The sequence below is a fragment of the Paraburkholderia lacunae genome, from assembly GCF_003353175.1.
GTDB lineage: Bacteria > Pseudomonadota > Gammaproteobacteria > Burkholderiales > Burkholderiaceae > Paraburkholderia > Paraburkholderia lacunae.
In genome coordinates, this window is sequence record NZ_QHKS01000001.1 from 457,382 (window position 1) to 514,063 (window position 56,682).

Genomic DNA, 56,682 nt, shown 5'->3' on the forward strand with positions numbered 1-56,682 from the left:
ACGCGGCATTGACCTGCCCGCGCGGCACTGCCTGAATGCCGGCGCGGATGATCTCCGAATAGTACGCAGCCTCGAACAGCGAGAAAGCGACCATCGCCGAAGCCAGCCGGATGTCGATATCCGGCGACAAACCCAGAATGTTCTGCAGCACCTGCGGCACGATCAGGAAGAACCACAGCAGCACCATCACCAGCGGGATCGAACGGAAGATCGTGACATAACCCTTCGCGAACCATTCGAACGGCTTGAATGGCGAAAGCCGCATGATCGCGAGCAGGGTGCCCCAGACAATGCCGATCACGATCGCGATCAGCGTGATCTTGAGCGTGACAATGGCGCCGGTCCATAGCGTAGGCAGTGCGCCCGGAATACTGCTCCAGTCGAAATGGTGCATCACTTGCCTCCGATATAGCCGGGCAACCGGGTCTTGTGTTCGACCCAGTGCATCAGTTGCATCACGACCAGATTGATCAGCAGATAGGCCATCGTGACGGCGATAAACGACTCATACGTCTGCGACGTGTAGTCGACCAGCTGGCGCGCCTGCGCGGACAGATCCAGCAGACCGATCGTCGAGGCAACCGCCGAGTTCTTGAAGATATTCAGAAACTCGGACGTGAGCGGCGGCACGATGATCCGGTACGCGACCGGCAGCAGCACATAACGGTACGTCTGCCATTGCGTGAAACCCATCGCCAGACCCGCGGCGCGCTGGCCCTTCGGCAGCGCGTTGATGCCCGAGCGCACCTGTTCGCACACGCGCGCGGCGGTGAAGAGCCCAAGACACACGATCGACGACGAGAAAAACTGCGCACTCGGCGGCAATTGCTTATACCAGGTGCCGATCGACACCGGCAGCAACTCCGGTATCACCAGATACCAGATGAAGAACTGCACGATCAGCGGGATGTTGCGGAAAATCGCGACGTAGACCGTGCCGATGCCTGACGCCCATTTGTTCGGCACCGTCCGCAGCACACCGAAAAACGAACCGACGATCAGCGCGATTACCCATGCCGACAGCGACACGGTAATCGTCACCCAGAAGCCGGACATCAGCCAGCCCAGATAAGTAGTCGGCTCGCCGGTGGAGACCGGACTCAGCAAAATGCCCCAGTTCCAGTGATATGACATGACCAAGACTCCAGCAAAAAGAAACGGAAGAAGCGCGCGGCCCCTTCCGTTTCGTTCAGCGTTTCAAAAAAACAGCTAAGGTTTAATCGATTGCCTTGTCATTCGGGCTCTTGTAGAGCGCCTTCATGTCGTCGCTTTCCGGGAAGTTCAGGTTCAGGCCCTTCGGCGGAATCGGCGATTCGAACCACTTCTTGTAGATCTGGCTGACTTCACCCGAGGTTTCGACCTTCGCGATCGCCTCGTCGACCACCTTCTTGAACTCCGGATCGTTCTTGCGCAGCATGCAGCCGTACGCTTCATGCGACTGCGGCGTGCCGACGATCACGAAATCGCCCGGGTTGTTCGACTTGGCGCGCTCGCCCGCGAGCAGCGCGTCGTCCATCATGAACGCGGCAGCACGGCCGGTGGAGAGCGTCAGGAACGACTCGCCGTGGTCCTTCGCGCTGATGATGTTCATGCCCATGCTCTTGTCCTGGTTCATCTTGCGAAGCAGGCGCTCGGAGGTCGTGCCGGCGGTCGTGACGACCGTCTTGCCCTTCAGGTCGGCCCAGTCCTTGATGCCCGAATCCTTCTTGGTCATCAGACGCGTGCCGATCACGAAGATCGTGTTCGAGAACGAAACTTGTTGCTGGCGCTCGGCGTTATTGGTGGTCGAGCCGCATTCCATGTCGACGGTGCCGTTCTGCACCAGCGGAATACGGTTTTGCGACGTGACAGGGGTGAGCTTGACCTTCAGGTTAGGCATGTTCAGCTTGGCCTTGACCGCGTCCACCACCTTCAGTGCGAATTCCTGCGAATAACCGATGACGTTCTGCTTGTCGTCGTAATACGAAAACGGGATCGACGATTCGCGATGACCCAGCGAAATCACGCCCGTGTCCTTGATCTTCTTCAACGTACCAGCGTCTTGCGCATGCGCGCCAACCGTAAACAGTCCGAGAGTCGCGAGCAGCAGCGCAGCTTTTTTCACCTTCATTTTGATCTCCTTCCTTGGCAAGAACCGGCGCCAGTTTAGCAAAGTAATTATTTTGAAAGTACGGATACAAACGATGATTGTTGCGTGTCCCCCAATCCCCAAAGGCGGCTTCCTGGGAGGCGGGGGACTTCCTGCAGGGCGGGGGACTTCCTCCGGGGCGCGCGCCGCTTGGGTGCTTACGCCGCTTCCGCCCGATCGGTCATCCTTTCCGAATATGCGAAAGCGGGCAGCATCGATACGATGCCGCCCGCCGGGTGATGCACGCGGTCTCGTGAACCGCGTCAAAGCAAGGATTGGCAGCGGCCCGCAAGGTGGCGGACCGGCTGTTTCATGCAGACAAATCAGGGGTAGAGGCCACGCATTTCACGCGCTTGCAGAATCCGCTTGCAGGCCACGATAAACGCCGCGGTCCGCACCGACACATTTTGCTCGCTCGACACTTGCCACACTGCGGCGAATGCTTCGCGCATCACGCGCTCGAGGCGCTGGTTGATCTCGTCTTCGGTCCAGAAAAAGCTCGAGAAATCCTGCACCCATTCGAAGTACGACACCGTCACGCCGCCTGCATTGGCCACCACGTCCGGAATCACGAGGATGCCGCGGTCGCGCAGAATGTCGTCCGCCCCGGTGGTGGTCGGGCCGTTGGCGCCTTCCACGACGATCTTCGTCCTGATCTTGCCGGCGTTCTTCTCGGTGATCTGGTTTTCCAGCGCGGCCGGAATCAGGATGTCCGATTCGACGGTCCAGAAGTCTTCGTTCGCGATCGCGTCGGCTTCCGGGAAACCGCCGACACCGCCGGTCTTCGCAACGTGCTCGAGCAATGCGCCCGCATCGATCCCGCTCGACTTGTAGAGCGACCCGGTGTGGTCCTGCACCGCGACCACCTTGGCGCCCGCTTCCTGGAACAGGCGCGCTGCAATCCCGCCGACGTTGCCGAAGCCTTGCACGGCAATCCGCGCGCCTTCGATGTCGAAGCCGATGCGGCGCGCCGCTTCGCAACCGACCACGAACACGCCGCGGCCAGTGGCTTCCTTGCGGCCGAGCGAACCGCCGAGCGTGATCGGTTTGCCGGTCACGACGCCCGTGGCCGTCTGGCCCTGGTTCATCGAGTACGTGTCCATCATCCACGCCATGATCTGCTCGTTCGTGTTCACGTCCGGCGCGGGGATGTCGGTATTCGGTCCGATGATGATGCCGATTTCGCTGGTGTAGCGGCGCGTCACGCGCTCCAGTTCACCACGCGACAGCGTGCGCGGATCGACACGGATACCGCCCTTCGCGCCGCCGTACGGCACGTTCACAGCCGCGTTCTTGACCGACATCCACGCCGACAGCGCCATCACTTCCGACAGCGTCACGTCCTGGTGGTAACGCACGCCGCCCTTACCCGGACCACGCGACACGTTGTGCTGCACGCGATAGCCTTCGAAGTGCGCGACCGTGCCGTTATCGAGTTCGATAGGCACATCGACAATCAGAATGCGCTTCGGGCGCTTCAGGGTTTCGAGCCAGCGGGACAGCGAGCCGAGGTACGGCGCGACGCGGTCGACCTGGCGCAGGTAGTTGCCCCAGGGGCCGAGGTCTTCGCTATTGAGGTAGGACGGGACGGACTGCAACGATGATGCGGATTGTGCGACTGGCTGCTGGGAAGACATGAACGCTCCGGCGTTGATCGAGTGGCGCCATTGTCGAAAAACGCCGATTTGAAATCCAATGCCGTTTCCTTATCCGATTATGTTTTTTTTGCATAATCGTCGAAAACCTGCAATTTGACGTCGTACCCGAGCAGTTTCAGGCGGCCCGCTGTCCCAGTTCCTCCGACACCACGTCCCACAGCTGACGCACCAGTATCTGCCGCGCATCGTCGCTTTTCGCGGCCAGCTTGTCGCGATAGAGACGGATCTCCATGGTCAGCGTGAGCTGTCCTTCGGGCGTGCCGCGGGTCGCGCGATCCAGCCGGATCAGCTTGCCGTCGGCGACCGCGTCTTCCACCGCGCTGTGCGGCAGAAACGCGATGCCGTGGCCGGCCAGCGCCATCGCCTTGAGCCCTTCGGCCATGTCGGTTTCGTACAGCCGGTCCAGATAGAGGCGTTCCGGCGCGTTGGCGAGGATCACCTCGGTCATGCGGCCGAGGTACGCGTTCGGCGTGTACGAGAGATAAGGTGTCGGCGCCTCGGAACCGCCCGGCAGCGTGTAACGTGGCCGGCCCGCACGGCCTGGCGCGGAGAATGGGCTGATCGGCTCGTTGCCGAGCGTCAGCATGTCGTAACGGGCCGGATCGAGCGCGACCGGGTGGCTGGGATGGTGATAACCCATCATCAGATCGCAGCCGCCTTCCACCAGCGACAAAGCCGCATCGTGCACATTCAGTGCGCGCAGCCGCGTGTGGATCGGTCCCATCTGCGCTTCGATGCGCTGCAGCCAGCGCGGGAAGTAGGTCAGCGAGAGCGTGTGCGGCACCGCGAACTCGATGGTTGCCTGCGGCGTCGCCGTGTGCCCGCGCAGTAGCGCACGCGCCTCGTGGAACTGCGACAGCATCGTGAGCGCCTGCTCGTTGAACACCTGGCCGGCCGCGGTCAGCCGCGTCGGGTAGACCGAACGGTCGATCAATTCCGTGCCGAGCCACGCCTCCAGGGCCTGGATGCGCCGCGAAAACGCCGGCTGTGTGACGTGGCGCAACTCGGCCGAGCGGCTGAAACTACGCGTTTCCGCTAGCGAAACGAAGTCCTCGAGCCATTTCAGTTCCATGCGAGAGCCTGCCGCCGGCGGGGAGAGAAGAAGTCAGCATTCTAGCGGCGCGGCTGCGGCGCCGGCGCATCTCCGGCGCATCGCCAGAGCATCGAGGGCGTTGGCACGGCTTCGATGCGGACCCGAAGCAGACCTGCCAAGGACGTGGCACCGGCCAGGTTCGTGGCGGAATCGATCCCAAGATCGGGCAAGCAGCCGCACAGTGGTAAAATTCGCGGTTCCCTCCGTTCCCGATCCGCTCACTGAGCGCTCAACGCCCCAACCCGCCGCCATCATGTCCGACACCCGCCCCGACACCCTGTTCGCGCTGACCGCGCTCTCCCCGCTCGACGGCCGCTACGCCTCGAAAACCGAAGCCCTGCGCGACTGGCTTTCGGAAGCCGCGTTCATGCGCCATCGCGTGACGGTTGAGATCCATTGGCTGATCGCCTTGTCGCGTGCCGGTTTCGCCGAAGTGCCGCGCTTTTCCGAAGCGTCCGAACAATTCCTGCTGCAATTGGCCGAGCGCTTCACCGCGCACGACGCCGCGCGCATCAAGGACATCGAACGCGTGACGAATCACGACGTGAAGGCGGTCGAATACTGGCTGAAGGAATCGGTGAAGGGTCAGGAAGAACTGGAGCGCGCAAGCGAGTTCATCCACTTCGCGTGCACCTCGGAAGACATCAACAACACGTCGCACGGCCTGATGCTGGCCGGCGCCCGTGAGCACGTGATTCTGCCGGCGCTGCGTTCGGTGCATCAGCGCCTCGTCGCCCTGGCGCATGCGCATGCCGAACAGCCGATGCTGTCGCGCACGCACGGCCAGCCGGCCAGCCCCACCACGCTCGGCAAGGAAATCGCCAATGTCGCCGCGCGCCTGGAACGCGCGATCGACCGCGTCGCGAAGGTCGAACTGCTCGGCAAGATGAACGGCGCGGTAGGCAACTTCAATGCGCACCTGTCCGCGTATCCGGAATTCGACTGGGAAGCGTTCTCGCGTGAAGTGGTCGAGCAGCGTCTGAAGCTCACGTTCAATCCGTACACCATCCAGATCGAACCGCACGATTACATGGCTGAGCTGTTCGACGCCGTGTCGCGCGCCAACACGATCCTGCTGGATCTGGATCGCGACGTGTGGGGCTACATCTCGCTGGGCTATTTCAAGCAACGCACGAAGGCCGGTGAAATCGGTTCGTCGACGATGCCGCACAAGGTCAATCCGATCGACTTTGAAAATTCGGAAGGCAACCTCGGTCTCGCGAACGCGACCCTGCGCCATCTGGCCGACAAGCTGCCAGTGTCGCGCTGGCAGCGCGACCTGACCGACTCGACGGTGCTGCGCAACATGGGTGTCGCATTCGGATACTCATTGCTCGCCTACGACGCGCTGATCCGCGGTCTGGACAAGCTCGAAGTGAATCCGCAGCGTCTGAACGAAGATCTCGACAACTGCTGGGAAGTGCTGGCCGAGCCGGTGCAAACGGTGATGCGCCGCTATGGCATCGAGAATCCGTATGAGCAACTGAAGGAGCTCACGCGCGGCAAGGGCATCACGCGTGAAGCATTGCAGACGTTCGTCGGTGGTCTGGCTATTCCGCAGGACGCGAAGGATCGCTTGCTCGCGATGACGCCGGCATCGTATATCGGCAAGGCCGTGGAACTGGCGAAGCGGATCGGTTAAGACCCAGCCATCGCCTCACTGCTTCAGGTATAAAATCAGCCAAACAAAGGCGCTCCTCGGAGCGCCTTTGTTCATCTTGCTGCGTGAGCGTCGAAAAGCCTCACCGCACCTTCATCTGCTTGAACACCTCGTCGACGATCTCTTCCGGCGACAACTCGATGCTCACCGTAATCGCCTCATCCGGGCCCGGTTCTTCGAGCGTTTCGAGCTGGCTCTGCAACAGCGACGGATCGAAGAAATGGCCGGTGCGCGTGGTCAGCCGTTCGCGCAGCACGTCGTACGAACCCTTCAGATAGACGAAGCACACGTCCTTGTCGCCATCGCCGCCGCCACGCAGAACGTCGCGGTATGAGCGTTTCAGCGACGAACACGTGAACACCGCCTTCTCGCCCGCCTTCTGCTTCTCTTCGATCGCTGCGCGGATGGTTTGCAGCCACGGCCAGCGGTCTTCGTCGGTGAGCGGAATGCCTTGGTGCATCTTCTCCTTGTTGGCGGCGCTGTGAAACGCGTCGCCGTCAGTGAATGCGCAGTGCAGGCGTTCGGCCAGCATTTCGCCAATCCTCGTTTTGCCGGCGCCCGAGACACCCATTGCGATCAGAATCATCAAATACTCCTTACACGACCGTCGCGAGCGCGAAGGTCAACAGCAAACCCATCAGCGAGATGATGGTCTCGAGGAGCGACCATGTCTTGAAGGTCTGCCCCACCGTCATACCAAAATACTCCTTGATCAGCCAGAAACCGCCGTCGTTGACGTGCGAGAAAATCAGCGAGCCCGAACCCGTGGCAAGCACCAGCAATTCCGGCGTAACGTGCACGCCGCTGGCGGCTGTGATCGGCGCGACGATACCGCACGCGGTAGTCATTGCGACCGTCGCCGAACCCGTGGCCAGACGAATCAGCGCGGCCACCAGCCAGCCGAACAGCAGCGGCGACAGATGCATGGCCGTCGCGACGGTGACGATTTCTTTCGAAATACCGCTATCCATCAGCACGCGCCCAAAACCACCGCCCGCGCCGACGATCAGCGTAATGCCTGCGATCGGCGCAAGACATTCGCCGCAGAACTTCTGGATCTGCTCGCGATTGAAGCCGCGGCTCGCGCCGAAGGTCCAGAAGCTGACCAGCACGGCGAGCAACAGCGCAACATCCGAATTGCCGACGAAATGCAGCAAATCGTTCGGCAAGGTCTTCGGCGTGAAGACGAGGTCGGCCCAGCTGCCGACCAGCATCAGGATCACCGGCAGCAGGATCGTAAACAGCGTCACGCCGAAGCTCGGCAGTTCGCGCTTCGGCGCCGCGCTCTTCGCGTTATTTTGCGCGTCGTCAGCGTGGCCGAGAAATTGCGCGGCGAGCGGGTTGTTGTTCGGCAGCTTGATATAGCGGCTGCTAAGCAGCGCGAACAGCGGACCGGCGACCATCGCCGTCGGCACGCCCACGATCAGACCGTAGGCAATCGTCCTGCCGATATCGGCATGATATTGCTGCACCGCGAGCATCGCGGCCGGGTGCGGCGGAATCAGGCCGTGCACGACCGACAGGCCCGCGACCATCGGCAAGCCGACCAGCAGCAGTGATTTATTGGTGCGCTTGGCGACGTTGAACGCGATCGGAATCAGCAGCACGAAACCGACTTCGAAGAACACCGGCAAGCCGACGATGATCGCCACGACCATCATCGCCCAATGAATGTTCTTCTCACCGAACCACGCGATCAGCGTGGTGGCAATGCGCTCCGCGCCGCCGGATTCGGCCATCATCTTGCCGAGCATCGTGCCGAGGCCGACCACGACAGCGATGTGGCCGAGCGTATTGCCGTTGCCGGTTTCGAAAGATTTGACGATCGTGCCGATCGGCATGCCGGATACCAGACCCAGCAGCAGCGATACGATGATCAGGACGAGAAACGGATAGACCTTGAAGCGCGTGATCATCAAGATCAGCAGTGCGATGGCGATCACTGCGAAGACCAGCAGCATGCTGCCGTGGACAGCTTCCATGAAGCTCCTCCTTGTGCGTTATTGATTCTGGGTGCGGAACGCGGCTGACACCTTGTCTCGCAGCGGCCTGAGGCGGCGCCTGAAAACCCGGCTTGCCGCGCGGACGCTGAATTTTACTTGCTGTTGTGTCTCAGGGCGCGCAAAAGTGGCGCGCATATCGAACGAAGCCTCGCCGCAACGGCCCGAGAGGCCGTATCGACGAGGCTTCTTTGCGTCAACCTTGATCGCGGACTAAAGCACGTGCCGTTTCGTCCTAGTGATGGGCAGGCGCGGCCAGTTGGCTCGCGGCGCGCGCGAGGCGCGTGACTTCGTCCCAGTTTTGCGCGGCGAGCGCCGCTTTCGGCGTCAGCCACGAACCGCCGACGCACACCACGTTCGGCTGCGACAGGAAATGCGTGGCGGTTTCAGCCGTAATGCCGCCGGTCGGGCAGAACTTCAGCGTCGGGAACGGGCCGTAGAACGCTTGCAGCATCGGCAAACCGCCAGCCTGTTGCGCCGGGAAAAACTTGACGATTTCGTAGCCAAGTTCCAGCGCCGCGATGATGTCGGTCGGCGTCATCACGCCCGGCAGCAGCGGCAAGCCCGCATCTTGCGCGGCCTTGTGCATGTCTCTCGTCAGACCGGGCGACACGCCGAACTGCGCGCCCGCTTTCTTCGCCTGAGCGCAATGCTCCGGCTTCGTGATCGTGCCGACGCCCACCACGATGTCTTCGGCCAACTGGCTCGCGCGCTCGATGGCTTCCAGACCGGCCGCGGTGCGCAGCGTGATTTCGAGCACCTTCACGCCACCCGCGTGCAACGCGCGCGACACATGTTCGCCCTGTTCGACCGAGTCGAACGCGAGCACCGGAATCACCGGGCCGAGGCGCACGATATCGCTAACTGTTTTCGCCGTCATAGTCAGACTCCTTGTTTCTGCAGCACGTGGCTGGCTTGAGTGGTGCTTGAGTGTTCGCTGGCTTGTCCGCCGTGGTCCGCGTGGCGTTCGCCGACCATCGGACCGAACACCGAGGCGCCCTGCTCCGCCGGCGCCGCCGCCGCACGGAACACGCCGAACAGTTCGCGGCCGAAGCCGACTTCGTTTTCCGCCTGATGCTGCGGCACCGCCTCCGGCCGCGCCGCCCATTCGGCTGCATCGATTTCGATGTCGAGCACACCGGCTTCCGCGTCGATCACCAGCATGTCGCCGGTTCGGACCTTGCCGATCGGGCCTTGCAGCAACGCTTCCGGCGACAGGTGAATCACCGCCGGCACCTTGCCCGACGCACCCGACATGCGGCCGTCCGTCACCAATGCGACGTGGAAACCTTGATCCTGCAGCACACCGAGCAGCGGCGTCAAACGGTGCAACTCGGGCATGCCGTTGGCGCGCGCGCCCTGGAAGCGCACGACCGCGATGAAATCGCGCTTCAGTTCGCCGTTGTCGAACGCTTCCTGCACGGCTTCCTGCGAATCGAACACGATGGCCGGCGCCTTCACCTTGCGATGCTGCGCGGCAACCGCCGAAATCTTGATCACGCCGCGGCCCAGCTTGCCCTGCATCAGACGCAAGCCGCCGTCGGGCTGGAACGGTTCCTTGATGCCGCGCAGCACTGCCGTATCTTCGCTGGCCTGCGCGCCCGGCACCCATTGCAGCTTGCCGTCGAGCAGCTTCGGCTCTTCCGTGTAGTGCTTCAGCCCCTTGCCCGCGACGGTGTTCACGTCTTCATGCAGCAAGCCGCCTTCCAGCAGATTGCGGACCAGGAACGCGACGCCGCCGGCCGCGTGGAAGTGATTCACGTCGGCCTTGCCGTTCGGGTAAATCTTCGCGAGCAGCGGCACGGCTTGCGACAAGGTGTCGAAGTCGTCCCAGTCGATCACGATGCCGGCCGCCCGAGCGATGGCGACCAGGTGCAGCGTATGGTTGGTCGAACCGCCCGTCGCCAGCAACGCGACGATGCCGTTGACGATCGCTTTCTCGTCGATCACGCGGCCGATCGGCATGTAGTTGCCGCGCTCCACCGTCAGATCGAGCACACGGCGCGCGGCCTGCGCGGTCAGCGCGTCGCGCAGCGGCGTATGCGGATGCACGAAGGCGGAACCCGGCAGATGCAGGCCCATCACTTCCATCAGCATCTGATTGCTGTTCGCGGTGCCGTAGAAGGTGCAGGTGCCGTGGCTGTGATACGCGGCGGCTTCCGCTTCGAGCAGCGCGTCGCGGCCGCACTGGCCGGTGGCGAAGAGCTGGCGGGTCTTGGCTTTGTCGTCGTTCGAGAGGCCGCTGCCCATCGGGCCGGCCGGCACGAAAATCGTCGGCAGATGGCCGAATTGCAGCGCGCCGATCAGCAGACCCGGCACGATCTTGTCGCAGATACCCAGGCACAGCGCCGCGTCGAACATGTTATGCGTGAGGGCGACGGCCGTGCTCATCGCAATCACTTCGCGCGAGAACAACGACAATTCCATGCCCGCGTTGCCTTGCGTGACGCCGTCGCACATAGCCGGCACGCCGCCCGCGAATTGCGCGACGCCGCCGTTTTCACGCGCGGCCTCCTTGATGATGTCCGGGTAGTTTTTGTACGGCGCGTGCGCGGACAGCATTTCGTTATACGACGACACGATGCCGATGTTCGGCTGGCGAATCTGCTTGATGACGAGCTTGTCGTTGCCTTCGAGGCCGGCAAAACCGTGGGCCAGATTGGCGCACGAGAGTGCGCCGCGCGCCGGGAATTTGCCTTGAGCGTGCTCGATGCGGGCCAGATACGCCTCGCGAGTGGGCTTACTGCGCTCGACCACGCGTTGCGTGACCTTCAACAATTGCGAATGCGGGGAAACCATCGGAGCTCCTTCGTCGCTGGCCTCGGGTGCGCGGGCACTATGCCAGGCAGGTATCGCGGGAATGTCGGGTCAACCGACGACGCAATCTTAGTAGAAAAACTACACGATCGCAATGCCGACTCCTGCTGCACTGCCGCATCTTCGAATTGCCTGCGTCGCCTTGCTGGCGGCCAGTCGGCGACGAACACGCAAAACCTGGGGATTACACCTAGAACGCCAAATGTAGTTTTTGTACCTTCATGGGCAATCAGATATAGTCCACGCATTCTTCAGCATAGTGCGAGTTTTCCAATGATGCTGTCTCAAGTGGAAGAGATGCGCGAGCAGCTGCGCCCGTCCGAGCGCAAGCTGGCCGATTACGTGATCGAAGCGCCACGCGAGGTGCTGGATCTGTCGATGACCGAGGTGGCCGCGCGTGCCGGCGTCAGCCAGCCAACCATTGCGCGGTTCTGTCATGCGCTCGGTTTTTCGGGCTTTCGCGAGTTCAAGATCCGGCTGGCGCAAGGCATCGCCGCGGAAGTGCCCGCCGTCTACCGCGACGTGCGACCCGACGAGCCGACGCCGGGCGTGGCCGCGAAGGTGCTCGACCGGACCATCGGCGCGCTGATCCAGGTGCGCAACAACCTGTCGTCGGACAGTGTGGCGGCGGCGATCGCGCTGCTGGCGCAGGCGCGGCGCATCGAGTTTTACGGCGCCGGCGGTTCGGGCATTGCCGCACTCGACGTGCAGCACAAGTTCTTTCGCCTCGGCATGCCGAGCGTCGCGTATTCGGACCCGCATACGTTTCTGATGTCGGCGGCGCTGCTGGGCGTGGGCGACGTGGTGGTGGCCATCTCGAATACGGGCCGCACGCGCGATATCGTCGACGCGGCGAAGTCGGCGCTCGCCGCGGGCGCCAAAGTGATCGCGATCACGCACGGCAACTCGCCGCTCGCGCGGCTCGCCACGGTCGGCTTGTTCGCCAACGTCGATGAGGATACGGATATCTTTTCGCCGATGACCTCGCGCGTCTCGCATCTGGCGATTGGCGACATTCTGGCGGTGGGCGTGGCGTTGAGCCGTGGACCGGAACTGGTCGGCAAGCTGGCTCAGGCGAAGGAAGTGATTAATCGACGCCGGATCGACCCTGGCAGCTGACGCGCCGCGCGCAAGTCCGGCGCGGCGGCGTCCAGAGGCAGCCGTCGGCGCGTCGCCGCCTTAAAACGGCTTCAAAACGACCAAAGCCACCGCTGCCAGCATCCCCAGCACCGGCAGTTCATTGAACATCCGATACCACTTATGCGAGCGCGTATTCTCACCGCGCTCGAAGGTCCGCAGCAACACGCCGCAGTACGCGTGATAGACGATCAGCAGCACGACCACGCCCACCTTCGCGTGAATCCAGCCTTGCCCGCGGCCGATCCCCACCGCGAGCCACAGCCACACGCCGCACAACAGCGCCGGCACCGCGATGAACGACATAAAGCGGAACAGCTTGCGCGCCATGAGCAGCAAGCGCCGCACCGCGGCGGGTTCGGTTTCCATCGCCAGATTGACGAAGATGCGCGGCAGATAGAACAGGCCGGCGAACCAGGAAGCAATCAGAACGATGTGAAACGTCTTTACCCAGAGCATCTGGCGGTCCTTGTACCTTGTACCTGTGCGATTGTTTGGCGTGTTTCGGGTGAGTTGGCGCGGCTGCGTTGCGCAGTCGCGCTATGGCCGCGGTCGAGGGGTGAGTGCTGGCCGCCCTGCGTGATTACTGCCTGCCTTCGCCGTGCCCCAGCACCACATATTTCAGCGACGTCAGCCCCTCCAGCCCCACCGGTCCGCGCGCGTGCAGCTTGTCGTTCGAGATGCCGATTTCCGCGCCCAGGCCGAATTCAAAGCCGTCCGCGAAACGCGTCGAGGCGTTGACCATCACGCTCGCCGAATCGACTTCGCGCAGGAAACGCATCGCGCGGTCGTGGTCTTCGGTGACGATCGCGTCGGTGTGCCGCGAGCTGTACGTGTTGATGTGCTCGATCGCCGCGTCGAGACCGTCGACCACTTTGATCGCGAGCACCGGCGCGAGATACTCGGTGCGCCAGTCTTCTTCGGTGGCATCGACGAGCGGACCCACGCCCGCCTCCGACAATACCGCCCGCGCCTCGGCATCCACCCGCAGTTCGACTTCCTTGCTACGGTACAGCTTGCCCAAAGGCGGCAGCACTTCAGCCGCGATACCGCGCGAGACCAGCAGCGTTTCCATGGTGTTGCAGGTGCCGTAGCGGTGCGTCTTGGCGTTGTCGCAGACAGTCAGCGCCTTGGCCAGATCGGCGCGATCGTCGACATACACGTGGCAGATGCCGTCGAGGTGCTTGATCATCGGCACACGCGCTTCGTTCATCAGGCGCTCGATCAGGCTCTTGCCGCCGCGCGGCACGATCACGTCGACGTATTCGGTCATCGTGATCAGCTTGCCCACCGCTGCGCGATCCGCCGTGGCCACCACTTGCACGGCGTCCTGCGGCAAACCAGCCGCTTCCAGCCCTTCGCCGATCAGCTTCGCGAGCGCCGTGTTGCATTCGAGCGCTTCGGAGCCGCCGCGCAGAATCGTCGCGTTGCCGGACTTCAGGCACAGCGCGGCAGCGTCGATCGTCACGTTCGGACGCGATTCGTAGATGATGCCGATCACGCCCAGCGGCACGCGCATCTGACCAACCTGAATTCCGCTCGGCCGGTACTTCAGATTGCTGATTTCGCCAATTGGATCGGCCAGCGCGGCGACTTGCCGCAAACCTTCTACCATCGTCTTCAGCGCCTTGTCCGACAGCGTCAGACGGTCGATGAACGCAGCGTCCAGGCCTTTGTCGCGGGCACGCGCGACGTCGCGCGCGTTGGCTTCCTTGAGCGACGGGCAATCGCGTTCGATCGCCTGAGCAACGGCCTCGAGCGCGGCATTCTTCGCCGCCGTCGAGGCCCGCGCCATCGAACGCGAAGCGTGACGGGCGCGGCGGCCGAGGTCGGTCATGTACTGGTCGATATCCATGGTGAGTCTCGTGATGCCGCGCACGTTCACGTGCAGCGGACAGGCAAAATTAGCGAAAGGTGAAACGATTGTAAGTCGGGTGGTGGCGCTTTGCTCGGCGCGGCAGCGGTGGGTCCAAGGGCTTGACGCTCTGCGTCCTGAACGTCGGCGTCAAGAGACGCCTTCAAAACCACCGGCGCCGCAACTCACGCCTGACCGCTCTTGCGCATCGAGCCGCGCCAAGGCGCCGCGGCAGTCAACGCGGATCAGACTGGCCTTCGTCCCGATGCCGACGCGGTTGCCGCCGGGCGAGGTCGCGGTGGCGGCACTGACGGCGCGTTTTTCGGCGCAGCCACCGTCATGGCCAGTTCGAACAGGCCGTCCCAAGGATCGGGCGGCGGATCGTTACGATGATTGCCCGGCGTGCCGCCGGACAGGCCCTTCACCTGCCGATCCAGCCGCGCGGCCAAAGCAAGCGCTTTCTCCAGCGCGCCCTCGGTGACGCGCGACAGCGCCGGTCCGATCAGCCGCTCACGCGGACCCCACACGCGGTTCTCGCGCACCAGCATCGCAAGCGGCTTGCCCGCCGCGACGCCGCGCTTGATCCGCAACAGCGTGCGCACTTCTTCGACGACCGCCCACAGCACCAGCACGGCAGCCTCGCCTTCGCCGCGCAAACCGTCGAGCATGCGCGACAAACGGCCGACGTCGCCCGCCAGCATCGCTTCGTTCAGCTTGAAGACGTCGTAACGGGCGACGTTCAGCACGGCGTCCTGAATCTGTTCGAAGCTCAACGTACCGGCCGGATAGAGCAGTCCGAGCTTCTGGATCTCCTGATGCGCGGCAAGCAGATTGCCTTCCACGCGCTCGGCGATGAACGCCAACGCGCGCCGCCCTTCTTCGCCGGCGGCGACTCGCTGGCCTTGGGCCGCGAGACGCTGGCCGACCCAGTTCGGCAACTGCGCGCGCTCGACCGGATCGATTTTCAGCGCGACGCCCGCATCGGCCAGCGCGGTAAACCATGCGGACTTTTGCGTGGCCGCATCGAGCCGCGGCAGCGTGATCATGGTCAGCACGTCGTCGTTGACAGCGCCGGCGAGGACCTTCAGCGCATCCGCGCCTTCCTTGCCGGGCTTGCCCGACGGAATGCGCAATTCGACCAGTTGGCGGTCGCCGAACAGCGACATCGACTGACTCGCGCCAAGCAGCGAACTCCAGTCGAAGCCGCGTTCGACGGTAAACACCGAGCGGTCGGTGAAACCGGCCGCCCGCGCCGTCGCGCGAATCCGATCGCATGCTTCCTGCGCGAGCAGGTGTTCATCGCCGTACACGACGTACAGTCCGGCGAGTCCCCTGGCGAGATGCGCTTCAAGCGCCTCAAGTCGCAATTGCATGGCTACCGATCGGCGAGATTGACCAAATAAGACAACGACGACAAAGCAACGAAGACAAAGCGGCGACGCTCACAGCGGCGGCGGCGGCAACGGCGCGCGCGGCGCGACCGCCGGCACGCCCTGGCCCGGTGCCGGATGCAGCGACTTCACGATCGCCAGACGGCGCGTGAGCTGGTCGATCGCGTCGTTTTCCATGTCGGCGAACAGAATGTCGGATTCCGCGGCCTTGGCCTGCGAGTACTGGTCGCTATAGGTCATCGCGCGGTTCAACGCGATCACGCTCGGCGGAATCAGCACGGTGCCGTCTTTGCCGACCAGCGTGTAGTTCATCGAAAGATTCATCTGATACTCCTCGACCACGCCGAGCGAGTTCAAGGTCAGCGTGCTGGTGCCGCGGCCTTCGGTGATCTGCAGCGTCGCGTCGGCATTCGCGACCGAACTGACCACCACCGTATCGCTGCCGCCTTGCACGATGCGCGCGAGCCGCGCGCCGGCCGACGCCGAACCGCCGGAGATATAGAGGCGTTTGAATGCGTAGTCCTGCTGGCCGCGCAACTGGAAGCCGCAAGCGGTCAACATGAGCACGCTGCAAGCCAGCGTCAATAACGATCTGCGAGTCACATTGGCTCCTGGTTCGCAGTAGATTCCGCAGCACAGACAAGCGCCGCCGCACGCGGCAGCGTCCTGTTCGCTGTCATGTTTGCGTGCGCCGTCAAACGACCACGTTCACGAGGCGGCCCGGCACCACGACGATCTTCTTCGGCGCCTTGCCTTCGCTGAACTTCGCGACCATTTCGTGAGCAGCCGCGATCTGCTCGATCGCGTCGCGCGAGGCGTTCTTCTCCACCGTCAGCGCGCCACGCACCTTGCCGTTCACCTGCAGCACGAGTTCGATCTCGGCCTGCTCCAGCGCCTGTTCGTCGACCTTCGGCCACGGGGCGTCGAGCAGCGGCCCGAATTCGTCGGCATAACCGAGTTCCTGCCACAACTGGAACGTCTGATGCGGCACGACCGGGTAAAGCACGCGCAGCATCACGCCGTACGTCTCGCGCAGCACGGCGGGTTGGGCGCCCTTCGCGCTGTCGAGCGCGTTGAGCATCTTCATCGCCGCCGACACCACCGTGTTGTACTGCAAACGCTGATAGTCGAAGTCGGCCTGCTTCAGCACGCTGTAGATCTCGCGGCGCAGCGCCTTGTCCGCTTCGCCGAGTTGCGCGGCGTCGAACTTGCCGTCCGCGCGCAGCGCGGCTTCGTTCGCGTGGCCGAAGCCCCACACGCGGCGCAGGAAGCGGCTCGCACCTTCCACGCCCGAACCGGACCATTCGAGCTGTTGCTCGGGCGGTGCGGCGAACATCACGAACAGACGCGCGGTATCCGCGCCGTACTGGTCGATCAGCAATTGCGGATCGACACCGTTGTTCTTCGATTTCGACATCTTCTCGACGCCGCCGAGCACCACCGGCTGGCCGTCCGCATTCAGCACGGCGCCGACCGGGCGGCCCTTGTCGTCGAACGAGACGGTGACCTCCGCCGGGTTGTACCAGGTCTTCTTGCCCGCTTCGTTTTCGCGGTAGTAGGTTTCGTTGAGCACCATGCCCTGCGTGAGCAGGTTCCTGGCCGGCTCGCCGAACTTGACGAGACCCAGGTCGCGCATCACCTTCGCCCAGAAGCGCGAGTACAACAGGTGCAGGATCGCGTGCTCGATGCCGCCGATGTACTGGTCCATCGGCGCCCAGTAATCGGTGCGCTCGTCGACCATGGTCTTCGCATCCGGCGCCGCGTAGCGGTAGAAGTACCACGACGAATCCACGAAGGTGTCCATCGTGTCGGTTTCGCGCCGGGCCGCGCCGCCGCACGTCGGGCAGGTGCAGTTCACGAACGCTTCGGATTTCGCGAGCGGGTTGCCCGTGCCGTCCGGCACGAGGTCTTCCGGCAGCACGACCGGCAGATCTTGTTCCGGCACCGGCACGTCGCCGCACTTCGGGCAGTGGATGATCGGAATCGGCGTGCCCCAGTAACGCTGGCGCGACACGCCCCAGTCACGCAGACGCCACGTGACCTGCTTGTCGCCGAGGCCGAGTTCCTTCAGATCCGCGGCAATCGCGTCGACCGCCTGCTCGTAGTTGAGACCGTCGTACTTGCCGCTGTTGATGCAAACGCCGCCTTCCTTGTCGCCGTACCATTCTGCCCAGGCTTCGGTCGAGAATTCCTTGCCCTCGACGGCGATCACCTGCCTGATCGGCAGACCGTATTTCTTCACGAAGGCGAAATCGCGTTCGTCGTGCGCCGGCACGCCCATCACCGCGCCTTCGCCGTAGCTCATCAGCACGTAGTTGCCGATCCACACTTCGACCTGTTCCTGCGTCAGCGGATGCGTGACGTAGAAGCCGGTGCGCATGCCCTTCTTTTCCATCGTCGCGACGTCGGCTTCGGCGACGCCGCCGCGCTTGCATTCCTCGATGAAGGCTTGCAGCTCCGGCTTGTCTTTCGCGAGACGCGTGGCGAGCGGATGCTCGGCAGCGATCGCGCAGAAGGTCACGCCCATGATCGTGTCGGCGCGCGTGGTGAACACGCGCAGCAGCTTCTGCTCGCCGTCGATCTCATACGGGAAACCGAAGTTCACGCCGAAGCTCTTGCCGATCCAGTTCTGCTGCATGATCTTGACGCGCTCGGGCCAGCCGAGGCCTTCGAGATCGTTCAGCAGTTCGTCCGCGTACTGCGTGATGCGCATGTAGTACATCGGGATTTCGCGCTTTTCGACCAGCGCGCCCGAGCGCCAGCCGCGGCCGTCGATCACCTGCTCGTTGGCGAGCACGGTCTGGTCGACCGGGTCCCAGTTGACGGTGCCGGTTTTCTTGTACGCGATGCCCTTTTCGAGCATCTTCAGGAACAGCCACTGGTTCCACTTGTAGTAATCGGGACTGCAGGTCGCGACTTCGCGCGACCAGTCGATCGCGAGGCCCATCGACTGCATCTGCTTCTTCATGTAAGCGATGTTGTCGTAGGTCCACTTTGCCGGCGGCACGTTGTTGGCCATCGCGGCGTTTTCCGCCGGCATGCCGAACGCGTCCCAACCCATCGGCATCAGCACGTTGTAGCCGTTCATCCGCAGATAGCGGTACATCACGTCGTTGATCGTGTAGTTGCGCACGTGCCCCATGTGCAGCTTGCCCGACGGATACGGCAGCATCGAGACGCAATAGAACTTGGGCTTGTCGGTGGTTTCCGTCGTCTTGTACGCGTCAATGGCGCGCCATTGCCCTTGCGCGGCGGATTCGACGTCGGAGGGAACGTATTTTTCGTGCATGGTGTGATGGGATCGCTGGGTTCGGTGCTTTTGCACCGGGCCTGGTGCTCTGCTGGATGAAATGGCGTCGTTTCCCCTGCTGCTGGGGAAAAGGCCGATTATACCGTTCGCGGACGGGTACGCCCGCGTGGCATGGTGCGCGAGCCCGACACGGCTCGGCCTGAGCACAGCCGGATTGGCGCTACTGATTGGCGCTACTTCTGGCTCGCGCCCGGCGGCGGCGGGTCGGTCACGAAGCCGATCCGCTCGAGCCCCGCCTGCTGCGCCGCGCCCATCACCTGCGCAATCACCTCGTAGCGCGTCGAGCGCTCGGCGCGCAGGTGGATCTCGGGCTGGTCGGCCTCTTTGCCCGCTTGCACGAACCGCGCGCGCATCTGCTCAAGCGTGATGACGTTGCCGTTCCAGTACAGCTTGCCGGCGGCATCGATTGAAAGGGAAATGGTTTGCGGCGTCTGCCGCGCGGACGCAGCGGCGACTTTGGGCAGATCGAGCCGGATCGCGTGCGTGAATAAAGGCGCGGTAATGATAAAAATCACCAGCAGCACCAGCATCACGTCGATCAGCGGCGTCATGTTGATGTCGGCCATCGGCGCGGCCGTGTGCCTTTTCTCGAGTCCGCCGAATGCCATGTCGACTCCTCCTGCCTGAGCGGGCGCGCCTAGCGGGCCGGGGCCCGGGCGGGGACTTGCTGCGGTTGGGACTGGGGCTGGATCTGGTCCGCCGGCGCGCACACGTAGGCGTGCAGATCGTGCGCGAAGCCGTCGAGATCTTCCGTCAACTGCCGCACCAGGCGCCCGAGGATGTTATAGGCGAGCACCGCCGGAATCGCGACCACGAGGCCGAAGGCCGTCATGATGAGCGACTCGCCGACCGGGCCCGCGACGTTCTCGATCATTGCCTGACCGCTCGCCGCGATGCTGCCGAGTGCGTGATAGATGCCCCAGACGGTGCCGAGCAAGCCGACGAACGGCGCCGTGCTGCCCACCGAGGCCAGCAGTACCTGACCGAACTCGAGCCGCCGCTGCGACGCGCTGAGCGCCTGACGCAACGCCCGCAGCACCCGCTCGCTGCGCTCCACGCGGGCGAGCAGCGCGCCCGGAATGTCCACTTCGACCGCATGCAGCGCGGCTTCGGCGAGCGGCGTGAAAACGCGCTCGCGATCCACGCGCCTGAGCGCCGCGACGCCCTCGGAAAGCGTGGGTGCCTGCCAGAACTGCGCGATGGCGCGCGTCGCCTGACGTTTTGCGCGCCCCAAGATCCAGCTTTTGACGATCAGAAAGCACCAGCTCGCAATCGACATAGCCAGCAGCACATACGCGACGGCATGCGTGATCGCGTCGCTCGTTTGCAGGTAATGAGTAATGCCGCTGCCTGCCATCTGACCTCGCCTTCGGAAAATGATTACCGGGGCACAAACGGGGCCGCGACGGCCCCGTGAGATGCTCAACGCAGGCCGAGCACGTCCTGCATATCGAACAGGCCGTTTGCGTGCCCTTCGAGGAAGCGCACTGCGCGCAGCGCGCCTTGCGCGTACGACAGGCGGCTCGCCGATTTGTGCGTGATTTCGATGCGCTCGCCGATGCCCGCGAACAGCACCGTATGGTCGCCGACGATATCGCCGCCGCGAATCGCCGAGAAACCGATGGTGGACGGATCGCGTTCGCCGGTCACACCTTCGCGGCTGTAGACGGCGCAGTCGTCGAGATTACGGCCGAGCGCGTTGGCGATCACTTCGCCCATCGTCAGCGCGGTGCCCGACGGCGCGTCGACCTTGTGACGGTGATGCGCCTCGATGATTTCGATGTCGTAGCCGGTCGCGAAATGCTTCGCGGCGTATTCGAGCAGCTTCAGCGTCACGTTGACGCCGACGCTCATGTTCGACGCAAACATGATGGCAATCTTGTCCGCGGCCGCACGCAGCAGCGCTTTCTGCTCGTTGTCGAAACCGGTCGTGCCGATCACCATTTTCACGTTGTGACGCTGCGCGGCTTCCAGATGCTTCAGCGTGCCCTCGGGGCGCGTGAAGTCGATCAGGTAGTCCGATTCGGCGAACACGCGCTCGATGTCATCAGTGAGCGCGACGCCCGTCTGCTTGCCGAGAAACGCACCGGCGTCCTGACCGAGTTGCGGGGAGCCTGCACGGTCGAGCGCGCCGGACAGCGTGGCGCCGGAATCGTTAAGGACGGTTTCGATGAGCATCCGGCCCATACGGCCCGACGCGCCAGCAATGGCAATTTTCATGGCTATGAGGCTTGGAAAAGACAAAAAACGGACAAAAGCGCCGGCGGCGGAAAACCCACGCAAACACCGCACATAACGTGAAAAGCAGAAAGTCCGGCGGGCGCCGCACACGGCGCGTGGCCCTGTGTGCGGCGCCCGTGCACGGTGATTACGCCGTGTCCGCGAGTGTTCCGCGCAGTACCCGTCTAAAACACGGACCGCTCGATCAGCCGCCCGTTCCCGACGTTGCGGGAGAAGAGGTCAGCGGCGCGTTATACGTCGGGCCGCCGTTGCTGCTTTGCGGGCCCGTCGGTCCCACCGGATTTTCCTGCGGGCCCGGCACCTGCGGCGGCGGCGGACGGTGGAACTGGAACTGCGGCTGGCCCGCGGCCGTGGGTCCCTGCGGCGGCACACCGCCGCCGTTGGCGGTCGGCGCGGTCGAGCGCACCGACGACTGCGTTCTGCCCGACGGCGCCTGCACCGCATTGGTCGCACGATTGGCGGCCTGCGCGGCTTCGGCGTTGGGGTCCGTGGACGGCGCAGCCACTGCGGCGGCCTCCGCGGACGGCGAGCTCGTGGTGTCCACCGTAACCGGCGCGCTGGCGGCGCTTACGGCGCTCGCTGCGGCCACCGGCGCGCTTGCTCCGCTCGCCGCGGTCGGCACGGCGGCAGCCTTCTTGCCGCGCTTGTCGCCGTCGATTTCGGCCAGCAGCTCGAGGTTGGACGGCAGATCGTCGCCGCCCGACCAGCTGGCGACACGGTCACCCGCGAAGGTCACCACGAAGTCGCGCTGTTGCACGACATTAGTCGAGCCGCGCTTGAAATAGAACACGTAGTCCCAGCGATCCGCGTGGAACATGTCGGTGAGCAGCGGCGTGCCGAGCACCTGGCGCACCTGTGCGCGCGACATGCCGACCTGCATCTGCGAAGCCGCTTCTTTCGAGACGAAATTACCTTGCACGACGGTAATCCGATACGGCGTGATGCGTTGTGCAACGCGCTGCGTCAGGCTGTCGTAGGTGGAACATCCGGCAAGAACCGCGACAGTCACAGCAGCGATCAAGGTACCCCGCATGCGGCTCCCCCGGTAGATCAATTGAGATTTTGAAATCATTTCACTCACCGTGCGGGCCCGAGGACGAGCCGCGCGAGTTTCATTCCATCGAAGATGACCAGAACGGCAAAAACACATTACTATGAGAGCCCAGCATTGTACTCTAGGGATCCCTTGTCATGACCAATCCAACCGATCTCAAGAATATCGGGCTCAAGGCGACCCTACCGCGCCTCAAAATCCTTGAGATATTCCAGCATAGCCCGGTACGCCATCTGACCGCAGAAGACGTCTACCGCAACCTGCTGCATGAGGAACTCGATATCGGCCTGGCAACCGTGTATCGCGTGCTGACGCAGTTCGAGCAGGCCGGCCTTCTGTCGCGCAGCAACTTCGAATCAGGCAAGGCGGTATTCGAGCTGAACGAAGGGTCGCATCACGATCACCTCGTGTGCCTCGATTGCGGGCTCGTCGAAGAGTTTTTCGACTCCGAAATCGAAAGCCGCCAGCAGTCCATCGCGAAGGAACGCGGCTTCAAGCTGCAGGAGCACGCGTTGGCGCTGTACGGCGCCTGCACGAAGGAGAATTGCCCGCATCGCAAGCATTGACGCGGGGTTGCGGCCGCGCCGGGGGGCGCAGTCGAGCAGGCGAACGCAAAAAGACCCGGCCGATGAAAATCGGCCGGGTCTTTTTTTTACGTACGATTACGAGGTGCGCGGCGTCGCAGCCGCGCTGCGCCTTCGGCCTCGAAGCCGGCCTTGAACCCGGCTTCGAGTCCAGCCCGGAATCCAGCTTTATCGCCGGCCCAGCTTCAGGCCCTATTCCGCCGTTGCGAGGCTGGCTTCGAACACGAGCCGGCGCGGCTCGGCCAACGATACTTCGTCGCAGTTGGGTTGTTCGCCGCCACGATCCACCACGACAAAATCGCTCACCTGTCCGAGCGCGAGCAGCGGATGGTGCCAGACGCCTTTCCCATAGTTCACGCCCTGCCAGCCGTCGGTCCAGAAAGCCCGCATCTGCGCCGGATCGAACTCGCCCGCCGGCGCGACGACCACCAGATACCGGCGCGTAGTTAAAGGAACGAAAGCCTGGCTGCCCAGCGGGTGCCGCTCCATCATCGCGATTTCGACCGGCAATGTCCGAGGTTGCGCGCGAAATAAGCTGAGCAGCGGCCGCCCGCCGTTTTCCGTTACGTCGACCTCGGCAAGGTCGTGATAGCGCTCGGTCGTCCCGCCGTTGATCGCGAAATGGCGCGCGCCGTCCAGCTCGATAACGTCGCCGAACGGCGCAAAGGCCGCGCGCGTCAGACGCTCCGTCTGCAATGTCTTCATCGACACGACTCCTGTCAGGCGATCTCGCCCCACAACCGCAGGCGCGACACGCCGCCGTCCGGAAAGATATTGAAACGCACATGGGTCACCGGCCCGAGCGACGCGAGTTCCGCGGCGAACGTGTGCACGTGGTCCATTTGCAGCTTCTGTTCGTCGAGCAGCACCGGCCAGAACATCGCCTGGGTGACGAGCGAATCGTCAGTGCCGCCCGTGACCGACGCCGCCTGCAGCGAACAGCGGTCGGGGAAATTGCCCTTGAAGTGCGCCGTATCGACTTCGATCTTACGAATCACGCCTGGCCGCGCGAGCGCGACGATCGCCCAGTCGTTGCCCGGCTCGCGACGGCGCCGGGTCTCCCAGCCGTCGCCCATGTTGACGCCGCGCCCCGGCATCAGCATCTGCGAGGCCGGGCCGAAATGCTGGTTGTTCGCGGCGACGAGGTACGCGCCGTTTTCGATCGCGGCGAGATCCAGCAGCGTACCGCGCTCGACCCGTGCCCAGTCGCGCTGCGGCTGGCCGTACACGCGCAGGCGCGCGAGACCGCCGTCCGGATACAGATTCACGCGCAGATGCGTGAAGGCGCGCGCATCGTTCACTTCGACGTAATGGTGCTGGTTGCCCTGTAGCGTGGTCGCCGGCACGAGCGTTTGCCAATCGGCGTTGTCCGGCGGGACCTCGCCGTCCACGTGACATGCGTCGATCGACGCGGCCGGCGGGAAGTTGCCGGTGAAGTGGCTCGTGTCCAGATCGACGCCGTGCACGACGCCCGGCCGCGCCAGCCTGATCACGCAATAGTCGTGGCCGGTGGTGCGCTTGCGGCGGGTTTCCCAGCCGTCCATCCACTTGCCGTGGTCGTCGTATTTGCCGGGAATGAACACCGCCGGCTGCGGCTCGAGCATGCGTTCTTTCGGCGCGAAGAATTCATCGCTGGCGTAAAGCGCCTTCGCCCCCAGACGCGGGTCGGCGAGGTTCATGTAGCGACGGGTGAAAGCAGGAGCGTTGGGGTCGAGGATTGGATTAGCCATAGTCTCGGTCAGGCGACAGTGAGTGTTGGGAGCAACAACCGGCGGATTCACGGCATCCGCCGGCCGGAAAGCGCGCGGCATCGGCTCGCGCGAAATCGGGTGAATCAGACCGCGGGAGCGTGATCGCCGGCGGCAGACTCGACGCCCGGGCCTTCGCCGGCGGCCACGAAGCGCAGCGCGGCGTCGCGGTTCAGCACGCGCTGGGCGCGGCCCCGGTCGATATCGTTTTCCCACACGGCGACAACCACCGTGGCGACGCAGTTGCCGATCAGGTTAGTGAGCGCACGGGCAATGCCGACGAACCAGTCGACCGGCAGGATCAGCACGAGACCGAGCACGGGAATCGCCGGAATCGCGGACAGCGTGGCAGCCAGAATCACGATCGCCGAGCCGGGAATGCCGTGCGCGCCCTTCGACGTCACCAGCGAAACCAGCACCACTACGATCAGATCGTGCATCGACAGCGGCGTGTTGGTGGCCTGCGCGATGAAGATCACCGCGAGCGTCAGATAGATCGAGAAGCCGTCGAGATTGAAGGAGTAGCCGGTCGGAATCACCAGCCCGACGGTCGAATCCTTGACGCCCATCCATTCGAGCTTGCGCATGACCTGCGGCAGCACCGCATCCGACGAAGCCGTGCCGAGCACAATCGACAGCTCTTCGCGCAGATAGCGGATCAGCTTGAAGATGCTGAAGCCAGCCAGACGCATCACGATACCGAGCACGACCACTACGAACACAATGCAGCTCGCGTAGAAGACCAGCACCAGCATGCCGAGTTGCTTGAGCGATTCCACGCCGTAGGTGCCGGTGGTGAAGGCGATCGCGCCGAGCACGCCGAGCGGCGCGAGTTTGATGATGAAACTCATCACGCGGAAGAACACCTGCGCCAGTTCGTCGATCAGGCTGCTGACACGCTGCGCCTTATTGCCGAGCAAGGACAGCGCCGAGCCGAACAGCACGGAAAACACGAGAATCTGCAGGATGTCGCCGGTCGCGAATGCGTTGATCGCCGTGTCGGGAATGATCTTCAGAAGAAAACCGGCCGTGTCCTTCAGGCTCTTCGCGTGCTCGGTGTAGGTGGACAGCGAAGCGGCATCGAGCGAATGCAGGTCGATGTTCATGCCGACGCCCGGTCTCGTCACGTAGGCCAGCACCGCGCCGATCACGAGCGCAATCGTCGTCATGATTTCGAAGTAGATCACCGCCTTCAGTCCGACGCGCCCCACTTTGCGCAGATCGCCAGCATGCGCCATGCCGCTCACGACGACGCAAAAGACGATTGGGCCGATCACCATCTTGATCAGCTTGAGAAAGCCGTCGCCGAGCGGGCGCAGCGATTGGGCGAAATGCGGGAACACGGCACCGAGCACAATGCCCACCACCAGCGCTATGACGACCCGGCCAAACAGTGAATTGAAAAACTTCAACACGGCTTCCTCCTGGTTAGGATTCACATCTGTTCAGACTGGTCCGACCAGTGCTGTTATGTCGAATAGTAGGAAGCCGATATACTGACGTCAAGGATTCAAAACACGGTGTTTACCCGTTCCTTTTGCCGGATTTCGGGGCTGGATTGCTCAGGACGGGCGGCTATCCGTACGAACGTTCAGAACGCGTATTACAATGCTGGTCAGACCGCGCCACAAGTGAGCCAGGATGAAAAACGTTCCGCACACCGTTACCGATGCCGCCATCTCGACCATCCGCGAACGGATCGAAGCGGGGGCCTATCCGGTGGGCAGTTTGCTGCCGGCGCAGCGCCAGCTGTCCGAAGAACTGGCGATCAGCCGCGCGTCGCTGCGTGAAGCGCTGTCCACTCTCGAAGCGCTCGGTTTGCTGGTGATACGCCCCGGTAAGGGCGTGTATGTGGAAAGTGCGCAGGCTACGGCTGCGCGATCGTGGCGCTTCGCGGAGCAATCGTCGCTGCCGGATACTTACCAGATGCGTTTCGCGCTTGAAGGTTTTGCCGCGCGAATGGCGGCGCTGGCCGTCAGCGACGCCGACCTCGCATGGTTCGAAGACAATGTCGCGGCGATGCACGAAGCGCTCGCCTGCGAAGAACTCGACGAAGCCGCCCGGCTCGACTACGACTTCCACATGCGAATCGTGAGCATTGCCGGCAATGCGGCCATCGAATCGATTTTGCGCAGCAGCGCGGACATCATGAAGGAGAGCCAACGGCTGCCGTTCTATCGGCGCGAGCTTGTGCTGTCCACCTACCACGAGCATCGCGCGATTCTCGACGCGCTCAAGGCGCGCGACTGCGCGGCGGCCGGCAAAGCGATCGAAACTCATATCGCCAACGCCGCGCAGCGCGCCGGCGTTTACTTCCCGACCCCGCAGGCGCGGGCGTAAAAAAAGCTGCTCCGAAGAGCAGCTTTTTTGTTCCTGCGGCCAGAGCCGCCGGGCCTACGAAGCAGACAGCTTGCTTCGCCTCATTTCGCCTTATTTCGCGTTAGCGAGCGCCACAGCCGTGTCCAGCATGCGGTTCGAGAAGCCCCACTCGTTGTCGTACCAGCTCGACACCTTCACCAGACGGCCCGACACCTTGGTCAGCGTTGCGTCGAATGTCGACGAAGCCGGGTTGTGGTTGAAGTCGATCGAGACCAGCGGTGCGTCGTTGTAGCCGAGGATGCCCTTCAACGCGCCTTGCGATGCTTCCTTCATGATCGCGTTGACTTCCTCGACCGTCGTGTCGCGCGCGGCGATGAACGACAGGTCGACGACCGACACGTTGATCGTCGGGACGCGAATCGCGTAGCCGTCCAGCTTGCCGTTCAGTTCCGGCAACACCAGGCCGACAGCCGATGCAGCGCCGGTCTTGGTGGGGATCTGGCTGTGCGTGGCCGAACGCGCGCGGCGCAGGTCTTCGTGGTACACGTCCGTCAGAACCTGGTCGTTCGTGTACGCGTGAATCGTCGTCATCAGACCGTTCACGAGGCCGATCTTGTCGTTCAGCGGCTTGACGAGGGGTGCCAGGCAGTTGGTCGTGCACGATGCGTTCGAGATCACCGTGTCCGATGCCTTCAGCACGTTGTGGTTCACGCCGTAGACGATCGTTGCGTCGACGTCCTTACCGCCCGGCGCCGAAATGATGACCTTCTTCGCGCCGCCCTTGATGTGCGCGCTGGCCTTTTCCTTGGTCGTGAAAAAGCCCGTGCATTCCATCACGACGTCGACGTTCAACTCGCCCCACGGCAGTTCGGCCGGGTTGCGATTGGCCAGCACGCGGATCTTGTCGCCGTTGACAACGAGGTAGTCGCCGTCCACCGACACTTCGCCTGGGAACTTGCCGTGCGCCGTGTCGTATTGCGTCAGGTGAGCGTTCGTCTTGGCATCGCCAAGATCGTTGATGGCGACGATTTCGATATCGTGCTTCTTGCCGTTTTCATAGAAGGCGCGCAGCGTGTTGCGGCCGATCCGGCCGTAGCCGTTGATTGCAACGCGAATCGTCATGGTCTATCTCCTGATGGCTGAAAAAAATACGTCCGTTTCGTCTGACTGGCTGCGTTGCCGCGCGTTCGCACGCATGCGGCAACGCTTGCCGAAGATCAGCCGAGTGCGGCTTTAGCCGTCTCTACGACGTGCTCGACGGTGAAGCCGAAATGCTTGAACAGCACGCCCGCCGGGGCCGATTCGCCGAACGTGTCAATGCCGACCACGCCGCCTTCCAGACCCACATACTTGCGCCAGAAATCCGTGACGCCCGCTTCGATCGCGACGCGGCGCACACCGTGCGGCAAGACGCGTTCCCGGTAGGCGGCGTCCTGCTTGTCGAACACCGTGGTCGACGGCATCGACACGACACGCGCCGCAATGCCTTCGCGCGCCAGCGGCTCGACGGCCTTCAACGCCAGTTCGATTTCCGAACCTGTTGCGATCAGGATGACCTTGCGCGCGACGATCTCGTCGTTCCAGTCGCGCAACACGTAGCCGCCCTTTTCGATGTTGGCGATCTGCGCGTCCGTGCGCTCCGAGAACGGCAGGTTCTGACGGCTGAAGATCAGGCACGACGGGCCTTGATGCTCGACCGCGTGAGTCCATGCCACCGCCGTTTCGACCGTATCGGCCGGGCGCCACACTTGCAGATTCGGAATCAGGCGCAGGCTCGCGACATGTTCGATCGACTGGTGAGTCGGACCGTCTTCGCCGAGGCCGATCGAGTCGTGCGTAAACACGAAGATCGACGGCGCCTTCATCAGCGCGGCCACGCGCAGCGCGTTGCGGCTGTAGTCGGAGAAGGTCAGGAAGGTGCCGCCGAACGCCTTGAAGCCGCCATGCAGCGCGACGCCGTTGATCGCGGCGCTCATACCGAACTCGCGGACGCCGTAGTTCACGTAGTTGCCGGCGGCTTTGCCTTCCGGGTTCACGCGCACGGGCTTGGCGGCCTTCCAGTTGGTCAGGTTCGAGCCGGTCAGGTCGGCGGAACCGCCGAGCAGTTCCGGCAGCACAGCCGACAGACCTTCGATTGCTTGCTGCGATGCCTTACGCGTCGCGACGGTCTCCGCGCGTTCGTTCGCAGCGGCGATGATCGCCTGCGCCTTTTCCTTCCAGTCGGCGGGCAGTTGCTTCGCGTTGCGGCGCGTGAATTCAGCCGCTTCCTGCGGGTATTTCGCCGCGTATTGCGCGAATGCCTTGTCCCAGTCGGACTCGAGGCGCGCGCCGGCCTCCTTCGCGTCCCACGCTGCGTAGACTTCCTGCGGAATCACGAACGGCTCCCACTTCCAGCCGATGGCCGCGCGGGTCGCCGCGATTTCCTTTTCGCCGAGCGGCGCGCCGTGCGAATCGTGGCTGCCGGCCTTGGTCGGCGCGCCTTCGCCGATAACGGTCTTGCAGCAGATAAGCGTGGGCTTGTCCGATTGTTTGGCTTGCTTGATCGCGGCATCGACTGCGTCGACGTCATGGCCGACCACGTTCGGAATCACGTTCCAGCCGTACGCTTCGAAGCGCTTGGGCGTGTCGTCGTGGAACCAGTGGACCACTTCGCCGTCGATCGAGATGCCGTTGTCGTCGTAGAACGCGATCAGCTTGTTCAGCTTCAGCACGCCGGCGAGCGAGCAGGCTTCATGCGAGATGCCTTCCATCAGGCAGCCGTCGCCGACGAACACATACGTGTGGTGGTCGACGATCTTCGCGTCGGGCTTGTTGAATTCGGTGGCGAGGAGCGACTCGGCGAGCGCCATGCCGACTGCATTGGCCAGACCCTGGCCGAGCGGGCCCGTGGTGGTTTCGACGCCCGGCGTGATGCCGTATTCCGGGTGACCCGGCGTCTTGGAATGCATCTGGCGGAAATTCTTCAGCTCTTCGATCGGCAGGTCGTAGCCGGTCAGATGCAGCAGCGAATACAGCAGCATCGAGCCGTGGCCGTTCGACAGAATGAAGCGGTCGCGGTCCGCCCAATGCGGATTCTTCGGGTTGTGGCGCAAATGGCGCGACCACAAAGCTACGCCGATTTCGGCCATGCCCATCGGCATGCCGGGGTGGCCGGAATTCGCCTGTTGAACGGCATCCATGGACAACGCGCGGATCGCGTTAGCCATCAGGGAGGTGTGTGCGGGAGACGGGGTCGTCATGTCGAGTCCGAAGACAGAGTCCAAAAAGCGGTGCGCGCTTGAGGCCCGGAAGCTCGGAGGCCAGTCCGCCTCGGCGCACGGTGCGGCGCCGGGAGACGCGAAACGGGCAGAGCAAACGGACTAGGCTGAAAGCGTGACATTCTAACAGAACGTCGCCCCGCCCCTCGCGCGCCCCCCCCTCGTTGCAACGCTAACTGTCCGCGCATCGAACGGGGGATCGGCGATGCCGCGCGTGACGTCGCGTCCCGTCGACGAACTGAAGCATTGCGACGCGGCCATGCACGCCGGACTGTTCTCGGCTTCTCAGTCCGTGCGCGATAAACTAAGTCAATTCTTAAAGCCATCGCGGTGACGCAGAGGCAAAATGCACGGTCCGGTCGGCACGCTATCGGTTATCGATACGGCGGCCGCCGGCCTGGCTTCTCAGCACGCGCCCCGCAAACCGAATAGATCCGGAGAAATCCATGACCGCCCCCCGCCCAGCCGGTGTGCCCTGGTTGACCCCCTATCTCACGGTACGCGACGCGCGTGCCACGACCGCGTTCTTCGAAGCGGCATTCGGTTTCGAAGTACGCGACAGTGTCCAGGACGACGGTGTTGTCATGCATGTCGAGATGACCTATCAAGGCCAGTTGATTGTGATGTTCGCGCCGGAAGGCGCGTTCGGCTCGGCTGCGAAGACACCCAAAAGCGCAGGCGCGATCGCGCCGCAATCGTTCTATGTCTATGTCGAGGATGTCGACGCGGTTTACGCGCGGGCGCTGGCAGCCGGCGCAAAATCGCTGAGCGAGCCACAGGATCAGTTCTGGGGCGACCGGTTTGCCCAGCTCGAAGATCTGGACGGCTACCGTTGGGCGCTCGCTCGCCACCTTTCCTGAACCAATGAGTATTTTTTGATGCCCCGTTTCTTCGTCGGTACACCTCTTCAGCCCGGCGACATCATGCCGCTTCCCGATGACGTCATGCGCCACATTCTCGTGCTGCGTTTGCAGCCCGGCGATTCGATCGTGCTTTTCAACGGCGAAGGCGGCGAATACAGCGCCGAACTCGTCGAAGTCGAACGCCGCTCAGCCAAGGTAAGGATCCACGAATTCCGCAATATCGAAGTTGAAGCGCCGTATCGTCTGACGCTCGCTCAAGGCATCGCCGGCGGCGACAAGATGGACTGGCTGATCGAAAAGGCGGTCGAACTGGGCGCATCCAGTTTCGTGCCGCTCACCACCACACGCAGCGTCGTGCGTCTTGCCGGCGACCGCGCGCAACGGCGCCATGCGCACTGGCAAGGCGTCGTGCGCGCCTCGTGCGAACAGTGCGGGCGCAACCGCCTGCCGGACATCATGCCGGTACGCGAGATCGCCGCCTGGCTCGGCGCGCTGCCGCGCGAACCCGAAGAGGGCGAGCTGCGAATCCTGCTGTCTCCACGCGCGAGTATCGGCTTTTCGGCGCTGCCGGCCAATCCGCCGCGCGGCCGCGTGACCGTGCTGGTCGGACCGGAAGGCGGTCTTTCGGCCACTGAGGAAGCGGCGGCGACCGATCAGGGCTTCACGGCCGTCGGTCTCGGTCCACGCGTGCTGCGTACCGAAACCGCCGGTATCGCGGTGCTCTCGGCCCTGGCGGCTCGCTGGGGCGGCTGGTAAGCCGCCCTGACGCGCGGCGCCTTGCGGAGCGGGGCAATCCGCGCGGCCGAACCGAGCACCAGCGATTCGAGCACCAAAGCAAAAGGCCCGCCAAATCGGCGGGCCTTTTGCTGTCTTTTACTGCGGCAAGCGGCGTTCAGGCAAATGAATAAAACACCCGGAACGCGACCTTACGCTCGGCCCAGAACTCGGACGCTTCGCGGAACACGTCCAACAGCGTCTCGCGCCCTTCCTTGTCGAATTTCTGTGCGATCGGCAGTTGCTCGAGAACGATCACGAAGCCAGGCTGCGCGCCCGCTTTGTGAACCAGATCGGTCAGACAATCGTAGAGCGCATCGTAGTTCTTGCCGAAGTGCTTCGGAAACAGGAACGACGTAGCAATGGTCTCGAGCACTTCCTGCTTGGTCTGCGCGTTAGCGCAGTACGCATACAGAAAATGCTGCCCGAGCTGGTTGGCTTCGTCCGCTAGATCCTGCACGCGAAATGCGCGGATCGACTGTACGATGTTCGGTCGTACGGTCTGGAAAAGACTCATGGGCGCCTCGTTCGATGAAAGCACCGTGCTGGCTTCGCTCTCGTTATTCTCCCGGCCTTGACCGCCGGCGCGCAGCTTCATGACGCGCTGGAACAAATTGCCGTCGCCGGCCGCGAAAAGATCCGTCGCGACTCCGGAGTCGTGCGCGTAGACGTTGTCGCTCATGCCGTTCATCCCGATGTCATTCAACAATACGATTAAAACTGGTGTAGTGGTCGTCGGAGTAATAACAGTTATCGGTTCGCATTAGCGGACCTCCGCAGACGATGCGACGCGCGCCGCGATTATGTGCGCGAGGCGTGGGAACGGTGTATTCGTGGTAATAGCCGCGCCGATGCGGCGGCAGCAACCGTTCATGATTGCCGAATACAATGCCGTCCTTCTCATACGGGTAAGGCCCGCCTGCGGCAATCAAGTTCAATGTATTGACCGCTTCGCGCGGCAACTGCGCCGCCGAGATAGTGCTCTGTACTTGTGCGTCTGAATTGGCGGGCGCCGCGTAGTCGCGCGCAAACGCGCCAGGCACGGAGCCAGATAAGCCGCAGAACGCCAAAGCACCGATCAGCACGCCATTGCGTAGCCAGTTGCGTGCCATGAATCAGGGTTCCCCGCTGTTAAATCACGAGTTTGACGACCATGAAAGTCGTAAGGGTATCGCTAAAGCCCCCCGGAATCAACGTTCGCTCGGCAGGCGAAAGGTTCCAATCGCGCGGCAAAGCGCCTCGGAGCAGGTTTTGACGACTTTTGACAGATTATCTAGCCTGTACAAGCTAAAATTAGCCTAACAGCGCACTTGAGGATGCAGTTGGATATCAAGTTGCCGTAACTACACCCCTGTGGGCCGGTCGTACGGTTCCCTCGGGCGAAATGGCTTTGTTCAGCCTTTTTTGGGTGGCGATCCCCTGTTCACCCTAAGGCGTGCCCATTGCGGGCACGCCTTTTTTTCGTCTGAGGCCCGATGCGCTCGGGCTCTCAGCTTCAGTCCCGGATTAACGGGCGGCGATCACGTCCGCAACCAGCAGCGCCGTCATGTTGACGATGCGGCGAACTGTGGCCGATGCGGTCAGCACGTGCACCGGCTTGGCCGCGCCCAGCAGCATTGGGCCGATCGCGATGTTGTTGCCCGCGGCGGTCTTCAGCAGGTTGTACGAGATGTTGGCCGCGTCGATGTTCGGCAGCACCAGCAGGTTCGCGTCGCCTTCGAGCGTCGAATCAGGCAGCACTTCGCGGCGCAGATTCGCGTCGAGTGCAACGTCGCCGTGCATTTCGCCGTCCACTTGCAGGTCCGGCGCACGCTCGCGCAGGATCTCCAGCGTGTCGCGCATTTTCTGCGCGGTCGGCGCGTTGCTCGAACCGAAGTTCGAATGCGACACCAGCGCGATCTTCGGTTCGATACCGAAACGGCGCACTTCTTCGGCGGCCATGATCGTGATTTCGGCGAGCTGTGCCGGCGTCGGATCGACGTTCACGTGCGTGTCGACCAGGAAAATCTGCCGGTTCGGCAACACCAGTGCGTTCATTGCCGCGTAGACCGCGCAACCTTCGCGCTTGCCGATCACCTGATCGATGAAGTGCAAATGACGATGCGTCGTGCTGATCGTGCCGCAGATCATGCCGTCCGCCTCGCCCTTCTTCACCAGCATCGCGCCGATCAACGTGGTGCGGCGGCGCATTTCGAGTTTCGCCATCTGTGCGGTGATGCCCTTGCGCGACATCATCTGGTGATACTCCTGCCAGAAGTCGCGGTAGCGCTCATCGTGGTCGGTGTTGACGACCGTGTAGTCCTGACCCGCGACCAGACGCAAACCGTAGCGCGCAATGCGCTGCTCGATCACCGCCGGACGGCCGATCAGGATCGGCTTCGCGAGCTTTTCGTCGACGATGATCTGCATCGCGCGCAGCACGCGCTCTTCCTCGCCTTCCGCGAAAACAATGCGCTTCTTCTCCGGCTCGGCGCTGCGCGCCAGCTGGAAGATCGGCTTCATCGTCGTGCCGCTGTGATAGACGAATTGCTGCAGATGCTGTTCGTATGCCTCCATGTCCTCGATCGGACGCTCGGCGACGCCCGAATCCATCGCGGCCTTCGCCACCGCCGGCGCGACCTTGACGATCAGGCGCGGGTCGAACGGCTTCGGAATCAGGTAGGCCGGACCAAACGAGAGATCCTGGATGCCGTACGCAGCCGCGACAATGTCGCTCTGCTCCTGGCGCGCCAGCTCGGCAATCGCATTGACCGCCGCGATTTCCATTTCCCGCGTGACCGTCGTCGCGCCCGCATCCAGCGCACCGCGGAACAGGAACGGGAACACCAGAACGTTGTTCACCTGGTTCGGATAGTCCGTACGGCCCGTGCAGAGCACCGCGTCCGGGCGCACTTCGAGCGCCAGCTCCGGCAGGATTTCCGGCGTCGGGTTGGCGAGCGCCAGAATCAGCGGCTTATCCGCCATCTGCTTGACCATGTCCTGCTTGAGCACGCCGCCGGCCGAGAGACCCAGGAAAATGTCCGCGCCGCCAATCGCCTCGGCGAGCGTGCGGGCTTCGGTTTCGCGTGCGAAGCGTTCTTTGTCCGGGTCCATCAGTTCGACTCGGCCCTTGTAGACCACACCGGCCAGGTCGGTGACGAGTATGTTTTCGAGCGGCAAGCCGAGATCGACCAGCAGGTCCAGACAGGCCAGTGCCGCCGCGCCCGCGCCGGACGCCACCAGCTTGACCTTCTTGATGTCCTTGCCGACCACTTTCAGACCGTTGGTGATCGCCGCCGCGACGACGATCGCGGTGCCGTGCTGGTCGTCGTGGAAGACCGGAATCTTCATGCGCTTGCGGCATTCGCGTTCGACGATGAAGCAGTCCGGCGCCTTGATGTCTTCGAGATTGATGCCGCCGAAGGTCGGCTCGAGCGCCGCGATCACGTCGACCAGCTTGTGCGGATCGGACTCGTTCAGCTCGATATCGAACACGTCGATGCCGGCGAACTTCTTGAACAGGACGGCCTTGCCTTCCATGACCGGCTTCGACGCGAGCGGCCCGATGTTGCCGAGACCCAGCACCGCGGTGCCGTTGGTGACGACCCCCACCAGATTGCTGCGCGCGGTGAAGCGGGCAGCGTTCAGCGGGTTTTCGACGATTTCCTCGCACGCGAACGCGACGCCCGGCGAGTACGCCAGCGCGAGGTCACGCTGGTTGATCATCTGCTTGGTCGGAGCGATCGCGATCTTCCCGGGGGTGGGGAACTCGTGATAATCGAGAGCGGCTTCGCGGAGTTTGCTATTGACGGGATTCGACATAAGGCGGGCTTGGAAGGGCGGATTAGAATAGATGTTCGACGGCATTGTAGCCCCAATCGCCGCCCTAAATCCTTCAATACGGGTACAACAGCCGCGACTGAAATACAGCGAACGGTGCGCGAGGCGCGCTTCGGGCGGAGCGCGAGTCGACGTGGGTTGAGTGCGAATCGGGTGTCCAGCCAGCGCCTTCTCCCTACAATGCGCGCCTTAGCGGCTTTTCACCGCCTTTGCCCGTTCACTCATCGCCACCATGCTCTCCGAGTTTTCACTGATCGATCGTTTTTTCGCGCGCCGCGCTGCCGCTTCGCCGCCTAACGCCGCCGACGGCACGCTCGGCATCGGCGACGACTGCGCGCTACTCGCGCCGCGCCCCGGCGAGATGCTGGCGATTTCGACGGACATGCTGGTCGAAGGCCGCCACTTCTTTGCCGGCATCGATCCCGAAGCGCTCGGTCACAAAACGCTCGCAGTCAATCTGTCGGACCTCGCCGCGATGGGCGCGAAGCCGCAGGCGTTCACGCTGGCGTTCTCCTTGCCGAAGGCCGATGAGGCATGGCTCGCCGCATTCAGCGAGGGACTCTTCGCGATGGCCGAACGCTACGATTGCGAGCTGATCGGCGGCGATACGACGAGCGGTCCGTTGAATCTGTGCATCACCGTATTCGGCAGCGTGCCGCCGCAGCTGGCGCTGCGCCGCGACGCCGCGCAGCCGGGCGACGACGTCTGGATCTCCGGCACGCTCGGCGACGCACGCGCCGGCCTGGGCGTGCAGCGCGGCGAGTGGTCGGCGGATCTCGCGGACACTGCGACGTTTCGCCGCGCCCTCGAGCGCCCGGAGCCCCGCATCGCGCTGGGTCTTGCGCTGCGCGGCATCGCGCACGCGGCGCTCGATCTGTCCGATGGGCTCGCCGGCGACCTGCTGCACATCCTCGAACGCTCGGCAATGCACGCCACCGTCGATGTCGACGCCGTGCCGCGCTCCGCCGCGTTACGCCGCTTGTCGCCCGAAATCCAGCGGCGCTGCACGTTGGCCGGCGGCGACGATTACGAGCTGTGTTTCACCGCGCCTGTCGCCGCGCGTGCATCGATTGAAGCGGCCGGCCGCAAGGTGGATGTGCCGGTCACGCGCATCGGTACAATAAGCGCTCTTCAATCGGCGGGCGACCGCCCGGCGATCGACTGGCGCGACGCCACCGGCACGCCGCTCACCCTGACGTTGCAAGGCTTCGATCATTTCCATGCAGACTGATCCCTCGCTCGGCCCCGCCGACGATCTCATCGGCAGCACGCCGCCCAAAGCGCCCGATCCGCGCCCGCCTCGCTCGGGGCCGCGCCGCGCCACCGCGCGCTTCATGCTGTCGCACCCGCTGCATATCCTGTCGCTGGGTTTCGGCAGCGGCTTGTCGCCGGTTGCGCCAGGCACCGTCGGCACGCTGTTCGCGTGGGCGTCGTTCGCTGTGTTGAGCCGCTATCTGACCGTGATCGAATGGGGTCTGCTGATCGCCGTCGGGTTTGTCGGCGGCATTGCAATCTGCGGCTTTACCGCGAAGAAGCTCGGCGTCGACGATCCGTCGCCGGTCGTATGGGATGAAATCATCGCCTTCTGGCTGGTGCTGCTGATGGTCACGCCGGTCAACCTGGCCGGGCAGTTCGCCGCATTCATCGTGTTCCGCTTCTTCGACATGGTGAAGCCGCCGCCGATCGGTTATTTCGACCGCCGGCTGAAAGGTGGCTTTGGCATCATGTTCGATGATCTGGTCGCCGCGTTTTTCACGCTGCTCGTGATTGCGCTCTGGCGTATGTCGGTTTAACCGCCGCCGCCCGCCCGTTGCCCGTTGCCGGCTCCCCGTTTTCCGGATTGACGCCATGCCTACCGATTCCGTGGTTCACCAGCTCGCCATTCGCGTGAGCAACCGTTTGCGCGACGAACGCCTGATGCTCGTGACCGCCGAATCCTGCACGGGCGGCATGGTGGCCACCGCGATCACCGATATTTCCGGCAGCAGCGGCTGGTTCGAGCGCGGCTTCGTCACGTATTCGAACCAGGCGAAGTGCGAAATGATCGGCGTGCCGGCCGAGCTGATCGACAAGCACGGCGCGGTCAGCGAGCAGGTGGCGCGCGCCATGGCCGAAGGCGCGCTGCGCAACAGCCGCGCGCAGGTGTCGCTGTCGATCACCGGCGTCGCCGGCCCGGGCGGGGGCTCCGAGACCAAGCCGGTCGGCATGGTGTCGTTCGGCTGGAGCAACCGGCTGCATACGTCGGTGGAAACGAAGGTGTTCAAGGGCGACCGCGAGAGGATCCGCGTGCAGGCCGCCGCGCACGCATTGCGCGGCGTGCTGGCGTTGCTCGACGAACGCGAACATTGACTTCCAGCTGGATGCCCAGGATGCCCGAATTGCCCAGGATGCCCGACTGGCACGCCGCCCAAGACGAATTGATCCGGCGCTTCGATCTGAAGCCGCATCCGGAGGGCGGATTCTTTAGCGAGACGTACCGGTCGGCCGTGCGGGTAAGCCGCCAGGACGGTTCAGTTGAGACGCGCAGCGCTTCCACCGCGATCTATTACCTGCTCTGCGACGGCGCGCATTCGGCGTGGCATCGGATCAAGTCCGACGAGGTCTGGCATTTTTACGCCGGCGAGCCGTTGAATGTGCACGTGCTCGATGAGAAAGGCGAATGGGTCACACACCGGCTAGGCAATACGCTCACAAACCCTGACACCGTGTTTCAGGCCGTGGTGCCGGCGGGTTCGTGGTTCGCCGCCGAATGCGCCGATCCGGCCACCTTCGCGTTGGTCGGCTGCACGGTGGCGCCGGGATTTGAATTCAGCGAATTCGAGCTGGCGGATGTCGGCGCGCTGAAGGCACAACATCCGCAGCATGCGGGGTTGATTGAGCGGCTGGGGCCGGCAACCTGACCGGCCTGTACCGAAGCGGATCAAGAAGCTGTCTTTGACAACGACAGCCGTCCATCACCGATACGCATTAATCCGGTCGCGCGTTTCCATTGCGGCTTTCGCGGCGGCTGCGGCGAAATCGTCGCCTTTGCCGGCGTAGATAATCGCCCGCGACGAGTTGATCAGCATGCCCGTGCCCTTTGCCGTACGGCCGGCGTTGACCGTCGCCTGGACGTCACCGCCTTGCGCGCCGATACCCGGAATCAGCAACGGCATGTCGCCGACGATCCCACGCACCACTTCGATTTCCTTCGGGAAGGTCGCGCCGACCACGAGACCCAGCTGCCCGCTCGCGTTCCATTTGTCCGCCGCGAGTTGCGCGACCACCTGATACAGCGGACGCCCGCCTGTTTCCAGAAACTGCAGATCCGAGCCGCCGGGATTCGAAGTCCGGCACAGCACGATCACGCCCTTGCCGTGGTGCTCCAGATACGGCTCGATCGAATCGAAACCCATATACGGATTGACCGTCACCGCGTCCGCCTGATAGCGCTCGAACGCCTCGCGTGCGTATTGTTCGGCGGTGCTGCCGATATCGCCGCGCTTCGCGTCCAGAATCACCGGCAGGCCCGGGTGGTTCGCATGAATGTGCGCGATCAGCTGTTCGAGCTGGTCTTCCGCGCGATGCGCGGCGAAGTACGCGATCTGCGGCTTGAACGACGATGCATACGGCGCCGTCGCGTCGACAATCGTCCGGCAGAAATCGAAAATCGCTTCAGTACGGCCGGCGAGCGCACCCGGGAATTTGCCGGGCTCGGGGTCGAGGCCGACGCACAGCAGCGAGTTCGTGCGCTGCCAGGCGTCGTTGAGTGTCTGGGTGAAATTGGACATGGTGAGTCTCGCGGCGAGCCGATAACGGAAGAGGCGCGTATTTTACCTGTCCTGCGCGGCGGGCCGCGCCCGCGTCATTGCGCGCCCGCGTCGCACCGTGCTGGCCCGCCCGCTTCCCTGCCCCGCTTCTCCGCTCCGTCTCCCGCCCGCTTACTGCTGCCGCCGCCGCGAGCCGCGCGCGCCCGGCATCGAGCGCAAACCGGTGCGCTCGACGGTAAAGCGGAACGAGCGCGTCAGCCGCTCGCCGCGTCCGAGCATCGTCATGCCGTTCTCGCACGCGCCGCCGGCCAGATTCATCGCGTTGATCGGATGGTCGACCGGCTCGAAGCAGAAGAAGTCTTCACCGGGCGGCGTGTACAGCACGTAGTAGTCGGTGTCGGCTGCGATCGTCAGCGACAGGCGGCGCTTCGGCCATACCACTGCCGCCTGCCCGCTCCAGCCGGTGAACGCGTGATTGACGATGGTTTCCGGCAACGGATACGCGACGCCGAATTGCCACGCGGGCGGCGCCGGCACATGGCGCACCGGCAGCCAGTCGTCGCCGGGAAGCCACAGCCCGCCAGCCGCCGCCGACAGTTCGGTATCCGCATCGCGCACGAAAAACGGATGGACGCCCAGCCCGAAAGGCAACGACTCACGGCCGGTGTTCTCGATCTCCAGCGTCACGACGAGCGTCGGGCCGTCCAGCGTATAGGTTTGCGCGGCGCGAAACGCGTACGGCTTGCCGTCGTGGCGATCGAGCGTCAGGCGCACATTGTCGCGGTCCGCCTCGGCGACCTGCCACGCCGATTGCCAGCCGTCGCCATGAATCGGCAAGGGCTCGTCGGCGCGGTTGCGCGGCACCTCGACACGCCGTCCCGCGACATTGAAATAGCCGCCGCCGATCCGGTTCGAATACGGCAGCAGCGGATAGCAGGCAAGCTGGTTCGGATGCGTATCGGCGCCGACGTGACGGCAGCGTCGAAAGATCGGCGTCAGCGCACCGTCGTTGCGCCAATCGAAACGGGTGACGCCGCCGCCGAGCGTCGGCGCGACATCGAGGCGCAGATGCGCGTTGGCGAGCGTAATGCACGCAACATCGCCACCGCTCGTTTCGCCCACCGCGACCGCCGACGTACTGGGACCCGGAAGCACCGTAGTGGCCGCCGCGGCAAGCCGCGCGCGCCGGCTTTGGCTCTGGCTCGGAGAAGAAGCGGAAAGTAGATTCGCAACAGTCATATCTGGCTCCATCGAGAGGCGTGGGACGTCTTCGTCATCGCTGACGGATGCTGTTGGGCGATTTTTTTAACCGGTCGCCTCTTGGTCCGAACTGCATGCTGCCGATTTGCTGCTGCCGAGTCTGCGACATCAACGCTGGATTCACCGTCAAATTCACTGCTATCTGCCATAACTGCCGCCTCGACAACCGGGGCAGCGTCATTCTGCGCTATGCAGGCGCGCCCTGGAACACAGGTTCGGGCAAACCCCGCCACCCAGGTGTTGCGGTAAACACACTGCCCGCCTGTGAATCGCCGGCGAGCGCGGCGGCATCGAGTCCAATGCGCGCGCTCGTGATGTACAGCGTGTCCAACTGCGGGCGCTCCGAAGAAAGTCCCTTTGGGGGGCCACCTAGCGCGACGCAGCTCGGCTGGGCGGTCGGCACGTCGACGCGCCCGGTTTCAGCACCGTCGGCGCCATAACGCACGACCCGCCCGCCGCCCCATTGCGCGTTCCACAAGCCGCCGTCGCTATCGACCGTCGAGCCGTCGGGTTCACCGGTAGCGTCTGTCAGCGTGACGAAAATGCGGTCGTTGGCGACGCTGCCGTCCGCGCGATAGTCGCAGGTGCGGATTTGGCGCGTCGGCGAATCGCAGTAGTACATCGTTGCGCCGTCCGGGCTGAACGCAATGCTGTTCGAGATCGCCGGCGCGGGCAGCGGCAAGCGCTCCAGCGACAAATCCCGGTTCAGGCGGTAAAACCCGCCAATTGCCTGCAGCGGCGAGCCTTCGTCTTTCGTACCGAACACAAAACGCCCCTGACGATCGCAACGGCCATCGTTCACGCGCGTGTTCAGATCCGGCTCGACGTCGACGATATGCCGCGTCTCGCCGGTCGCGAGATCGAAAAACGCCAGATGCGTGGCCAAACCGAGCAACAGGTAATGCGGATCGGCGCACAGCGCGAAAGTTGCGAGGCGCTCGGGCATGCTCCAGAACGTGCTGCTGCCGTCGCTCGGATCGTAGCGCCACAGCCGCGCGCCTTCGATATCGGTCCAGTAGAAGCGGCCGGTTTTCGCGCACCACGTCGCGCCTTCGCCGAGCGTGCATTTCGCGTCGATCAGCAACGCCGCGCGGTGCGAGTGCGGCGCCGCGCTCACGCCCAGCCTCCGTCCACGATGATGTCCTGCGCGGTGATCATCCTGCTGTCGTCGGCGGCGAGGAAGAGCGCCATGCGCGCGAGGTCGGCGGGCAGCAATTCGGCGTCGATGCACTGGCCCTCCTTGATCGAGCGCCGGCCCGCGTCGTCGAGCCACAAACGCCTCTGCTTTGCCGTCATCACCCAGCCGGGCGCCAGCGTGTTGACGCGGATATTGAACGGGCCGAGGTCGCGCGCCAATCCGCGCGTCAAACCCTGCACTGCCGATTTCGACATCACGTACACCGGATAGCCGCCGTTCTTCAGCATCCAGCTGATCGAGCCGAGGTTGATGATCGAGCCTGCGTTGGCCGCCTTCATGTCCTCCGCCACCGCTTGCGCCGCGAAGAACTGATGGCGGAGATTCACCGCGATGCCCGCGTCGAAGGACTCGGGCGTCACTTCGCCGATCGTGTGCCGCCGATCGTTCGCCGCGTTGTTCACCAGCACCTGGATCGGGCCAAGCGCGGCTTTCACATCGGCGATCGCTTTGCGCAGCGCGTCGATATCGGTCAGATCGCACGGCAGGAACAGCGGCTTGTGTTGCGAATCGCCGAGCTCATCGGCGAGCGCTTCGCCCTCTGTCACATCGATATCGAAGAACGCCACGCGCGCGCCTTGCGCCGCGAAATGCTCGACGAACGATGCGCCGATGCCGGTCGCGCCGCCCGTGATCAACACCGTGCGGCCGACGAGACTCGGATAGCGCGCGAACGCGCGGTCCTCGAGACGGGCGTTTGCATTGGCCGGAGACGACATCGTTCGATTCCTTTATCAACAAAGTGGATTGAGCCCCGGGTTCAGTCCCGCGGGTTTAGTCTCGTGATCCGCGGTTCTTCAGCTGATCGAGCAGCACGGCGGCCAGCAGGATCGCGCCGCGCACGAGGTACTGATAGAACGCGTCGATATTCATCAGGTTCATCACGTTCTCGACCGTACCCATGATCAGTACGCCGATCACGACACCCGAGATCGTCGCGCGGCCGCCGAGCAGCGATACGCCGCCGAGCACGCAAGCCGAAATCACGTTCAGCTCGAAGCCTTCGGCGGCGTTCGGCTGACCCGACGTAATGCGCGAAGCGAGAATCACACCCGCGAGCGCCGTCACCGCGCCTTGAATCAGGAAGATAAAGACACGCGTGCGCTCGACGTTGATACCGGCCAGACGCGAGGCTTCGGGATTGCCGCCGATTGCCAGCGTATTGCGGCCGTACACGGTCTGATTGAGCATCACGCCGAATACGACGAAGCACAGCAGCGTGACCCAGATCGGCAGCGACACGCCGAAGAAGCTCAGGCCGCCCAACGCAATGAACGTATCCGACGACACGCCGACGGCCTGCCCGTGCGACACGATGAAGCCGAGGCCGCGGACGATTTCCATGGTTGCCAGCGTCGTAATCAGCGCGTTGATGCGCAGATACGCAATCACCGCGCCGTTGACGAAACCGATCACCGCGCCCGCGAACACCGCCGCGACAATCGCGATAAACGTATTGCCGGTCGCGTTCAGCACCATCGCGCACAGCACGCCGGCAAATGCGACTGTCGAACCCACCGACAGGTCGAAATCGCGCGACGCGAGGCAGAACATCATCGTGCACGCGACCATGCCGATCTGCGAAATCGACAGCGCGAGGCCGAGCATGTTCTCGATCGAGAAGAAGTGATCGACGGTCAGCGACATCGTGATGAACATCACCACGAAGATCACGATCAGGCTGTATTCGGTGATCTGCTGCCACCATTTCGCCTTGTCGTTGGCTTGCGGAATCAGCGCTTCGGCGGCGCTTTTGGCGGCCTGTTGCGCGAGGTTTTCTCTGGCTTGCATGTTGAAGACTCCTCCCGTTCCCCACGGGTTGCGGACTTGCGTCCAAATAATATTCAGGCCGCCTGGCTGGTGGCGGGCAGCGCGGTCGAGCTTTGCGGCAACGCGAGGCTCAACACCGTTTGTTCGGTGGCATCCTTGCGCGACAATTCGCCGGAAATACGGCCCTGGCGCATCACGACGATCCGGTCGGATACGCCGAGCACTTCCGGCAACTCCGAAGAAATCATCACGATGGCGCAGCCGCGTTCGGCGAGCTGATAGATCACGTTGTAGATTTCATGCTTCGCACCGACGTCGATGCCGCGCGTCGGTTCGTCGAGAATCACCACTTTCAGATCCGGCTCGGCCAGCCAGCGCGACAGAATCGCCTTTTGCTGGTTGCCGCCCGACAGAAAGCGGATCTTCTGGCGGCGGCTCGGCGTCTTGATCTTCAGCAGCTTGATGAAACGGTCCGCGGTTTCCGCTTCCTTCTTGCGATCGAGGAACATGCCCGCGCGCAGATAGTGGCGGCGGCAACTGATATTGATGTTCTCCGACACGGTCGCCATCGCGACGATGCCTTCTTCCTTGCGGTCTTCCGGACACAGCACGATGCCGTGCCTGATCGCTTCGCCGGCGCTGCGGACCTTGATCGGCTCGCCGTCGAGGACCAGTTCGCCGGCCTTCTTGTGATCGGCGCCGTACACGAGGTGCATCAGTTCGCTGCGTCCCGCGCCCACCAGACCGAAGAAGCCGACGATCTCGCCGCGCCGCACTTCGAAGCTGGCCGGTTGCGTCAGCGCATGTCCTTCGATCGCTTTTGCCGCGAAACGGACTTCACCGAGCGGCCGCGCGGAATAGTTGTAGATGTCGGCGATTTCGCGCCCGACCATCTCGCTCACGATCGTCTCGCGCTTCACACCTTCGAGCGTCGGATGCGAGGCGATCTTGCGGCCGTCGCGGAAAATCGTGCAGGCGTCGCACAGCTCGTAAATCTCGTCCATCCGGTGCGAGATGTAGATCATCGCGCGGTTGTCCGCGCGCAGATCGCGCACCAGCTTGAACAGCACTTCGGTCTCGCGGTGCGACAGCGAGCTGGTCGGTTCGTCCAGGGCGATCACACGCGCGTTGCGCAGCAGCGCCTTGCAGATTTCGACCATCTGCCGTTGCGCGATCGAGAGCTTCCTCAGCTTCGCGTTCGGGTCGAGCGCCACGCCCATTGCTTCGAGGCGTTCGCGCACGAAGCGTTTTGCTTCGCGCTTGTTGACCCAGCCGAGCGAGTTCGGCAATTGGCCGAGCAGCAGGTTTTCCGCGACCGTCAGATCGGGCACGTATTGCAGTTCCTGGTGAATCACCGCGATTCCTGCCGCAATCGACGACGCCGCACTCGCGAAGCGCACCTCGTTGCCGTCGATCATCACGCGGCCCGAATCCGGCTGGTATTCACCGCCGAGAATCTTCAGCAGGGTCGATTTCCCTGCGCCGTTTTCGCCCATCAGGCCGTGCACCTGGCCGACGTTGACCTCGAAGGACACACCGTCGAGCGCGCGCACGCCTGGAAAAACCTTGCCGATATTGTCAAAACGTAGCGTCGCTGACACTTCGCCTCCTGTGTCGACCAGAGTTAGCGCTTTAGCGCTTTACTCTGGTCCCATGCAATTCGTTGCGGTCGACCAGAGTTAGCGCTTTAGCGCTTACTCTGGTCCCATGCAAAGCACTTACTCTGGTCCCATGCAACATAGTTGCTATTTCATGTTAACCGTGCTCGACATGCCTTATGGACCTCGTGGACACAAGCACGGTCTGTCTCAACTGCTTCTTCTATTGCTGCTGCCGGTGCGCGCCTTCTTTCGTGAAAAAGACGCACGCACCGGCAGTTCATCTCACTGCAACACGGCTTACTTCGACGCGAGGCCCATCTTCTCGCGCACTTCACCGACGTTGTCACGCGTGGCCAGCATGCCGCTGGTCAGCGTCAGAGCCGGCGGTTCCTTGCCTTGGGTGATCCAGTCGTACATCAGCGTCGAGGTTTCTTCGCCGTGACGCTTCGGGCTGATGATCACGGTGCCGAAAAAGCCCGTGGGCGACGGCTTCTTGAACTCGTTGAGCGCCGATTCCGAACCGCCGATGCCGATCCCGATCATGTTGTCCGCCTTGAAGCCGCGGCCTTCCGCTGCGCGCACCGCGCCGAGCACGCCTTCGTCGTTCAGCGCGTAGGCGATCCAGTGCTTGAACTGCGGGTTCTTGGTCAGCGCGATGTTGGCGGCGTTGAACGCGTTTTCCGTGTCGGTCTTCGCTTGCGGCGCCGCAATCACGTTGGCCTTCGGGAAGCCGGCGGCGAGGAGCGCGTCGGTCGCGCCGGTGGTGCGGTCATGCGCGGTCGGCAGCTGCTCGTAGGTCACGTCGATCGCGCCGACTTCCTTCATGTCCCAGCCGCGCTTCTTGATTTCCGCAGCCAGACCGTCGCCGACCTGCTTGCCGATGTTGTACGCCGAGATGCCCATGTGCGGCACAGAGGCGATCGGCTTGCCCGCGCCGTCCACCAGACGGTCGTCGACCGTCATCATCTTCAGGCCGTCGGCCTTCGCCTTGGCGACGATGCCCGGGCCGAGCTTGACGTCGGGCGTGCAGATCACGAAGCCTTGCGCTTTCTGAGCCGACAGGTTGTCGATGGCGCTCATCACCTTCTCGCCCGACGGCGCGCCGATCTTCACCAGCGTGAAGCCCTTTTCCTTGGCGGCGATTTCAGCGAACTTCCACTCGTCCTGGAACCACGGTTCCTCCGGCTGCTTCACGAGGAAGCCGATCTTGACCGGATCGGCGGCTTGCGCGACCGGTGCGTTGAAGAGCACACCCGCCGCCGCTGCTGCCAGCGTGAGGAAAATTCTGCGTTTCATAATGCGTGTCTCCCGACTAATTGATAACGAGAAGGTATCGGCCGCGTTTTCTTGTACCGGTTGTGACACACGCGGCCAGCGCGTCGTCCGGTGAACTCTTCCTGTTGCGTGCTGCTTTGCTGCGTTGCTACGGTCAATCGTGATACAGCGCCGAGCGGCCACCATCCACGGTGATGCAGGTGGCGTTGATGAACGGCGCTTCGTCCGAAGCAAGGAACACGGCTGTCATCGCCACTTCTTCAGGGCGGCCGATGCGTTTCATCGGCTGCAAATCCAGCGTTGCCTGTTTCGCGGCAAGGGGGTCCGCCTGTTCGTTCCACCAGTCGTGTGTCAACTGCGTTTCGATGTAGCCCGGCGCGATTGCGTTGACCCGCACATTGCGCGGCGCGTATTCGATGCCGAGCGCACGCGTCAGACCGATCACGCCGTGCTTCGCGACCGGGTACGGAAAGCAGCCCGGAATGATCTTGAACGCATGCGTCGACGCGATATTCACGATGCTGCCCGCGCCACGTTCCACCATGCCCGGCAACACCGCGCGGCAACCGTTCCACACACCGTCGAGATCGACCGCGAAGCAGCGGCGCCAATCGTCGTCGGTCATCGTCAGCGGATCGCAGAACACGTTGATGCCGGCGTTGTTCACCAGCACGTCGAGCGCGCCGAACGCACGTTCGGCTTCGCTCACCGCGTGCTGCACCGAGGCTGATTGCGTCACGTCGGTGTGCACCGCCAGCACGCGCGCGCCGGTTTGCGCCTCGATCTGCTCCGCCGTCCGCCGCGCGGTTTCGATGTCCAACTCGGCCAGCACGACCGCCGCGCCTTCGCGCGCAAACGCGAGCGCGATCGCCGCGCCGATGCCGCGCCCGGCGCCGGTGATCAACGCGGTCTTGTCGGCGAGCCGGTTCATTTCTTCGCACCCGCCCGGGCGACGCGCAACCCGTTGATGAACGCCTTCGCGTGCGAAGCCGTCACCGCCGCGCTCTGCCCCGGCTTGTATAGCGCCGAGCCGAGCCCGAAACCGTTCGCGCCGGCGCTGAGAAACGGCCCCATGTTGTCCGGCGTGATTCCGCCGACCGGCACCAGCGGCACTTGCGCCGCGATCACGGCGCGCCACGCCTTCACGACCTGGCAGCCGAGCTGTTCGGCAGGGAACATCTTCAGCACGTCGGCGCCGTTTTTCAGCGCGATGAAGGCTTCTGTCGGCGTCGCGACGCCCGGCGCGCACGCCAGACCTTGCGCCTTCGCGGCGCTCACCACTTCCGGGTCGCTATGCGGCATCACGATCAGCTCGCCACCCGCCGACTTCACGTCGCTGACGAAGCTCGGATGCAGCACCGTGCCCGCACCGACGATCGCATCGTCCTGCAACACCTTGCGGATCGCCGCGATGCTGTCGAACGGCTGCGGCGAGTTCAACGGCACTTCGACGATCCGGAAACCCGCTTCGTACAGCGCCTGACCGTGATCGGCCGCATCGGCGGGCGTGAGCCCGCGCATGATCGCGATCAGCGGACACACCTCGAACGCCGCGATCAGACCCGCGTGCGGCATATACGGAGCGGGCAGATTGATATGAGGTTGCATGTCGGTTCCTTGTATCGTGTGCGGCTTCATATTCGGCTTTATCGGCGGCGGCGCTGCCGGTCAGCCGGCCCGCGTCGGCTGGGCGGCCGGCTGACCGGCCGGCTTGACGAGCCCCGCCTGGGTGGCGACGCGCCACAGGCCGTGCTCGGTCGCGAGCTTCACCAGCTCCGCCTGAGTGCAGCCGAATTGCGCCAGCGCGAGGCGATAACGCTCGCACAGCGCCTCGTTGCCGATCAGCCGCAACGCCTGCCCGGCGAGCGAGCTCTGTTGTTGCGCGAGCACGGCGTCGAGGCCGGCCAATTCGTGACCGATCAGCAATCCCGACAGATAGTCCGGTTGCTGTTCACTCGAAAGCTGTCCGGTGAGGCCAAGCGCGCGGGCGCTGAATACGGTCGCGAGCAGACCCGCCTGGCCTTTCTCGCGAGCGATGTTCACGCCGTGCAGGAACGCACCGGTATCCGGACGATCCGGCGTGGTCATCGTGCGGCCGAGGATCGTGTGGTCGCGCAATGCGGCGAACACTTCGCCCGTCATGAAGGTATGAAAGCGTTCGATGCGGCCCGCTTGTACAACGACCCATTTCGCGTGTGTACCCGGCAAGCCGATCAGCGCGCGTTTGCCGCTATCCGCGGAGCCGGCGTCCGCGCCGAGCGCGCCGAAAACCTGTGTTTCCTCGCCGCGCATCACGTTAGGCAATTCGCCGCGTTGCAGGACGCCCGGCACGATATGCAGCGTTGCGCCGCACGCCGCCTTCACGCGGACGATGCCGGCGACCAGCGTATCGGCATTCACCGGCGCGTCGACATAGGGCGCTTCGAGCCAGCCTTGCGCGCTGCCGACCATGCCTGCCGCGACCACCGGCAGACCGGGAGCGTGTTCGAGCCAGGCGCCGCATGCTTCATCGAAGGCCGCGTCGAAGCCGCCTTGCTCGGCGCTGCGCGGCAGATTCATGATGCCTGCCGTCGAAGCACGCGAGCCCAGCAGCTTGCCCGCGGCGTCGAACAGATACGCGCGCAGCGACGTCGTGCCCCAATCGAGCCCGATCAGCGCGGCGTGTTCGAAGCCGGCGTCGGCTGCGCCCGCGGCAACGGCGTGATCGACTGCCGGTGCAGGAGAGTACGCTTGCTTCATCGTTTGATCCTGCGGGTTGCGGGTTGCGGTGCACGCCAGCCGAGTTCTTCCGAGATCGCGCGTGCTTCGCGCTGCACGACCGGAATCAGCTCATCCATGCGTTCGAGCGACATGTAGGGGATCGTGCTCGCCACCGACAGCGCCGCCACCACTGCGCCCGACGCATCGCGCACGGGCGCGGCGACGCAACGGATCGACGCTTCGTTTTCTTCGAGGTCGAAGGTGTAGCCGCCGGCGGCGTAGCTAGTCATACGCTGCATGAAGGTCTGCGCGTCGGGGCGGTTATCCGGCTTGAAGCTGACACCGGCGAGCGCGCGCCGCGACGCTTCGAACAGCGACTGCCAGGCGTCCGGCGTGAGGTCGAGCATCATGGCTTTACCGATGCCGGTCGACGCGAGCGGCATCCGGTGACCGACGCGCGAGCGCATTTCCAGACCGCGGGTGCCGGGGATCTTGTCGATGTACAGCACGTCGTCGCCGTCGCGCACGCCGAGGTGGATCGTATCGAGCGTCTGTTCCGCGAGCGATTCGAGATGCCGACGCGCGACCGCGGTGAGCGGCATCTGTTCGAGCGCGATGGTGCCGAGTTCGATCAGCTTCGGACCGAGCAGATAGCCGCCTTGGACCTGCCGCAGGTAGCGCGCCTGCACGAGGCTGCTCACCAGCCGATGCGTGGTGCTGCGGGTGGTGCCGAGCGCGGCGCCGAAGGTGCGCAGATCGCGGACACCGGCGGCGGCGGCTTCGAGAATCGCCAGACCGCGCAGGAGCGTTTGCGTGCCAGCTTGTTGCGGGGTGATATCCAGCAGCGTGCTGGGTAGTGCGATTTCGTCGGCCACAGGCGGCTGAGCGCCGGCGCGCGGGGTCTGGGCGCCGGCGCGCGAGGCTTTTGCCGCGCTGGCCGGCTGTAGTGCGGCGCTGGGCGTGTGCTCCGCTGTCGACGACAGGTCGGGCCCAGACGCGCTGGCTGCGTGAGTAGGCATCGCTTTGTTCATGGCGATTCGCTAATAGGATCGGTTTTTTGCGCTTGCAGCGCAGGGCCGCAGAGGTGGCCTTGGAGTTTTGCCGCTGCTCACGGCACGGCAGGCGTGGCGGTGCCGCCTTCTTTCGGTCTTAGGCATGGTTTGGCTTTGTCTCCGGGTTCTTTTGCTTCGCTCCCGCGGGCAGGGGTTTGGGGCTTTATGCCTTTCCTGCTAGTCCTGCTGTTGCTGCTTTTTCTGCTCGCGGTGCGTGTTGGATTGGATTGTAGGGCGGTTTTTTGGAAAGCTCCAATATGTGAGTGTTGGATTCATATAATGGGATTTTGCCTTGCCGGGGGCTGGGGTTGATGTTCGTCGGCGGTCGTCGGATTTGCGGGCTTTTTTTGCCCACGCGGCGCTTTTGTTCGTGCTGCCTACGGCGTTGGGCCTGGTTTTTTTGCTGCCTGTGCGGCGCTTTCCGGTGGTGCTGCCTGCGGCAGGGCCTTTTCCTGTTCTGGCTTCTTTGGCCTTTTCTTGTTTGCCTGCGGCGATGGTCTTTCCTGATTTTTTTGCCTTCGCGGCGCTTATGGTGGTGCTACCTGCGGCGGTGCCTTTCCTTGATTTCTTTGTGGTCTATTAGCTTTCCCCCTGTGCGGGGGAGCACCTACTTTTCTTTGCCGGCCGCAAAGAAAAGTAGGCAAAAGAAAGCGGCTAGAACCGCCAATTCTGAAGCGGGCACCTCGGTCAACCACCGGTAGTGGAAACCTGCCGGACCACACCGTGGTCCATGAGTGCCTGTGACAAGGCAGTCATCCGCCCCTTCTCGCGCTACGCGCTCGCCGGCAAGGTCCATCCCAAACCGCCCGCTCCGGTTTTGCCTGGCGACAGCCGTCGGCTTCGCCTCGGCGAGGGGCAGATCCGGAGTGCTGTGTTGAGCGGAACTCGGGCGTCATGGCGCGGCGCGCACGCGTGAACTGGCGAGCTACGCCCGGCGCACGACGCGGACGCCAAACGTAGTGGGTGGTTGGATGAAGTACCTTGCCGGCGAGCGCGTAGCGCGAGAAGGGGTGGATGACTGCCTTGTCACCAAGGCTGAATGCGCGATGCCACAGATCAGGTGGCCTCCACTCCGCGTTGATCACCGTGGTGCCCGCTTAAGAATTAGCGGTTCTAGCCGCTTTCTTTTGCCTACTTTTCTTTGCGGCCGGCAAAGAAAAGTAGGTGCTCCCCCGCACAGGGGGAAAGCTAATAGACCACAAAGAAATCAAGGAAAGGCCTAGGAAATCAGAACAGGGAAAGGCCAGCGCCGCAGGCAGCACCACCATAAGCGCCGCGAGGGCAAAAAAATCAAGCCCACCTAAGGCAAACCACAAATTGCCGCCGCCAAAGGCAAAAAAACTTATTCGGGCAACTCAGCAGCCCCCATCCGCCGCGCAATCACACGCGATCGCTGGGCCAGATACCCCGAGCCCCTGTGCTCGTCAAAATACTTAGGCCGCGGCAACATCACGGCCAGCCGGGCCGACTGCCCAGCAGTCAACTTATCAGCCGAAGTCTTGTAGTAATAACGCGCCGCCGCCTCGGCGCCATACACCCCATTCCCCCACTCAACGGAGTTGAGATAAATCTCAAAGATCCGTTCCTTGTCCATCAAGGTTTCGAGCATCCAGGTAATGATCAGCTCCTGCCCCTTGCGGATATAACTCTTCTCCCGCGACAAAAACAGATTCCGCGCCAGTTGTTGAGTGATCGTCGAGCCGCCTCGCACAATCCTGCCCTTGGCCTTATTCCGCTCCCACGCCTGCAAAATGGCGTCAGTCTCGTACCCGTTGTTATTAACGAAATTGGCGTCTTCGGAAGCGATAATCGCCCGCTTCAGATTGCGCGAAATCTGCTCATACGGCACCCACGTATGCTGCATCGACAAAGCAGGCCGATCCTCGGACAACTTCCACGCATCCGACCGCATGAACGCAGTCGATCGAGGATTGACGTAATTCCACACCGCGATCTGCGCGAAGTAAAAGAGCTGCGTCGCGAACCACGCAATCGTCACCACCGCGCCCAGATAGAAAATCCATCGCGCCGGACCAGGCCGGCTCGCGCGCCGCGTTGCTGTCATGGTGGTCACAGTCCCCGAGTCGGTGAATTCTGAAGGGGCGAGCGCCCGCCTAGGCAAGCGGCGGCGCCGTCAGCAATGCACGCAACTCGGCCAGCACCGGCGCGCCGTCAGGCCGCACGCCGCGCCACACAAAAAACGATTCGGCGGCCTGTTCGACCAGCATGCCGAGACCATCGGCACCGCGTGCGCCCAGTTTGCGCGCGTGCTCCATGAACACCGTCGGCTGAGCGCCGTACATCATGTCGTAAGCCAGCGTGCCTGCGCCGAACGCTCGGTCGTCGCACTCCGGCAGCGACGCGTCGAGACTGCCGGCGGTCGCGTTGACGATCACGTCGTACTCGCCCGCTTCGATCGCGCGCGTGCCGCCGCCCGTCAGACGGCACGCTGCGTCGCTCGCGGCTTGCGCGAACTGGTCGACCAGCGCTTCGGCCTTCGCGGCCGTGCGATTGACGATCGTCAGCGTATGCGGCGCGCGCTCGAGCATCGGCAGCACCACGCCGCGCGCCGCGCCGCCCGCGCCCAGCAACAGGATCCGCGCGCCCTTCAGCGGCACGCCGAGATTCACCTCGATGTCGCGCACGAGACCGAAACCATCCGTGTTATCGCCGTAAATGCCGGCCGGATCGATGCGCAGCGTGTTCACCGCACCCGCGGCTGCCGAGCGCGGCGACAAGGTGTCGGCGAACGCGTGCGCGTCGAGTTTGAACGGCACGGTCACGTTCAGGCCGCGTCCGCCAGCTTCGATAAAAGCGCGCACGTGCGGCACGAATGCATCCACCGGCGCGAGCAGGTGGCCGTATTCGATGGGCTCGCCGGTCTGCGCGGCGAAACGCCCGTGAATGAACGGCGACTTGCTATGGCCGACCGGATTGCCTATCACCGCATAGCGGTCACGCACTACGTCGTTGGCGCTCATCGTCCCGGCTCCGCGACATGTTGATCGGCCGCCGCCGCACTCGCGCCAGCGTCGTTTTCGGCGTCGCCCTGCGTCGCCGCAGTGCCGTCGAGGTCCGCTTCCGCCTGCGCCTCGGCTTCGCCTTCGGCGCTTTCGTCGGCGGCGTCGATGATTTCGTCCTCACCCTCGTCGGCTTCCTCAGCCTCCGCGCCGCTCGTCACGGTCGGCGCGTCGAGCACGTGCAGCAAGCGCACGGAGGCCTCGACGGTCAATTCATCGATCGACATCACTTCCATCTGCAAGCGCGTACCGCGTGCATGCACGCCAAGACCCGGCACGTGCAGCAGCAACGGAATCTCCTCGATGCGCACGAGATCGCCCTTCACCACCGATGCCACCACCTGCTTCCTGTTCTCCTGCTTCAGCCAGCGCAAGCACCAGAAGTACTCCATGCGGCGCTGGTGATCGGCATACGCGCTATAGGTATCGTCGAAACCTTGCACGACGGCGAACAGATCGGCGTCTTTCGGCTTGAACGGGGCGGCCAGTTTCGCGGTCACGCCATGCTGCACACACGCGATCAGCTGCCACTGGTTCACCAGGTCGACGTAGCGGCGCAGCGGCGACGTGCTCCACGCATATTGCGTGACGCCCAGGCCTTCGTGCGGCGCGGCCGTGGTCTGCATGCGGGTGCGCTTCGGGCCGCTCGGCGCGCCGAACGCGCGCTGCGTACGGTAGATCCCCGGCACGCCGTGGTCGTGCAGGAACGCGCCCCACGACGAGTTGGCCAGAATCGCCAACTCGGCGACGATCGTATCGAGCGGCGAACCGCGCCTGCGCGGCGTGATCGTGATGTGCTCGCCGTTCACATAGAAATTGAAATCGGTGTTGCGCTGCACTTCGCGGCGCAGACCGTAACCGGCGCGCGCAGTCTGACGCTTTTCGAACAGCGCCTGCGCGAACGGCCACAGCACCGCGATGTCTGCCTTGTGCGCATAGTCGCCGCTGCCGGCGGCGAGCGCTTCTTCGGTCACCACTTCGTCAAGCGTGTTGTGACGCAGATTGTTCTTCACGAACACGCGCTCGGCGCGCGTTTCGCTCGCCACGATCTCCTGCGTCTCGCGATTCACGATCACGTACAGCGAGAGTGCCGGCCGCAAGCCGCCTTCGGCCAGCGTGAACGCTTCGACGACGCTATCCGGCAGCATCGTGATCTTGTCGCCAGGCATATAAACGGTCGACAAACGCGTGCGCGCGATCGCATCGATATCGTCGCCGCGCCCGATGCCGAGCGCCGGCGCGGCGATGTGCACGCCGATCCGCACGCGGCCGTCGGCCAGATGCTCGACGGAAAACGCATCGTCGATTTCAGTGGTGGTGACGTCGTCGATCGAGAACGCTTCGACTTCGGCTTCAGGCAGATCGTCCGGCAAGCTGCCGACAGTGACAGGCGGAAAACCGGTGCCGTGCGGGAAAAACTCTGACAGGAATTTCGCTTCGTGCAGCGCGCGCGCCGACGGAATGCCGCCGCATTCGAGCATCAGGCGCGCCTGCGAAATGCCTCGCGCCGCCGCCGCGCCTTCGAGCGCCTTGTATTCGATCGTGTTCTTGTCGGGTTTGGTGAGCAAAGCCAGCGCCTTGGCACCCGTGAAAGCCTCCGGCAGACGGCCCGCCTTCAGCTCATCTTCATAGCCGGCCTGCACCAGCGCCTGCTGACGCTTGCGCTCGAGTCCGGCAAGCGCCATTTGCAGTTGCTCCTGCGGCGCGCGTTGATACATGCCGCGGCCCTTGCGGCGGAAGTACACCGGCGCGCCGTGCATGCGCAGCACCAGCGCCGCGCGCTCGATCGGGCCGAACTGCTCGCCGAAGTACTCGGCGCCCAGGGTGGCAAACGGAAATTCGTCGTCAGGCGCGCATTCCCACAGGAAGTCCAGATCGATGTCCTGGGCAGCGGTATCGGCCTGCTGCATCAACTCGGCCGCGCTCGGCTTCTCGAATTCGATCAGCACGTCTTTCGCGCGCACCTTGGCGCGCCGGCCACCCGGCAACTCGACCTGAAACGCATCGCCTTGGCGCGACAGCACGCTGCCCGCCTTGAAACTGCCCGATTCCTCAAAGAAAACGTTCACTCAATACTCTCGTTCTGACTTGCATCTGCCGGCGCGTCCGACTCTGTTCTGCCGTCGGTCACTGCGTGCGCGGCACGGCAACGTGTTCGTGGTAGTGGGTCCGCGACGCGATACTCGCGCGCCGGCGGCATGAATCTCGTGAAAGACAAGTCTTGGCCCTGACTGTCAGGCCGACTCGCACGGCGCCGGCGGCTCGACGTCTTGCGCATCGCAAAAGGCCAGCACTTCGTCGGCGTATTGCGCGAACTCGCTGATCGCGTGGTCGCTGCCTTCGATGAGCGTCGTGCGGGCGCCGGGATAATGCGCCAGCATTTCGCGGTAATCGAGCACTTCGTCGCCGGTGGCCGCCATCAAATAATAGCGTTCGGGCCGTGTAATCGACGCGACCCCGAGCGCGCGCAACTCGTCCAGATGGTACGGCTCGACGACGATGCTGCCGCCGCCGTGCCACAGCGGCTGCTCGCCGAGATAGGCGCTCAGGTCGCGCTGCGGCACGACCGCCGGGTTCAGCAGCACCGCCGGCCAGCCATGCTGCTCGGCGAGCCACGTGGCGAAATAGCCGCCGAGCGAACTGCCGATCAGCGTCACGCGCTCGGTGCCCGCCGCGGCCACCAGCGATTCGGCGAGCGCCACCGTCTCGAACGGCGAAACCGGCAGCATCGGACAGCACCACTCGTCGCCGCGGCCGAGTTCGGCGAGACGCGCCGCCAGCACGCGCGCCTTGAACGAATTCGGCGACGAGCGGAAACCGTGCAGATAAAGGATCACGAAGCGCCTCGCACGGAGAGTGCGTCGAGCAGCTTCTGATGCACGCCGCCGAAGCCGCCGTTGCTCATCACCAGAATCTGGTCGCCGGGGCGCGCGGCGTGGACCACTGCTTTGACCAGCGCATCGAGATTGTCGAACGCCTGCGCCTTGCCGCCGAGCGGCGCGAGCGCTTCGCCGAGATTCCAGCCGAGCGCGTCGCGCCCGCTCGGCGCGCCGTAGCCGAACACGAGGTCGGCGTCGGCGAGACTCGCCGGCAGTTGCGCTTTCATCACGCCGAGCCTCATGGTGTTCGAGCGCGGCTCGAGCACGGCGAGAATGCGTGTGTTGTCGCGGCCGACACGTGCGCGCAATCCGGCCACCGTAGTGTCGATCGCGGTCGGATGATGGGCGAAGTCGTCGTAGACGATCACGCCGTCGACACTTCCGCGCACTTCCATGCGGCGCTTGACGTTGCGAAAACCCGCCAGCGACTTCGCGGCCTGCGCCGGCGGCACGCCCACGTGGCGCGCGGCGGC

53 protein-coding genes (2 of these 53 only partly in view) are annotated in these 56,682 nt (G+C 63.7%); 11 read left to right on the plus strand and 42 right to left on the minus strand.

What is annotated here, in order from left to right; all coding sequences use genetic code 11:
* The 5 genes from gltK to DLM46_RS02250 form a co-directional block, all read right to left on the minus strand.
* Positions 1-394, minus strand: partial view of a glutamate/aspartate ABC transporter permease GltK gene (gene gltK / locus DLM46_RS02230; protein ID WP_115099051.1) — the 5' portion only. It extends 284 nt beyond the left edge of the window; the window shows 394 of its 678 coding nt (coding positions 1-394); the start codon lies at positions 392-394; its stop codon lies off the left edge, out of view.
* Complete coding sequence (locus DLM46_RS02235) at positions 394-1,134, minus strand: amino acid ABC transporter permease (RefSeq protein ID WP_115099052.1); 741 nt, start codon at positions 1,132-1,134, stop codon at positions 394-396. Before DLM46_RS02235 ends, gltK begins: the two co-directional genes overlap by 1 nt.
* A gap of 82 nt (positions 1,135-1,216) precedes the next feature.
* Positions 1,217-2,110, minus strand: a complete 894-nt coding sequence (locus tag DLM46_RS02240) for a glutamate/aspartate ABC transporter substrate-binding protein (protein ID WP_115099053.1) — start codon at positions 2,108-2,110, stop codon at positions 1,217-1,219.
* Positions 2,111-2,451: 341 nt separating this feature from the next.
* On the minus strand, positions 2,452-3,765 hold the full coding sequence (locus DLM46_RS02245) for a Glu/Leu/Phe/Val family dehydrogenase (RefSeq protein ID WP_115099054.1): 1,314 nt from the start codon (positions 3,763-3,765) through the stop codon (positions 2,452-2,454).
* A 136-nt stretch (positions 3,766-3,901) separates the two neighbouring features.
* Positions 3,902-4,858: a LysR family transcriptional regulator gene (locus tag DLM46_RS02250; protein WP_115099055.1), complete on the minus strand. Its 957-nt coding sequence runs from the start codon at positions 4,856-4,858 to the stop codon at positions 3,902-3,904.
* 274 nt (positions 4,859-5,132) lie between these two features.
* Here DLM46_RS02250 and purB point away from each other — a divergent pair, with 274 nt between their 5' ends.
* Positions 5,133-6,521, plus strand: a complete 1,389-nt coding sequence (gene purB / locus DLM46_RS02255) for an adenylosuccinate lyase (protein ID WP_115099056.1) — start codon at positions 5,133-5,135, stop codon at positions 6,519-6,521.
* A gap of 100 nt (positions 6,522-6,621) precedes the next feature.
* Here purB and DLM46_RS02260 read toward each other — a convergent pair whose 3' ends face one another.
* From DLM46_RS02260 to edd, 4 genes are all read right to left on the minus strand, one after another.
* A complete protein-coding gene (locus tag DLM46_RS02260; RefSeq protein ID WP_115099057.1) occupies positions 6,622-7,125 on the minus strand; it encodes a gluconokinase in 504 nt (167 codons plus the stop codon).
* 10 nt (positions 7,126-7,135) lie between these two features.
* Positions 7,136-8,521 carry a GntP family permease gene (locus DLM46_RS02265; RefSeq protein ID WP_115099058.1) on the minus strand — a complete coding sequence of 462 codons (1,386 nt, stop codon included), beginning with the start codon at positions 8,519-8,521 and terminating at the stop codon, positions 7,136-7,138.
* 253 nt (positions 8,522-8,774) lie between these two features.
* Positions 8,775-9,419, minus strand: a complete 645-nt coding sequence (gene eda / locus DLM46_RS02270) for a bifunctional 4-hydroxy-2-oxoglutarate aldolase/2-dehydro-3-deoxy-phosphogluconate aldolase (RefSeq protein ID WP_115099059.1) — start codon at positions 9,417-9,419, stop codon at positions 8,775-8,777.
* 2 nt (positions 9,420-9,421) lie between these two features.
* A complete protein-coding gene (edd, locus tag DLM46_RS02275) occupies positions 9,422-11,338 on the minus strand; it encodes a phosphogluconate dehydratase (RefSeq protein ID WP_115099060.1) in 1,917 nt (638 codons plus the stop codon).
* Between the two features lie 291 nt (positions 11,339-11,629).
* Between edd and DLM46_RS02280 the strand changes: the two genes are divergently transcribed.
* The gene (locus tag DLM46_RS02280) at positions 11,630-12,475 is read left to right on the plus strand and encodes a MurR/RpiR family transcriptional regulator (RefSeq protein ID WP_115099061.1); all 846 of its coding nucleotides are present in this window, start codon (positions 11,630-11,632) and stop codon (positions 12,473-12,475) included.
* A gap of 60 nt (positions 12,476-12,535) precedes the next feature.
* Here DLM46_RS02280 and DLM46_RS02285 read toward each other — a convergent pair whose 3' ends face one another.
* The 9 genes from DLM46_RS02285 to DLM46_RS02325 all read right to left on the minus strand — a co-directional run bounded on the left by DLM46_RS02285 (position 12,536) and on the right by DLM46_RS02325 (position 22,323).
* Positions 12,536-12,952 (minus strand): CopD family protein, encoded by a 417-nt coding sequence (locus DLM46_RS02285; RefSeq protein ID WP_115099062.1) that lies wholly within the window; start codon positions 12,950-12,952, stop codon positions 12,536-12,538.
* Positions 12,953-13,076: 124 nt separating this feature from the next.
* Complete coding sequence (locus DLM46_RS02290) at positions 13,077-14,348, minus strand: glutamate-5-semialdehyde dehydrogenase (RefSeq protein ID WP_115099275.1); 1,272 nt, start codon at positions 14,346-14,348, stop codon at positions 13,077-13,079.
* A gap of 245 nt (positions 14,349-14,593) precedes the next feature.
* A complete protein-coding gene (gene holA / locus DLM46_RS02295; RefSeq protein ID WP_115099063.1) occupies positions 14,594-15,721 on the minus strand; it encodes a DNA polymerase III subunit delta in 1,128 nt (375 codons plus the stop codon).
* A 69-nt stretch (positions 15,722-15,790) separates the two neighbouring features.
* Complete coding sequence (locus tag DLM46_RS02300; RefSeq protein WP_115099064.1) at positions 15,791-16,342, minus strand: LPS-assembly lipoprotein LptE; 552 nt, start codon at positions 16,340-16,342, stop codon at positions 15,791-15,793.
* A gap of 91 nt (positions 16,343-16,433) precedes the next feature.
* Positions 16,434-19,028, minus strand: a complete 2,595-nt coding sequence (gene leuS, locus DLM46_RS02305; protein ID WP_115099065.1) for a leucine--tRNA ligase — start codon at positions 19,026-19,028, stop codon at positions 16,434-16,436.
* A gap of 194 nt (positions 19,029-19,222) precedes the next feature.
* Positions 19,223-19,657: an ExbD/TolR family protein gene (locus tag DLM46_RS02310; protein WP_115099066.1), complete on the minus strand. Its 435-nt coding sequence runs from the start codon at positions 19,655-19,657 to the stop codon at positions 19,223-19,225.
* A gap of 29 nt (positions 19,658-19,686) precedes the next feature.
* Positions 19,687-20,406, minus strand: coding sequence for a MotA/TolQ/ExbB proton channel family protein (locus DLM46_RS02315; protein WP_115099067.1), 720 nt, complete (start codon positions 20,404-20,406; stop codon positions 19,687-19,689).
* Positions 20,407-20,471: 65 nt separating this feature from the next.
* On the minus strand, positions 20,472-21,269 hold the full coding sequence (gene dapB, locus DLM46_RS02320) for a 4-hydroxy-tetrahydrodipicolinate reductase (RefSeq protein WP_115099068.1): 798 nt from the start codon (positions 21,267-21,269) through the stop codon (positions 20,472-20,474).
* A 205-nt stretch (positions 21,270-21,474) separates the two neighbouring features.
* Positions 21,475-22,323: an outer membrane protein assembly factor BamE gene (locus tag DLM46_RS02325; protein WP_115099069.1), complete on the minus strand. Its 849-nt coding sequence runs from the start codon at positions 22,321-22,323 to the stop codon at positions 21,475-21,477.
* A gap of 158 nt (positions 22,324-22,481) precedes the next feature.
* On the opposite strand from DLM46_RS02325, the gene fur reads away from it, so the two are divergent.
* Complete coding sequence (gene fur / locus DLM46_RS02330) at positions 22,482-22,910, plus strand: ferric iron uptake transcriptional regulator (protein WP_012434340.1); 429 nt, start codon at positions 22,482-22,484, stop codon at positions 22,908-22,910.
* A 210-nt stretch (positions 22,911-23,120) separates the two neighbouring features.
* Here fur and DLM46_RS02335 read toward each other — a convergent pair whose 3' ends face one another.
* The 3 genes from DLM46_RS02335 to DLM46_RS02345 form a co-directional block, all read right to left on the minus strand.
* A complete protein-coding gene (locus DLM46_RS02335) occupies positions 23,121-23,633 on the minus strand; it encodes an ureidoglycolate lyase (protein WP_115099070.1) in 513 nt (170 codons plus the stop codon).
* Between the two features lie 14 nt (positions 23,634-23,647).
* Complete coding sequence (gene alc, locus DLM46_RS02340) at positions 23,648-24,658, minus strand: allantoicase (RefSeq protein WP_115099276.1); 1,011 nt, start codon at positions 24,656-24,658, stop codon at positions 23,648-23,650.
* Between the two features lie 104 nt (positions 24,659-24,762).
* Positions 24,763-26,091 (minus strand): C4-dicarboxylate transporter DctA, encoded by a 1,329-nt coding sequence (locus DLM46_RS02345; protein ID WP_115099071.1) that lies wholly within the window; start codon positions 26,089-26,091, stop codon positions 24,763-24,765.
* 226 nt (positions 26,092-26,317) lie between these two features.
* Here DLM46_RS02345 and DLM46_RS02350 point away from each other — a divergent pair, with 226 nt between their 5' ends.
* The gene (locus DLM46_RS02350) at positions 26,318-27,016 is read left to right on the plus strand and encodes a FadR/GntR family transcriptional regulator (RefSeq protein ID WP_115099072.1); all 699 of its coding nucleotides are present in this window, start codon (positions 26,318-26,320) and stop codon (positions 27,014-27,016) included.
* Positions 27,017-27,106: 90 nt separating this feature from the next.
* Here DLM46_RS02350 and gap read toward each other — a convergent pair whose 3' ends face one another.
* The gene (gene gap, locus DLM46_RS02355; RefSeq protein WP_006051892.1) at positions 27,107-28,117 is read right to left on the minus strand and encodes a type I glyceraldehyde-3-phosphate dehydrogenase; all 1,011 of its coding nucleotides are present in this window, start codon (positions 28,115-28,117) and stop codon (positions 27,107-27,109) included.
* 95 nt (positions 28,118-28,212) lie between these two features.
* On the minus strand, positions 28,213-30,234 hold the full coding sequence (gene tkt, locus DLM46_RS02360; RefSeq protein WP_115099073.1) for a transketolase: 2,022 nt from the start codon (positions 30,232-30,234) through the stop codon (positions 28,213-28,215).
* A gap of 464 nt (positions 30,235-30,698) precedes the next feature.
* On the opposite strand from tkt, the gene DLM46_RS02370 reads away from it, so the two are divergent.
* The gene (locus tag DLM46_RS02370) at positions 30,699-31,112 is read left to right on the plus strand and encodes a VOC family protein (protein WP_115099074.1); all 414 of its coding nucleotides are present in this window, start codon (positions 30,699-30,701) and stop codon (positions 31,110-31,112) included.
* A gap of 18 nt (positions 31,113-31,130) precedes the next feature.
* Complete coding sequence (locus DLM46_RS02375) at positions 31,131-31,871, plus strand: 16S rRNA (uracil(1498)-N(3))-methyltransferase (RefSeq protein WP_115099075.1); 741 nt, start codon at positions 31,131-31,133, stop codon at positions 31,869-31,871.
* A gap of 136 nt (positions 31,872-32,007) precedes the next feature.
* Here the strand turns inward: DLM46_RS02375 and DLM46_RS02380 are convergent, their stop codons facing one another.
* The 3 genes from DLM46_RS02380 to DLM46_RS02390 all read right to left on the minus strand — a co-directional run bounded on the left by DLM46_RS02380 (position 32,008) and on the right by DLM46_RS02390 (position 35,735).
* Positions 32,008-32,571: a barstar family protein gene (locus tag DLM46_RS02380; protein WP_115099277.1), complete on the minus strand. Its 564-nt coding sequence runs from the start codon at positions 32,569-32,571 to the stop codon at positions 32,008-32,010.
* A 16-nt stretch (positions 32,572-32,587) separates the two neighbouring features.
* On the minus strand, positions 32,588-33,001 hold the full coding sequence (locus DLM46_RS02385; protein ID WP_115099076.1) for a ribonuclease: 414 nt from the start codon (positions 32,999-33,001) through the stop codon (positions 32,588-32,590).
* Positions 33,002-33,395: 394 nt separating this feature from the next.
* A complete protein-coding gene (locus DLM46_RS02390) occupies positions 33,396-35,735 on the minus strand; it encodes an NADP-dependent malic enzyme (protein ID WP_115099077.1) in 2,340 nt (779 codons plus the stop codon).
* Between the two features lie 205 nt (positions 35,736-35,940).
* Between DLM46_RS02390 and thiL the strand changes: the two genes are divergently transcribed.
* The 4 genes from thiL to DLM46_RS02410 are packed head-to-tail and all read left to right on the plus strand — an operon-like array spanning position 35,941 to position 38,608.
* Complete coding sequence (gene thiL, locus DLM46_RS02395) at positions 35,941-36,939, plus strand: thiamine-phosphate kinase (protein WP_115099078.1); 999 nt, start codon at positions 35,941-35,943, stop codon at positions 36,937-36,939.
* Positions 36,929-37,501 carry a phosphatidylglycerophosphatase A family protein gene (locus DLM46_RS02400; RefSeq protein WP_115099079.1) on the plus strand — a complete coding sequence of 191 codons (573 nt, stop codon included), beginning with the start codon at positions 36,929-36,931 and terminating at the stop codon, positions 37,499-37,501. Before thiL ends, DLM46_RS02400 begins: the two co-directional genes overlap by 11 nt.
* Positions 37,502-37,556: 55 nt before the next feature.
* On the plus strand, positions 37,557-38,057 hold the full coding sequence (locus DLM46_RS02405; RefSeq protein WP_115099080.1) for a CinA family protein: 501 nt from the start codon (positions 37,557-37,559) through the stop codon (positions 38,055-38,057).
* Positions 38,058-38,095: 38 nt separating this feature from the next.
* Positions 38,096-38,608, plus strand: a complete 513-nt coding sequence (locus DLM46_RS02410) for a cupin domain-containing protein (protein WP_115099278.1) — start codon at positions 38,096-38,098, stop codon at positions 38,606-38,608.
* A gap of 54 nt (positions 38,609-38,662) precedes the next feature.
* Here the strand turns inward: DLM46_RS02410 and pyrF are convergent, their stop codons facing one another.
* The 11 genes from pyrF to DLM46_RS02465 all read right to left on the minus strand — a co-directional run bounded on the left by pyrF (position 38,663) and on the right by DLM46_RS02465 (position 50,289).
* A complete protein-coding gene (gene pyrF, locus DLM46_RS02415) occupies positions 38,663-39,478 on the minus strand; it encodes an orotidine-5'-phosphate decarboxylase (RefSeq protein WP_115099081.1) in 816 nt (271 codons plus the stop codon).
* Positions 39,479-39,628: 150 nt separating this feature from the next.
* Complete coding sequence (locus tag DLM46_RS02420; RefSeq protein ID WP_115099279.1) at positions 39,629-40,696, minus strand: aldose 1-epimerase; 1,068 nt, start codon at positions 40,694-40,696, stop codon at positions 39,629-39,631.
* 208 nt (positions 40,697-40,904) lie between these two features.
* Entirely contained in the window at positions 40,905-41,834 is a 930-nt protein-coding gene (locus tag DLM46_RS02425) for an SMP-30/gluconolactonase/LRE family protein (protein WP_115099082.1), read from the minus strand.
* Positions 41,831-42,631: an SDR family NAD(P)-dependent oxidoreductase gene (locus DLM46_RS02430; protein ID WP_115099083.1), complete on the minus strand. Its 801-nt coding sequence runs from the start codon at positions 42,629-42,631 to the stop codon at positions 41,831-41,833. The genes DLM46_RS02425 and DLM46_RS02430 overlap by 4 nt, the downstream gene beginning before the upstream one ends.
* A 55-nt stretch (positions 42,632-42,686) precedes the next feature.
* Positions 42,687-43,703, minus strand: a complete 1,017-nt coding sequence (gene araH, locus DLM46_RS02435; RefSeq protein WP_115099085.1) for an L-arabinose ABC transporter permease AraH — start codon at positions 43,701-43,703, stop codon at positions 42,687-42,689.
* Positions 43,704-43,756: 53 nt separating this feature from the next.
* Complete coding sequence (gene araG, locus DLM46_RS02440; RefSeq protein WP_115099086.1) at positions 43,757-45,283, minus strand: L-arabinose ABC transporter ATP-binding protein AraG; 1,527 nt, start codon at positions 45,281-45,283, stop codon at positions 43,757-43,759.
* 297 nt (positions 45,284-45,580) lie between these two features.
* A complete protein-coding gene (locus tag DLM46_RS02445) occupies positions 45,581-46,579 on the minus strand; it encodes an arabinose ABC transporter substrate-binding protein (RefSeq protein WP_115099088.1) in 999 nt (332 codons plus the stop codon).
* 133 nt (positions 46,580-46,712) lie between these two features.
* Positions 46,713-47,489, minus strand: a complete 777-nt coding sequence (locus tag DLM46_RS02450) for an SDR family oxidoreductase (RefSeq protein WP_115099090.1) — start codon at positions 47,487-47,489, stop codon at positions 46,713-46,715.
* Positions 47,486-48,166, minus strand: a complete 681-nt coding sequence (locus tag DLM46_RS02455) for a 2-dehydro-3-deoxy-6-phosphogalactonate aldolase (protein ID WP_115099092.1) — start codon at positions 48,164-48,166, stop codon at positions 47,486-47,488. Before DLM46_RS02455 ends, DLM46_RS02450 begins: the two co-directional genes overlap by 4 nt.
* A 60-nt stretch (positions 48,167-48,226) precedes the next feature.
* Positions 48,227-49,297 (minus strand): 2-dehydro-3-deoxygalactonokinase, encoded by a 1,071-nt coding sequence (locus DLM46_RS02460; protein WP_115099093.1) that lies wholly within the window; start codon positions 49,295-49,297, stop codon positions 48,227-48,229.
* Complete coding sequence (locus tag DLM46_RS02465) at positions 49,294-50,289, minus strand: IclR family transcriptional regulator (RefSeq protein WP_115099096.1); 996 nt, start codon at positions 50,287-50,289, stop codon at positions 49,294-49,296. The genes DLM46_RS02460 and DLM46_RS02465 overlap by 4 nt, the downstream gene beginning before the upstream one ends.
* 313 nt (positions 50,290-50,602) lie before the next feature.
* Between DLM46_RS02465 and DLM46_RS02470 the strand changes: the two genes are divergently transcribed.
* The gene (locus DLM46_RS02470; RefSeq protein ID WP_133300294.1) at positions 50,603-50,893 is read left to right on the plus strand and encodes a hypothetical protein; all 291 of its coding nucleotides are present in this window, start codon (positions 50,603-50,605) and stop codon (positions 50,891-50,893) included.
* A gap of 759 nt (positions 50,894-51,652) precedes the next feature.
* Here the strand turns inward: DLM46_RS02470 and mtgA are convergent.
* The 5 genes from mtgA to mpl form a co-directional block, all read right to left on the minus strand.
* Positions 51,653-52,375 (minus strand): monofunctional biosynthetic peptidoglycan transglycosylase, encoded by a 723-nt coding sequence (gene mtgA, locus DLM46_RS02475; RefSeq protein WP_115099100.1) that lies wholly within the window; start codon positions 52,373-52,375, stop codon positions 51,653-51,655.
* A 49-nt stretch (positions 52,376-52,424) separates the two neighbouring features.
* The gene (aroE, locus tag DLM46_RS02480; RefSeq protein ID WP_115099102.1) at positions 52,425-53,291 is read right to left on the minus strand and encodes a shikimate dehydrogenase; all 867 of its coding nucleotides are present in this window, start codon (positions 53,289-53,291) and stop codon (positions 52,425-52,427) included.
* Positions 53,288-55,399 carry a ribonuclease catalytic domain-containing protein gene (locus tag DLM46_RS02485; protein ID WP_115099105.1) on the minus strand — a complete coding sequence of 704 codons (2,112 nt, stop codon included), beginning with the start codon at positions 55,397-55,399 and terminating at the stop codon, positions 53,288-53,290. Before DLM46_RS02485 ends, aroE begins: the two co-directional genes overlap by 4 nt.
* Before the next feature lie 165 nt (positions 55,400-55,564).
* On the minus strand, positions 55,565-56,167 hold the full coding sequence (locus tag DLM46_RS02490; protein ID WP_115099107.1) for a YqiA/YcfP family alpha/beta fold hydrolase: 603 nt from the start codon (positions 56,165-56,167) through the stop codon (positions 55,565-55,567).
* On the minus strand, positions 56,164-56,682 hold the end of the coding sequence (mpl, locus tag DLM46_RS02495; RefSeq protein ID WP_115099109.1) for a UDP-N-acetylmuramate:L-alanyl-gamma-D-glutamyl-meso-diaminopimelate ligase. It continues 876 nt past the right edge of the window; only the last 519 of its 1,395 coding nucleotides appear in the window; its start codon lies off the right edge, out of view; it ends in the stop codon at positions 56,164-56,166. Before mpl ends, DLM46_RS02490 begins: the two co-directional genes overlap by 4 nt.

What these genes read in the sequence shown, in the direction of transcription:
- DLM46_RS02445 (WP_115099088.1), bottom strand. Translation starts at nt 46,579, where the DNA reads ATGAAACGCAGAATTTTCCTCACGCTGGCAGCAGCGGCGGCGGGTGTG.
- fur (WP_012434340.1), top strand. Translation starts at nt 22,482, where the DNA reads ATGACCAATCCAACCGATCTCAAGAATATCGGGCTCAAGGCGACCCTA.
- DLM46_RS02250 (WP_115099055.1), bottom strand. Translation starts at nt 4,858, where the DNA reads ATGGAACTGAAATGGCTCGAGGACTTCGTTTCGCTAGCGGAAACGCGT.
- DLM46_RS02450 (WP_115099090.1), bottom strand. Translation starts at nt 47,489, where the DNA reads ATGAACCGGCTCGCCGACAAGACCGCGTTGATCACCGGCGCCGGGCGC.
- DLM46_RS02325 (WP_115099069.1), bottom strand. Translation starts at nt 22,323, where the DNA reads ATGCGGGGTACCTTGATCGCTGCTGTGACTGTCGCGGTTCTTGCCGGA.
- DLM46_RS02265 (WP_115099058.1), bottom strand. Translation starts at nt 8,521, where the DNA reads ATGGAAGCTGTCCACGGCAGCATGCTGCTGGTCTTCGCAGTGATCGCC.
- purB (WP_115099056.1), top strand. Translation starts at nt 5,133, where the DNA reads ATGTCCGACACCCGCCCCGACACCCTGTTCGCGCTGACCGCGCTCTCC.
- DLM46_RS02335 (WP_115099070.1), bottom strand. Translation starts at nt 23,633, where the DNA reads ATGAAGACATTGCAGACGGAGCGTCTGACGCGCGCGGCCTTTGCGCCG.
- gap (WP_006051892.1), bottom strand. Translation starts at nt 28,117, where the DNA reads ATGACGATTCGCGTTGCAATCAACGGCTACGGCCGGATCGGCCGCAAC.
- dapB (WP_115099068.1), bottom strand. Translation starts at nt 21,269, where the DNA reads ATGAAAATTGCCATTGCTGGCGCGTCGGGCCGTATGGGCCGGATGCTC.
- DLM46_RS02245 (WP_115099054.1), bottom strand. Translation starts at nt 3,765, where the DNA reads ATGTCTTCCCAGCAGCCAGTCGCACAATCCGCATCATCGTTGCAGTCC.
- alc (WP_115099276.1), bottom strand. Translation starts at nt 24,658, where the DNA reads ATGGCTAATCCAATCCTCGACCCCAACGCTCCTGCTTTCACCCGTCGC.
- DLM46_RS02310 (WP_115099066.1), bottom strand. Translation starts at nt 19,657, where the DNA reads ATGGCATTCGGCGGACTCGAGAAAAGGCACACGGCCGCGCCGATGGCC.
- DLM46_RS02420 (WP_115099279.1), bottom strand. Translation starts at nt 40,696, where the DNA reads ATGACTGTTGCGAATCTACTTTCCGCTTCTTCTCCGAGCCAGAGCCAA.
- DLM46_RS02240 (WP_115099053.1), bottom strand. Translation starts at nt 2,110, where the DNA reads ATGAAGGTGAAAAAAGCTGCGCTGCTGCTCGCGACTCTCGGACTGTTT.
- DLM46_RS02350 (WP_115099072.1), top strand. Translation starts at nt 26,318, where the DNA reads ATGAAAAACGTTCCGCACACCGTTACCGATGCCGCCATCTCGACCATC.
- DLM46_RS02460 (WP_115099093.1), bottom strand. Translation starts at nt 49,297, where the DNA reads ATGAAGCAAGCGTACTCTCCTGCACCGGCAGTCGATCACGCCGTTGCC.
- DLM46_RS02280 (WP_115099061.1), top strand. Translation starts at nt 11,630, where the DNA reads ATGATGCTGTCTCAAGTGGAAGAGATGCGCGAGCAGCTGCGCCCGTCC.
- DLM46_RS02380 (WP_115099277.1), bottom strand. Translation starts at nt 32,571, where the DNA reads ATGAGCGACAACGTCTACGCGCACGACTCCGGAGTCGCGACGGATCTT.
- holA (WP_115099063.1), bottom strand. Translation starts at nt 15,721, where the DNA reads ATGCAATTGCGACTTGAGGCGCTTGAAGCGCATCTCGCCAGGGGACTC.
- leuS (WP_115099065.1), bottom strand. Translation starts at nt 19,028, where the DNA reads ATGCACGAAAAATACGTTCCCTCCGACGTCGAATCCGCCGCGCAAGGG.
- aroE (WP_115099102.1), bottom strand. Translation starts at nt 53,291, where the DNA reads ATGAGCGCCAACGACGTAGTGCGTGACCGCTATGCGGTGATAGGCAAT.
- DLM46_RS02410 (WP_115099278.1), top strand. Translation starts at nt 38,096, where the DNA reads ATGCCCGACTGGCACGCCGCCCAAGACGAATTGATCCGGCGCTTCGAT.
- DLM46_RS02315 (WP_115099067.1), bottom strand. Translation starts at nt 20,406, where the DNA reads ATGGCAGGCAGCGGCATTACTCATTACCTGCAAACGAGCGACGCGATC.
- mtgA (WP_115099100.1), bottom strand. Translation starts at nt 52,375, where the DNA reads ATGACAGCAACGCGGCGCGCGAGCCGGCCTGGTCCGGCGCGATGGATT.
- DLM46_RS02375 (WP_115099075.1), top strand. Translation starts at nt 31,131, where the DNA reads ATGCCCCGTTTCTTCGTCGGTACACCTCTTCAGCCCGGCGACATCATG.
- eda (WP_115099059.1), bottom strand. Translation starts at nt 9,419, where the DNA reads ATGACGGCGAAAACAGTTAGCGATATCGTGCGCCTCGGCCCGGTGATT.
- edd (WP_115099060.1), bottom strand. Translation starts at nt 11,338, where the DNA reads ATGGTTTCCCCGCATTCGCAATTGTTGAAGGTCACGCAACGCGTGGTC.
- thiL (WP_115099078.1), top strand. Translation starts at nt 35,941, where the DNA reads ATGCTCTCCGAGTTTTCACTGATCGATCGTTTTTTCGCGCGCCGCGCT.
- DLM46_RS02400 (WP_115099079.1), top strand. Translation starts at nt 36,929, where the DNA reads ATGCAGACTGATCCCTCGCTCGGCCCCGCCGACGATCTCATCGGCAGC.
- tkt (WP_115099073.1), bottom strand. Translation starts at nt 30,234, where the DNA reads ATGACGACCCCGTCTCCCGCACACACCTCCCTGATGGCTAACGCGATC.
- DLM46_RS02290 (WP_115099275.1), bottom strand. Translation starts at nt 14,348, where the DNA reads ATGGATATCGACCAGTACATGACCGACCTCGGCCGCCGCGCCCGTCAC.
- DLM46_RS02465 (WP_115099096.1), bottom strand. Translation starts at nt 50,289, where the DNA reads ATGAACAAAGCGATGCCTACTCACGCAGCCAGCGCGTCTGGGCCCGAC.
- DLM46_RS02405 (WP_115099080.1), top strand. Translation starts at nt 37,557, where the DNA reads ATGCCTACCGATTCCGTGGTTCACCAGCTCGCCATTCGCGTGAGCAAC.
- DLM46_RS02430 (WP_115099083.1), bottom strand. Translation starts at nt 42,631, where the DNA reads ATGTCGTCTCCGGCCAATGCAAACGCCCGTCTCGAGGACCGCGCGTTC.
- DLM46_RS02260 (WP_115099057.1), bottom strand. Translation starts at nt 7,125, where the DNA reads ATGATTCTGATCGCAATGGGTGTCTCGGGCGCCGGCAAAACGAGGATT.
- DLM46_RS02390 (WP_115099077.1), bottom strand. Translation starts at nt 35,735, where the DNA reads ATGCCGTCGAACATCTATTCTAATCCGCCCTTCCAAGCCCGCCTTATG.
- DLM46_RS02370 (WP_115099074.1), top strand. Translation starts at nt 30,699, where the DNA reads ATGACCGCCCCCCGCCCAGCCGGTGTGCCCTGGTTGACCCCCTATCTC.
- DLM46_RS02285 (WP_115099062.1), bottom strand. Translation starts at nt 12,952, where the DNA reads ATGCTCTGGGTAAAGACGTTTCACATCGTTCTGATTGCTTCCTGGTTC.
- DLM46_RS02235 (WP_115099052.1), bottom strand. Translation starts at nt 1,134, where the DNA reads ATGTCATATCACTGGAACTGGGGCATTTTGCTGAGTCCGGTCTCCACC.
- araH (WP_115099085.1), bottom strand. Translation starts at nt 43,703, where the DNA reads ATGCAAGCCAGAGAAAACCTCGCGCAACAGGCCGCCAAAAGCGCCGCC.
- pyrF (WP_115099081.1), bottom strand. Translation starts at nt 39,478, where the DNA reads ATGTCCAATTTCACCCAGACACTCAACGACGCCTGGCAGCGCACGAAC.
- DLM46_RS02455 (WP_115099092.1), bottom strand. Translation starts at nt 48,166, where the DNA reads ATGCAACCTCATATCAATCTGCCCGCTCCGTATATGCCGCACGCGGGT.
- DLM46_RS02385 (WP_115099076.1), bottom strand. Translation starts at nt 33,001, where the DNA reads ATGGCACGCAACTGGCTACGCAATGGCGTGCTGATCGGTGCTTTGGCG.